Below are 55,723 nucleotides of genomic sequence, written 5' to 3' on the forward strand. Positions count from 1 at the left end.
ATCGCGACCGCGGGGTCGCGGGCCTGGTTGATGACGTTGAGCAGCATCGCGTGGTTGACCCGCATCCGCGACTGCATCGGCTCCGGCATCGCGGTGCGCAGCCGCTCATAGGTGTCCTCGGTCCAGCTGACGACGCCCTCGGCGGCCTTGACCTTCTGCACCCGCTTGAGCTTCTTCTCGTCGCCCGCCGCCTTGGCCACGCGGCGCGCGTTCTCGATCGTGTGCTCGGGCGCCTGCACGACGACGTAGCCGGCGGTGTCGAACCCGGCGCGGCCGGCGCGGCCGGCGATCTGGTGGAACTCGCGCGACTTCAGGAGCCGGTGGTTGGTGCCGTCGAACTTGGCCAGGCCGGTGAAGACGACCGTGCGGATCGGGACGTTGATGCCGACGCCGAGCGTGTCGGTGCCGCAGATCACCTTCAGCCGGCCGGTCTGCGCGAGCTGCTCGACGAGCCGCCGGTAGCGCGGCAGCATCCCGGCGTGGTGGACGCCGATGCCACTGCGCACGAGCTTGGACAGCGTCTTCCCGAAGCCTGCGCTGAAGCGGAACGCGCCGATCGTCTCCGCGATCGCCTCGCGCTCCTCGCGGGTGCACAGCTTGGCGGACAGCAGCGACTGCGCGGTCTCCAACGCCGACGCCTGGGTGAAGTGCACCACGTAGGCCGGGACCTGGTCGACGCGCACGAGCTCCTCCAGCAGCTCGTGCAGCGGGGCGAGCGACCAGTTGAAGTGCAGCGGCACGGGGCGCTCGGCGTCGTCGACCAGCGCGGTCTCGCGGCCGGTGCGGCGGGTGAGGTCCTCGCGCAGCGCCTTGACGTCGCCGAGCGTGCCGCTCATCAGCAGGAACTGGGCCTGGGGCAGGGAGAGGATCGGGACCTGCCACGCCCACCCGCGCTGCGGCTCCGCGTAGAAGTGGAACTCGTCCATCACGACCTGGCCGATGTCCGCGTCCGCGCCCTCGCGCAGCGCGATGTTGGCCAGGACCTCGGCCGTGCAGGCGATGATCATCGCCCGCGGGTTCACCGACGCGTCGCCCGTGAGCATCCCGACCCGGTCGGCGCCGAAGATCGCGCACAGCTGGAAGAACTTCTCGCTCACGAGCGCCTTGATCGGCGCCGTGTAGAACGTGACGCGGTCGTCGGCGAGCGCGGCGAAGTGCGCCGCGACCGCGACGGTGGACTTGCCGGAGCCGGTCGGCGTGGCCAGGATCACGTTGTTGCCGCTGAACAGCTCGATCGCGGCCTCTTCCTGGTGCGGGTAGAGGCTCAGGCCCTGCGACTCCGCCCACTCGGTGAACGCCTCATAGACGGCATCGGCATCCGGCTCGCTCGGGAGGACATCGATGAGCCGCATTGGAGCCTTAGAGAGTACGAGCGAGCTCCTCGGGCCGCACGAGCGCGGGCATGTGGCCGGTGGCGATCGGCTCGGCCTCGACGCCGAGCCGCTCGCGCGCGAGCCGCTGGATGAACGGGTACGGGAACAGGCGGTCGTGCAGGCCGGCGATCACGCGGATCGGGACGTCCGGCCACTTGTCGAGCGGCCACCGGTCACCGAACGGCTTGTCCTCCTGCCTGGGCTCGCCCCGCTCGCGGGCCTGTCGGCAGATGGTCTCGGGGACATCGTGGAAGAACGTCTCCCACTCGTCGAACGGCGGCGCGCCCGCATCCGGCAGGCCCGAGGTGGTCCACCACTCGCCGGGGGTCTCACCGGGCGCGGGGATCATCGGGGCGACGAGGATGATGTTCTTGATGTCGAGGTCGGCCATCGGCGCGGAGAACGCGCCCATCGACTGCGCGACCAGCGTGACCTTTTCGCGGTCGCCGGCCGCGGCGGTGATCGCGTCGGCGTAGTCCTGCAGGCCGGCGTCGGGGTCGCCGGTAGGGAGCTCGACGGCGATCGCGTCGTCGAGCAGCGGCGCGACGAGGTGCCAGTACCAGGCTTCCCCACCGGCGCCGGGAACGAGAACGTGGGTCATGGTTTCTAGGACGGTTTACCCGGCCCGGATTCATCGGCCGCTATCACTCGGGGGCGTGAACGTCGAGCGAGCGCTGCGTGAGGTGGCCGTCCTGGTGGCGCGTGGCGTCGCCCCGGAGGAGGTCTTCGACGCGATCTCCGAGCAGGCCGCGCGGGTGTGCGGCGTGGGTGCGGGCGGGGTCGTGCGGTTCGGGGCTGACGGCGCGGCGCTGGTCGGGCGCTGGGGGGAGCTCGCGCGCGAGGCCTTGCCGCCCGGGATGAGCTTCGCTCTGGACGGCGGCGGCGCCTTGACGCTGGTGCGCGAGACGGGCCTGCCGGCGCGGTTCGACGACTACGCGGTGGCCGTCGGTGCGATGGGCGCGCTGCTGCGGCCGAGCGGGCTGCGGGCGAGCGCGGCGGCGCCGGTGACGGTCGAGGGCGCGGTCTGGGGAGCGCTGATCGTGTCCGCGTTCCACTCCGAGACGCTGCCGGTGGACACCGAGGAGGCGCTGGCGGCGTTCACCGAGATCGTCTCGATCGCGGTCGCGGGCGCGGACGCGCGGGAGCGGCTGCTCGAGTCGCGCGCCCGCTTGGTGCGGACCGCCGACGAGGAGCGGCGGCGTCTGGAGCGCAACCTGCACGACGGGGCGCAGCAACGGCTCGTGAGCGCGCGGCTGGCGTTGCGGATGCTGCGCCCGCGGGTGGATGACGTCGCGGCCGTCGACGCGATCCTCGAGGAGCTCGGCAAGGCGCACGAGGAGCTGCGGGAATTGGCGCGGGGACTGCACCCGGCGGCGTTGTCGCGTGGCCTGGAGGCGGCGATCGGCGCGCTCGCGACTCGGGCGTCCGTCCCGGTCGAGTACTCGGTCGTCGACGAGCGGTTCGCGCCCGAGCTGGAGATCGCCGTCTACTACGTCGCCTCCGAGGCGCTGACGAACGCCGCCAAGCACGCTTCCGCCTCGGTGGTGACCGTGTCGGTGAGCGTTGTGGACGGCTCGTTGGTCCTGGTCGTGGCCGACGATGGGCGCGGCGGCGCGGTCGCGGGCGGCGGCTCGGGGCTCGTGGGGCTGCAGGATCGGGTCGAGGCGCTGCGCGGGCGGCTGAGCGTGACGAGCCCGGTCGGTGCGGGGACGACCTTGCGCGCGGAGTTTCCACTGGCGTAGGTTCCCCGCCATGGCGTTCCCGGAGGCCATGGCGACCTTGACGCGGCTGGTGGCGCAGACCGAGGCGCTGGCTGCGCTGGGCGCGCGGCTGCGGGACGACGTCGAGCTCGATCCCGCGATCGCGGCCGCGCTCGACGGCGTCGTGGAGGAGCTGGGGATCGACCCCGCCGCGCTCACCCCGGCCGAGCGGACGATGATCGGCTCGTTCGCCCGCGCGTTCCTGCGCCAGGCCGTTGATCTCGTCGACCACCCCGAGCGCCCGCCCGGCTGGGCGAACGAGGACGCGGGCGTCGTCGTGCCGCTCGGGCGCGGGTCGGCGTCCGTCGCGGGAGCGTTCGCGTGCGTTCCCGAGCTCGATGCGGCCTTGTCGCGTCCCGATGCGGTGTTCCTCGACGTGGGGGCGGGTGTCGCGGCGCTGTCGGTCGCGGTCTGCCGCCAGTGGCCGGGCGTGCGGGTCGTCGGCCTGGAGCCGTGGCCGTTCGCGCTCCAGCACGCCCGCGAGACCGTGCGCGGGTTCGAAGACCGCGTCGAGTTGCGCGAGCTGCGCGTCGAGGAGATGACCGACGAGGCGGCCTTCGACGTGGTGTGGCTGGCGACCCCGTTCATCTCGCCCGCAGCCATCCCGGCCGCCCTCGAGCGGACGGCTGCCGCCTTGAAGTCCGGCGGCATCGCGATCTACGGGCTCTTCGACGGCCCGCCCGATCCGCTGTCGCAGCGGCTCATCGCGCTGCGCACGACCCGTTACGGCGGCGCGCTGGTCAGCGAGGCGGAGGCCTGCGCGCTGCTGGACGCCGCCGGCTTCGCCGAGACGCGTGAGGTGCCGCGAACCTGGCCGGCGCCGGTGCGGTTGGTGCTCGGCACGAAGGCCTAGCGGGCCGGCAACCCGCCCAGTGCGTCCTCGTCCGGCAGGTGAATCCAGCCCTCGCGTGCGGCGACGGCGCGCATCGCGGCGGGCGGCCGTCGCGTTCTGCCGGTCGCGGCCGCGCGCGCGATCAGCGCGCAGACCAGCGCATCGAGCGCGTGGTCGGTGCGGGCGAGCTCGACCCGCTGCTCGTCGTCGAGCACGAGCAGTCCCGGCGCGAGGGCCTCGACCAGCCGCTCACGCGCGGACCGGTCGCGCTTGTAGCCGGTGCTGTCGAGCTTCCAGCGCCTCAGCGCCGCGCCGGGGTAGACCTCGAAGTGCGGGCCGTCGACGCGGTCCACACTGCCCAGCCGGCTCAGGATCGTCACGGCGCGCATCGCACACATCGCGATGCTGTCGGCGGACACCGACAGGGGCCACTTGCCGGTCTGCTCGTGAATCCACAGGTCGGTCGCGCGCAGCCGGAGCGGCCGGCGGGTCTCGTCGCCCAGGGGCGCCGGCCACGCCTCGCCTTCGGCCCAGCGACGGATCGCGTCTACGAACGTCGTCGGCCAGCCGAACGGCGCGTCGATGCCGGTCGCGTCCGCGTCGGCGGCGAGGCGCACGATCTCGTCGTCGCCGACCCCGACCCGCAGGTGCTCGATCGTGCACCGGCCGGCGTGCCACCGCGTCAGGCAGACCGCGGTGCCGGCGTCCTGCGAGGCGACGTCGACGCCGAGCGTCCTCACCGCATGTAGCGCAGGCGCTTGGACTGGTACTCGCGGGCGGCGGTCTCGACCCAGCGCTGCGAGCTGCCCGCGAGCTCCTTCTTGACCTTCGCGGGGACGCCGGCGGCGAGCACGCCGTCCGGGATCTGCGTGCCCTCGCCGACGACGGCGCCGGCGGCGATCAGGGAGTTGGCGCCGACGGTGGCGCGCTGGAGGACGATCGCGCCCATGCCGACGAGCGCGCCGTCGCCGATCACGCAGCCCTCGAGCATCGCCATGTGGCCGACGGTGACGTTCTCGCCCACGAGCGTGGGGAGGTCGTCGGCGCAGTGGATGACGCAGTTGTCCTGGACGTTGGAGCCCTTCCCGATGACGATCGAGCTGTTGTCGCCGCGCAGGACGGCGCCGAACCAGATGCTCGCGCCCGGGTGCACGGTCACGTCGCCGATCAGGACCGCGGTGGGGGCGATGAACGCGTCGTCCGCGACCTGCGGGGTCTTGCCGTCGAGCTCGATGATCATCGCTCCCGCACCGCCTTCTTGTGCTCGTCGGTTCCGATCAGCAGCGACTGCGCGAGGCCCTCGGCGACCATGCCGCTCTCCAGGTCCACGTTGCCCGCGAGCCACAGGAGACGCTTGGCCGCCGCGTAGGCTTGGGGGGAGCGCTTGAGCATCAGCGTCACGCGCTCGCGGGCGTTCGCGAGCAGCTCCTCGTCGGGCACGACCGCGGTGACCAGGCCGACCGCATGCGCCTCGGCGGCGCTCAGCTCCTCGCCGCCGAGCAGGACGTCGCGCGCGCGGGCCTGACCGATCAGCTTCACGAGGCGGGTGACACCGCCGTGGCTGGGGATGATCCCGAGGCGGCCCTCGCGGTAGATGAAGCGGGCGGACTCCGCCGCGAGGCGGACGTCGCAGACGAGCGCGAGCTGCGTGCCCGCGCCGGTGACCGGCCCGTTGATCGCGGCGACGGTCGGCTTCTCCAGCCGCTCGAGCAGCGTGATCAGCGACGTCAGGCGATGGCTGTCGTGGCGGAACTCGCGCGGGTCCCAGTCGCGGTCGAAGCGGCTCAGGTCGCCGCCGGCGCTGAACGCCTTGCCCTCGCCGGTCAGGATCAGCGCGCGCACGGCGGGATCGTCGGCCGCTGCTTCGAAGGCGGCTCGCAGCGCGGCCGCCAGCTCGCCGTCGATCGCGTTGCGCCGCTCGGGGCGCGCGAGGGTGACGGTGAGGACGCCGTCCTCGGTCTCGGTGCGCAACATGCCCCCGATGCTACGGTCGCGGCCCGTGTTCGCGAGCTACGAGCACTTCCTGGACATCGCCGCCTCCGTCCAGTGGGACGAGCGGGAGATCTCGCTGCGCGCCGACGCGCGGGCGTGGCCGCGGGTCGCCGGCGCGCGGCTGACCGAGCTCGTCGCCGGCTTCTGCGTGGGCGAGGCGGGGGTGGCGGAGCATCTCGCGGTCTTCGCCGACGGGCCCGCCGCGGCGTGCTTCGCCGCGCAGCAGCGCGACGAGGAGCGTCACGCGCGGTTCTTCGCCCGCTACGCGGCCGCCGTGGGTCTCTCGGACCCGCGTGCGCACGTGTCGCCCGCGTTCGTCGAGCTCTTCGAGGTGCGTCTGCCGGAGGTCGTCGCGGGTGCGCCGGGAGAGGCGGTCGGGCTCTACCACATGGTGCTGGAGGGCGTGGTGTTCACGGCGGGTCAATTGCTGTTGCTCGACCTGCTGGATGGTGTTCCGCTGCCCGGCCTGCGGCAGGGCGTCGAGCTGGTGCTGCGCGATGAGCGCTGGCACGTCGGCTTCGGCGCCCGCTGCCTGGCGGACCTCGACTACGACGAGGCGGCGATCCTCGCCGAGGGCTCGCGCGCCGCGGCGCTGTGGGCGCCCGAGTACGCGGAGCGGGTGATGAACGGCCTCCGGAGCCGCCTGCGCGCCGTCCGCCGACAGGCGGCAGTGGCATGAACCTCGAGGTGCACGAGCGACCCGGGACCGAGCCCGCGCTCGTGTTCCTGCACGAAGGCCTCGGCTCGGCCGCGCTCTGGCGGGACTTCCCGGATCGGTTGGCGCGCGCCACCGGCCGGCGCGCGCTGGTCTACTCCCGCGCCGGTCACGGGCAGTCCGACCTTCCCGACGAGGACCGCACGCCGGAGTTCATGCACGAGGAGGCGCTCGACGTCCTCCCGGGGCTCCTCTCCAACGCGGGGATCGAGAGGCCCGTACTCGTCGGCCATAGCGACGGCGGGTCGATCGCGCTCATCCACGCGTCGCAGCATCCGGTGTCGGCGTTGGTCCTGCTGGCTCCGCACGTGTTCGTCGAGGACGTCACGGTGGCGAGCATCGAAGAGGCGCGCGAGACGTTCGCCGCCTCGGACCTGCGGGAGCGGATGGCCCGCTACCACCGCGATCCCGAGCGCACGTTCCGGCTCTGGAACGACATCTGGCTCGCACCCGAGTTCCGGGGGTGGAACATCGAGGACGTGCTCGGGAGCGTGTACGCCCGCACGCTGCTCATCCAGGGCGAGCACGACCAGTACGGGACGCTGGCGCAGATCGAGGCGATCGAGCGCGGGGTGTCGGGCCCGGTACAGAGGACGGTGCTCGACGCCCGCCACGCGCCGCACCTCGAGGCGCCGGACGAGACCGTGCAGGCGATCGTCGACTTCCTTTCGTGAGCCTCGAAGACCGGTTCGTCGTCCCGTTCGAGGACAGCTTCGACGCCCGGTACGGGCTGGAGTACACGAGCCCGACGACGGGGCGGGTGGCGGTGCGGTCCGATCACCTCGGCGTCGACGGGACGGTGCGCAGCGGCGTGTACGCGGCGATGGCGGAGTCGATCGCGTCCACCGGCACCGCGGTCGAGGTCGTCCCGGCCGGCTTCTTCCCGTCCGGGTTGAGCAACTCCACCTATGTCGTGGGCGACTGTTCTGACGGCGTCCTTGAAGCGGTCGCCCGCTGTCGCGCGCGGGGCGAGCTCGAGTGGTTGTGGGACGTGGAGATCGGCCCGCCGGGCGGAGATCCGACGGCGATCGCCGTCGTCGCGATCGCGGTCCGGCCCATGCGCCCACGGGAAGATGTTTGAGGACGGACAAAGCGGGTAGCGGCGCAGGGTGCCCCAAGCCGCGTGGTCCTTCACGGCTGCGCGCGAAACCCCCATGCAGGCCCGCCGCACAGTCGTCGACTGGGCGCAGAAGCACGTGGAGGATCGCGCCGTCCTCAGCGATATCGCGCTCGCGATCACCGAAGCGACCACGAACGTCGTCCTGCATGCTTATCGCGACCGGTCGGTACCCGGGTTGGTCACCGTCAAAGCCGAGGCCTTCGACGATCACCTCTGCCTCTACGTCCTCGACGAGGGGAGCGGGCTCGCTCCGCGGGTGGACTCTCCGGGCCTCGGCCTCGGGCTCGGGCTGATCGCCCAGGTGGCCGACTCCGCCGACGTCCGCACGCCGGAGACCGGCGGCACCGAGGTGGTCATGCGCTTCAACCTCCTCCGCGCGGCATAGATGGCACGGGTCGCGGGCGCGGGCGCGGGCGGCTCGTAGAGTCTCTTGGCGATGCAGCTGGTGCGCTCCGGGGCCGCCGGTTCGGCCGCCCTCGAGCTCGCGGTCTCGCACGCGCTGCTCAATCGCGTCGCGGCAGGGGAGCTGGGGTCGACGCTGCGCGTCTACCGGCCGGCGCCGGCGGTCGCGTTCGGCAAGCTCGACGCGCTGCGTCCCGGCTACGCCGCCGCGGTGGACGCGGCCCGCGCACATGGTTTTGAGCCGGTCCTGCGCCTCCCGGGCGGGCATGCGGCGGCTTACCACGCGTCGTCGCTGGCGATCGACGTGGTGTGGGCGCTGGAGGACCCCGTCGTCGGCACCCACACGCGCTTCGCGGAGGAGGGCGAGCGGCTCGCGGGCGCGCTGCGGACCCTCGGCGTCGACGCCCGCGTGGGCGAGGTCCCGGGCGAGTACTGCCCGGGCGCCTACAGCGTCAACGCGCGCGGGCGGGTGAAGCTGATCGGCACCGCCCAGCGCCTCGTCCGCGGCGCCGCCCTCCTCGGCGCGTCGATCGTCGTCGGCGACGGCCCCGGCATCCGCGCCGTCCTCGATGACGTCTACGCCGCCCTCGACTTCCCCTGGGACGCGACCACCGCCGGCGCGATCGACGAAGAGGTCCCAGGCGTGACCGTCAACGCGGTCGAGGCCGCGGTGATCACGTCATTCGGCCCGCTCGAGCCAAGCTCGCTGGACGCCGCTACGCTCGCCCTAGCCCACCACCTCTCACCCCAACGCCAACCTTAACCCCACCTAAGGTGCCTGACCCTTTATCCCGCCGTTAGGTTCGAACACGGCGCCAGGCCGAGGTCGCAACTAAAGCGAATCTAAGGGGTCAGGCAATTAATGTTGGCTTTAGGTTCGGGTCACGAGGAGTTCCGAGCGGGTGTCGCCCAGTTTGAGTGGGATGCGCAGGACGCCGGTGGTCGGGCGCTTCGGGAGTGGGACCGCGACGCGGTTCGCGCCCCTGCGGAGGTGGAGCGTGCGGCCGGCGGCGGTGAGTGTCATGTCGAGCCGCAGTTCGAGCGGGTCGCCCGCCGCGACCTGTGTTCGGGCCGCGTCGATCACCGCGACCGCCGCGTCCCATTGGCCCGCGAAGACGAGCAGCTCGACCAAGTCGCCGGCGATCTCCGCGCCGCGGCGCGGGTCGTCCGTCAGGCGCTGGGCCTCCTGCAGGTGCGCGATCGCGGCCGGGTCCTGCAGCATCGCCTCCGCCGCCGCCAGCTCGCGCAGCAGCGTCGCGCGATCGAGCCCGCTCTGGAGGCTGTGCCGCAGGTACGCGGCGGCGTTCTCGGGCGCGCCGCGGGCGAGTGCCGTCCGCGCCGCGCCGCGCAGTTGCTCGACCGCCCACGGCTCGGGCGCGGCGAGCAGCAGCTGAGCGGCGACACGGTCGGGGTCGGCGCCGTCCTCGGCCAGCAGGCGGGCGGCGCGCCCGTGCTGCTCGGCCCGCAGGACGGCGGGGATGTCGGGGTGGATCGAGGTGCGGACGACGGGATGGGTGAACGTCGTGCCGTCGATCAGCTGCGCGCCCTGCAGCGCGGCGGCGGCGGGAGCGACATCCCAGGCGTCGAGGCCCGCGAGGCGGCCGGCGAGGTGCAGGGGCGCGCCGTCGCCGAGGATCGCGAGCGCGCGGGCGAGCTCGGGCGCGCCGGGGCCGAGCGCCTCGAGCCGTCGCAGGAGCCGGTGCGAGAGGCCCTCGGGGCCGAGGTCGCGGACGCGCTCCTTCCCCGCCTCGGTGGGTGCGACGCCCTGGCGCGCGGCCTCGGCCAGCAGCGCCTGAGCGGCGCGGGGCGGACCACCTCGGCGCCGAGGGTGAACTCGGACAGCAGGCTGCGGTCCGTGCCGGGCTCGGCGGGACGGAGCGCGCCGGTGACTAAGAGGCGGATCCCGTCGAGGCGGCGGGCGAGGAACGCGAGGAACCGCAGCGACGGTGCATCCGCCCAGTGGATGTCGTCGATGACGATCAGCGCGGGCCGGCGCTCGGTCAGCTCGACCAGCAGCCAGTAGAGGCCGTAGAGGGTCGCGTAGTCGGCGTCGGCGCTCGGGAGCGCGTCGCCGAAGAGCGGCCGCGCGTGCACCGCCCCGCCACGGAACAGGGCGCCTCGGTCGGCGCGCACCAGCGGGTCGAGCAGCTGCCGCACCGCACCGAACGGGAAGTCGCGCGCTCCAGCTCCGCGCCGCTCGCGGTGAGCGCGAGCGCGTCGCGCTCCACCGCGATCTCCCGCACGGCCGCCAGCAACCGCGTCTTCCCGATCCCCGCCGGGCCTTCCACCAGCACCAGACCGCCGCGGCCGACCCCCGCGGCGTCGACGAGCGAGCCGAGCGTCGCGAGTTCCTCATCGCGCTCGAACAGCACGGCGAGAACATAAAGGGGTCAGGCCCCTTTATGAGTCGAAACCGAGACCGAGGGCGTCGAGGAGGCGGAGCCAGGGGCCGCGGCGGCCGTCGTTGCGGTCGGCGGCGGCGAGGCGGCTGCGGGTGTACTGGACGACCGCCCAGCGCAGGGGTTCGGGCGGGAAGGGGATCGGCTTGGAGCGGACGTACTTCAGTCGCGTGGCCTCGGTGTCGCGGCCGTCGAGGAGGTCCAGGGCGGTCCGTCCGCCGAAGCGGGACGCGCCGACACCGAGCCCCGTATAGCCCGTCGCGTACGCGACGCGGCCGCCGAACGCGGTGCCGAAGAAGACCGAGAACCGCGAGGACGTGTCGATCGCGCCGCCCCAGCGGTGGGTGAAGCGCACGCCCTCGAGCTGCGGGAACGTGTGGAAGAAGTGCTGCGAGAGCGTGGCGAACGTCGGGTCGTGCTCGTCCCAGCGCGGGCCGACAGGGCCGCGGAAGCGGTAGACGGCGTCCCACCCGCCGTACAGGATCCGGTTGTCGGCGGTGAGGCGGTAGTAGTGGAACTGGTTGCCGCCGTCGCCGATCCCCTGGCGGTTCGCCCAGCCGACAGACGCCAGCTGCGCCGCGCTCAAGGGCTCCGTGACCAGCACGTAGTCGTAGACCGGGACGACGTAGTGGGCGACCGAGCGCAGGAGCGGGGGATAGGCGCTCGTGGCGAGCAGGACCCGCGCGGCGCGGACGCGGCCGGAAGCGGTGAGGACCTCGACGGCGCCGGCGGGGCGCGCGGCGGCGGGCGGCGAGGCCGCGCCGGTGGGGCGAGCGGGCGGCGCCTCGCGGAGCGTGTGCACCGCCGAGTGCTCGAACACGCGCACGCCCGCGGCCAGCGCCGCGTCTCGGAGGCCGCGGGCGAGCTTGCCCGGGTCCAGCACGCCCGCGCCGGTGTGGTCCCACACGCCACCGACGTACGTCGGCGACTTCACCTCGGCGCGCATCGCCGCGCCGTCGAGCACGGTGACGCGGTGGCCGAAGCGCTCCAACGACTCACGTTCCTCGGCGACCCACGGCTCCTGGTAGGCGTCGGTCAGCGCGAGGAGCTCGCCTGTGGCCTCGAAGTCGCAGTCGATCCCGTACCGGGCGAGGTCCTCCACGATGCCCTCGAAGTTCGACAGCCCGAGCCGCTCCAGCACCTCCATCTCGCCCTCAAAACGCGCCAGGCCGTTGGAGATCCCGTGCGTCAAGGAGGCGACGCAGAACCCGCCGTTGCGGCCGGACGCGCCGAAGCCGGCCGTCTCGGCATCCAAGAGCACCACGTCGCGCCCCGGGTCCAACGACTTCGCATACAAAGCCGCCCACAGCCCCGTGAACCCGCCGCCCACGATGCACAGATCGGCATCGACGACCCCATGCAGAGCGGGCGACGACGACGACGGAACCGCCATCCAGAACGGCAGCGGCTCAGCGTCGGCGTACGCCGCCCGATGCGCCGCCGTGGGTGGCGTCGACGGCCAGGGCAAGCTAGAGCTCCGGCACCCGCTCCGTCAGCCCGGTCGCGCCGCAGAACGCCCGGGCGAGGTCGAGCAGCCCGGCCTCGTGCCGCGCCCGCCCGACGAGCTGCAGCCCCACCGGCAGGCCCTCCTCGGTGAAGCCGGCCGGAACAGCCACCGCCGGGTGCGCCGTGACCGTGATCCGCGAGCACGAGCGGAACCACGACAGGTACGTCTCCATCGGCACGCCGGCGATCTCCTCGGGGAACTCGACCTCCACGCTGAACGCGGGGACCTGCGTCACGGGCGCCGCCAGAGCGTCAAACCCCTGCAGGAACTCGCGCATCCGCGTGTAGAGCTCTCCGCGCAGCGAGAGCGCCCGCGCGATCCGCTCCGGGGTCAGCCCGAGCCCGAACCGGATGTTGCCGGCGAGGGTCGGCTTGACCTTGTGGACGAGCTCTTTGAAGGCGCCCGCGAACGTCACGCCGCGCAGCACCTCGAAGCACTCGTCCGCGCCCTCGAACGACGGCTCGGCGTCCACGACCTCATAGCCCAGCGCTTCCAAGGTCTCCCGGCGGGCCTCCAGCACCGCGCTCACGGCCGGATCGACTGGCAACCCACCCACCGTGCGGCTCCAGGCGATCCGCCCCGTGTGCTCCACGGACTCCATCGACCCGAGGAACGACAGCGGATCGCGCGGGTCAGGCCCCGCGAGCGCCGAGTACAGGAGCGCGACGTCATCCACCGTGCGGCCGATCGTCCCCAGCACGGGGAACGGGTTCCAGGGATCGCCCGGCCCGTGGTCGGGAATCCGGCCCGGCGAGGGTCGCAGCCCGACGAGGTTGCACATCGCGGCCGGATTGCGCACCGAGGCGCCGAGATCCGACCCGTCGGCGACCGGCACCATCCCCGACGCCACCGCCGCCGCGGCGCCGCCGGAGGACCCGCCGGGCGTCCGCGACAGATCCCACGGGTTGCGGGTCGCCCCGAACACCGCGTTGAACGTCTGCGAGCCCGCGCCGAACTCGGGCGTGTTGGTCTTGCCGATCACCAGCGCGCCGGCCGCCCGGAGCCGCTCGACCAGCAGCGAGTCGGCCACCGGCACGTGCGAGGCGAACAACGGCGACCCGTACGTCGTGCGCATCCCCGCCGTGTCCTCGAGGTCCTTGACGGCGAGCGGCAACCCATGCAGCAGACCCCGGGGCGGCGAAGCGTCGGCCTCATCGGCCATGCGCAGCGCGACCTCGGGCTCGACGAGCGTGACGATGGCGTTCACGCGCGGGTTGACGGAATCGATCCGGGCCAGGTGCGACTCCATCACCTCGCGCGCTGAGAACTCCCGGGCCCGCAGGCCCGCGGCGAGCTCCGTCGCGGTGCGGCCCCACACGGCGCAACACCCTACTGTGCGGACGCAATGGGAGACTTCGTCCACGAGCTCCGCGTCCGCTACGGCGAGTGCGACCCGCAGGGGATCGTCTTCAACCCCAATTACCTCGCCTACTTCGACCACACGGTCACCGAGCTGTGGCGAGCGTCGAGCATCGGCAGCTGGGAGGCGATGGTCGTGCGCGGCCTCGACGTCGTCGTCGGCGAGGCCAACATCCGCTTCCGCTCACCCGCCCGCTTCGACGATCTGATCGCCCTCCACGCCCGGGTCGCCAAGTTCGGCACGACGAGCCTGACGCTCGAGATCGAGATCCTCCGCGACGACGAGTTGCTGGTCGAGGGCTGGCTGCGGCAGGTCTTCGTCGACGCCGAGACGTGGCAGAAGACCGAGATCCCGGACTGGGTCCGGGAAGCGCTCGCCGTCTACGCGGCCTGAAGCACCGGCCGCGCGACCGGGACGAACTCGAACGCGTCGACGTCCCCGGCCGACGCGCGATCGAGCACCCGCACCGAGGTCCAGCCCTCGAGCACCGGTCCCGCCATCAACGCATGCCAGCGCGCGACCTGCCGGTCCATCTCCTCCTCGGAGACCGTCCGGCCGCGCCGCCGCTGACCCGCCTCGGCCGACGCGCGGTCGGCGTGCAGCAGCACCAGATGCGCCGGGCGCCCGCGCAACCGGGCGAGCAGGGCGATCGTCCGCCGCGTCAGCGGCAGCGTCCCGCGCGAGTGGATGACGACCGGCCGACGGCCGAGGACCGCCGCCGCGATGCGCGCGTAGTGGCCGGGATAGAGCAGCGGCCCGCGGCGCACGCGGTCGTCCGTGTCCACCACCCGCGCGACCGAACGATCGACCGCGCGGCGCAGCAGCGTCGTCTTCCCCGCCCCAGGCACGCCGGCGACGACGATGACCGAGTCTGAGGGGAAGATGAGGTTCACGGCCCTCAGTGTGAGGGCCGTGGATTAACGAATGGTCAGCGCAGCTTGCGGATCAGGAACAGCAGCACGACGGCGACCGCGACACCGATCGCGAGGTTCTTGCGCTCGCCCAGCACGTCGAGCGGCCCGCCCGACGGCTCCTCGGTCGGCGGGGGAGGGGCGGCGTGGATGCGCGGCGGCTCGGGCTCGGGCACGGCGGGCGCCGGCTCCGGCTCGGGCGCCGCGAGGACGGGCTCCGGCTCGGGCTCCGCGACGACGGGCTCGGGCTCGGGCTCGGGCTCCGCGACGACGGGCTCCGGCTCCGGCGTCGCCGTGGCCGCGAAGTCCTCGGAGGCCGCAGGCGGCTCCGGGATGTCGGCCGCGTCGAGCTCCTCGGCCGACGGCGGCTCGGCCGGCGGCGGAGCCATGTTCGTCGGCTCCTCCTGGGCGGCCGCGCTCCACGAGGACTGGACGGACGGGCCCTCGTAGGTCTTCCACGGGTCCTCGGGCTCCGGCTCCTCGGCCTTCGCCCACGGGTCGGCCGGCGTCGGCTCCTGCTCTGAGCCCCACGCCCCAGGGGTCGGGCCGGTCGCCGGTGGCTCGTGCTCGGCCGGGAGCCCTGAGCCGCTGTCGGAGTCGGAGTACCCGAGCCCGTAATGGTCGTAGAGCCGGCGCTCTTCGGACTGGTCGATCCGCGGCTCGGAGCCGATGCCCGGCGCGCTGCGGATCGCCTCCGCCGTGTGTGCGACGCGAATCCGCGACGACTCCACGGAGGCATCGGCGAGGGGGACGAAACGGGCGTCGTCGCCGGTCACGTCCACGAGCACCCATTCGGGGCGCCCGGTCTCGCGGTCGAGGTAGATCTCGCGAACACCACCCAGCCGCTCCCCGCCAGAGTCGAGGACGTCGCGACCAGGCCATTCGCCGTAGTCCCCGAATTGGGACTGAGAGGGAAGCTGAGCCATAGAGTGGACTTGCCCGCTCAGGGGCGGGCGCATGCGTCGGGTCAGGTAGGTTCATGAACGCGCATGACCGACCCACGCGTCCTGCTCGAACGGTACAAGCCGCGCCTCGTCTATGACTCCCACGAGGTCTACTTCGCGGACTCGGCCGCGATCTGGACCGACTCGCGCACGAACGTGCTCAAGCGCGCCACCGGCACCGTCGTCGCCAAACCGCCGCAGCTCAGCCTCGCGTTCCTCTCCGCGTACCCCGCGACGGCGACCGACACGATCGGCGACACGACGCGCGACTACGCGAAGAACGCGGCCAAGCTCCACCAGCAGCCGCAGTACCGCGACCGGGTCCACGCCCACGCCCGCCGCGACCCGCAGGGCCGCCTGTGGCTGCAGTACTGGCTCTTCTACTACTACAACGACTACCAGCTCCTCGGCCCGCTCTCCGGCGGCAACCACGAGGGGGACTGGGAGCTCGTCCAGCTGCGCCTCGGCGCGAACGAGAAGCCGGTCCAGGCCGTCTATTCGCAGCACAAGCTGGCCGAGAGCCGGCCGTTCAGCGGCACCACGCCGATCGTCTACGTCGCGCGCGGCTCGCACGCGAACTACTTCTCCACGGGCTCGCACTGGACGGGCAACTGGTTCGACCAGGCCGACGGCAAGGGCCCGCAGATCGCCCCAGCGCTGATCGTCCTCGAGGACGACACCCCCTGGGCGAACTGGCCCGGCTTCTGGGGCGACACGAAGACCGGCATCCTGCCCTTCGACTCGTCCAGCCCCGTCAGCCCCGGCGTGCGCCCGCATTGGCTGGACCCGTCGCTCCTCAAGACCGCCGCGCCCAAGGCCGCACCCGCGGCGCCCCCGCCGCCTCGCGCGACCGTCAAGCGCACCGCGGCCGGCGTCGTCGTCCACTACGACGCGCCCGCGAACGCGACCGCGCTGGCCGTCGCCATCCGGCCGAAGGGATCGGACGAGCCCGCCATCACCCGCGCGATCGCGCTCGACTCGCGCACCGGCGACCTCGCGCTCGACACCGACGGCCGGGACTACGACGTGTGGACGAGCGTGGTCGACGCCGACGGCGTGCCCTCCGAAGGCGCCAGAGCGCGGTGAGCGACATCGCCAGCGTGTTCGTGTGGCGGCACCGCCACGTGGTGGTCGTCGCGATCACCGGAGAGATCGATCTCTCGAACGCGCGTGAGCTCGAGGCGGCGATCGTCTCGGACCTCGGCGAGGCGACCGGCGTCGTGATCGACCTCGGCGGCCTCGAGTTCATCGATGCCGCCGGGGTCCACCTGCTGGAGCGGTTACGCGCCCGCGGGCTGCCCCTCGCCGTCGTCGTCGGCGAGGGGACTCCGACGCGGCGCGTGCTGGAGCTCGCGGGCGAGCAGCAGCTCTACGCCACGGAGGAGGAAGCGTTAGCCGGTGTTGCGCATGCCGGCGGCGATGCCGGTGATCGTCGCGAGTAGCGGCGAGCGGGCCTCCTCGCGGCCGGAACGCACGCGGCGCAGGAGCTCGACCTGCAGGTGCGAGAGCGGGTCGATCCACGGGTTGCGGTGCTCGAGCCGCCGCTGCAGCGCCGGCGTCTCGTCCAACAGCCGGTCCTGCCCGGTGATCAGCAGCACGCGCTCGACGACGCTCTCGTACTCCTCCACCAGGTCCGTCCAGAAGCGCTCCGCGATGTCGGCGTCGACCAGGCCGAGATAGCGCTCGGCGACACCGAGGTCGGACTTGAAGAGCGCCATCTCCAGCGTGCCGATCAGGCCGCGGAAGAACGGCCAGTCGCGCCACATCTCCCGATGCAGCGACAGGCCGCCGGCCGCCAGCGCCGCGCCCGCGCCGTACCAGGACGGCAGCAGCAGCCGGTTCTGCGTCCAGGCGAACACCCACGGGATCGCGCGCAGCGACTCGACGCCCGCGACGCCCTTGCGCGACGGCGGCCGCGAGCCGATGTTCAGCTGCGAGAGCTCGGCGATCGGCGCGACCTGGCCGAAGAAGCGCAGGAACTCCGGGTCGTCATAGACGAGCCCGCGGTAGCGCTCGCGCGAACGCTCCGACAGCCGCTCCATCTCCGCCCGCCACTCGTCCTGCACCGGCGGGTTCGGGAGCGCGGACGCCAGCAGGACCGCGCTGATCGTCTGCTCCAAGGACCGCTCGGCGAGCTCCGCGTCGGCGTAGCGGGCGGACACGGTCTCGCCCTGCTCGGTGATCCGGATGCGCCCGTTCACGGTGCCCTCGGGCTGGGCGAGGATGGCGCGGTAGGTGCGCCCGCCACCGCGCGACGGCGACCCGCCGCGGCCGTGGAAGAGCTCGAGCTGGATGTCGTTGTCGGCGGCCTGCGCCGCGAGCTGCTCCTGCGCGTTGTGCAGCGCCCACGTCGACCCGATGTAGCCCGTGTCCTTGCCGGAGTCGCTGTAGCCGACCATCACGGTCTGGCGGTTGGCCTGCGTGCGCAGGTGGGCGACGTAGGGCTCGCAGGCGTACAGCTCGGCCATCGTCGCGGGCGCCTGCTCGAGCGCCGCGCGGGTCTCGAACAGCGGCACCAGCCGCAGAGAGGACGCGCCCGCGCGCTGCGCGAGCCAGGCGGCCGCGAGGACGTCGGACGGCTTCTCGGTCATCGAGATCACGAACGCCGGAACAGCCTGCGGGCCGTAGGCGTCGGCGCTCAGAGCGACCGTGTCGAGCACGCGCAGCAGCTCGCCCGCCTCGCCGCCCGGGTCGCGCTCGATCCCGCGGCGGCCGGACGCGAGCGCCTCGGTCAGCAGCTCCTGGCGGCGCGGCTCGTCGGCGTCGCCGAAGCCCGGGAGGATCGCGGCCGTCGCCTCGCGGACCACGCCCGCGCCCTGGCGGATGTCGATGCCCGCGAGGTGGAAGCCGAAGACGTCGATCTGCCACAGCAGGCGGCGGATGTGACCCATCGCGACATGGCGCGAGTTCAGGTGCGCGAGCACGAGCTCGAGGTCGCGGCGCATCGCCTGCGCGTCGGCGTAGCCGGGCTCGCGCCCGCGCGGCGTGAGCGTGTTGCCGAGCCGGTGGTGGACGAACGCGAGCTTGGTCCGAAGCGGCTCCCACTCGCGGTGGGGGCGGCGCAGGCCGGCGGCGCTCGGCAGCTCCTCCGCGTCGTGCTCGAGCGACTGCAGCAGCTCCTCGGAGACCGGGATCCGCAGCGACGAGTGGCTGAACATGCGCGCCAGCCGGTCCACCCGCACGCGGAACAGGCGCAGCGCGGTGGTGCGGTGCAGCGAGAGCGCGGTCGCGAGCGTGTCGGCGCCCACCTCGGGGTGGCCGTCCATGTCGCCACCCGTCCAGGAGCCATACGACAGCACCGGCTGGACGAGCCGGACGGCGAGCGCGTGCTCGATCTCGCCCAGCACCGCCGGGATCGCGTCGAACAGGACCGCCTCGAAGAAGAACAGGTTGCGGCGGACCTCGTCCTCCACCCGCGGGCGGATGCGGCGCAGCTCGTCGGTCTGCCACCAGAGCGTGAGGACCTCGCGCAGCTCGTCGAGCAGCGCGCGGCGGCGCGAGTGGCCGATCCGCGGGTCGTCGAGGCGGTCCAGCAGCGCGGCGACGTCCCACTGGTGGTCGAGTACGGAGCGCCGCGTCGCCTCGGTGGGATGGGCGGTCAGCACGTGCTCGATCTGCAGCTGCGCGGCCAACGGCGCGATGTCGATGTCGTTGGCGCGCAGGATCTCGGCGGTCTCGGCCAGCGACTCGCGCTGGACCTCGCCGGTGGCGTCGTACTGACGGCGGCGGCGCACCCGCTCGCGCTCCTCGGCGATGTTCGCCAGCTGCAGCTCGAGCGAGCAGGCGCGGATGATCGGCTCGACCGACTCGTCAGGTACGCCGGACAGATACGAGACGAGCCGCTCGGCGGCTGCCTGGTCGCCGTCGCGCACGGATGCGGCGGTCTTGAACAGCCACTGCAGGCGGGACGCGAAGACGCGGCCCATCTGCTCCTCGAGCACCTCGATCAGCGAGGCTGAGAGGAGCTCGGTGTCATGGGCAAGGCCATCGGTCGCCGTCGCCGGCGAGGGGCTCGGTACATCGAGTCGCGTCATGGAGGGGATGTGGACGGCTTGGAGGGGAGGTCGCCCGGCAGTAATCCTATTTGGCCAAGCCGCCGAGTGCGACGTACGCCGTACGATATGGCGCGTGGCGAACGAGCACCACACCCGTGACGCGGCGATCTGGGGCGGCGCGCTGGGCGCCGGCGCCGGCGCCGTGCTGGCCGGCTGGCCGGGCGCGGTGATCGGGCTCGTGGTGGTCGCGCCCGCCACCGCCATCGCCAAGCCAGGGGCACTGTGGGGCCGCATCCTCCACAGCGCGCTGCTGATGGCGCTGATCGGCGCGCTGCTCGGGCTCGTCCTGGGGCCGCTGCCGACCGCGATCGTCTGCGGCGCGATCGTCGGCGCGCTCGGCGTGCGCCCGGCGAAGCTCGCGCTCGGCATCGCCACCGGGGTCGTGATCGGGCTCCTCGTCGACCAGCCCGCGCTCGCCGGCGCGCTCACCGCGCTCGTCTACCGCCTGATCGCCGCCTACGCCTACCGGAAGCGCCCGCTCGTGCGGATCATGGCCGAGGCGGTCCCGGCCGAGGAGCTGCTCTACGTCGTGCCCTTCGAGGCGCGGACGAAGTACGTCGGCGCCGACTACGTCGAGCAGCTGGCGGACCTTCAAGGCGGCACGTTCGCCCGCAACCCGCCGGACGTCGGCATCCTCGCGACGCTGGACTCGCTCAACGGGCCGACGTTCCAAGCAGACCGGGTTCACCCGCTGATCCGCGAGTTCTACGAGCACACGAGCCGCTTCAAGCTGAGCATCGTGCCCGAGTGGCGCACCTGGATGAAGCCGGCGTACACGCTCTTCAAGGCGACGGTCGCCGAGCCGCTCGGCCAGGCGACGATCCCGTCGAACATCGAGGAGGCCCAGCGCGGGATGATCTCGACGATCGACACCGTCTCCTTCGACGGCGACAACATCGACATCCGCGGGTGGGTCCGCACCTACGCGGACTCCGGCAAGCCGATCTACGTCGGCATCTACACGAGCTTCCGCCACGCCGGCCGCGGCTACGTCAGCGTCGGGTTCCCGATCCCGAGCTCGAACTTCACCGCGACGCTGCAGCCGCACAACGTCGACTCCGACGGCCTGCTGTTGACCTCGAAGTCGGACCTGCCGTTCCCCGGCCACTATCTGAGCGCGGTCGAGGACGGCAAGCTCACCGTCCTCAAGCTGCTGGCGTTCCAGGAGCGGATCCACGTGCACGTCGACGACGGCGAGCTGAAGACCGAGCACAGCTTCTCGCTCGCCGGGCAGCGCTTTCTGACGCTGCACTACGTCATCGAGCGGTTGTGACCATCCCCGCGGCGACCGTGTCGTTCGTCGCCTCGTCGATCAGGATGAACGCGCCCGTGGCGTGGCACTGCTCGTAGGCGTCGGCCGCGATCTCGCCGCCCAGCCGCAGCGAGACGTGGGCGATGTCGTTGAGCCGCAGCTCGTCGGCCGCCGGCCAGGCCAGCGACTCGAACTCGATCCGCCCGGAGATGCCGTCGATCCGCGCCGGGACCGTGCGGGTGCCGTGCTTGAGCAGGAAGCGGTCGCGCTCACGGGCGGGGCGGTCGCCGAGCCAGCAGATCGTCGCGGTGAGCTCTCGGGTGGGGGCGGGCGCGTCCTCGGCGGCGGCGATCAGCTCGCCGCGCGCGAGGTCGACCTCGTCCTCCAACCGCACCGACACGCTCAACCCGGTGTCGACCTGCTCGGCCGTCCCGTCGGCGTCGCGCACCTCGGCCACCCGCGACCGCGCTCCGCTCGGCAGCACGACGACCTCGTCGCCCGCCTTCAGCGACCCCGCCGCGAGCCGGCCCGCGGCCCAGCGCGCGCCGCCGTCCCCGCGCAGCACCAGCTGGACCGGCAGCCGCGCGCCGTGCACGGCCGGCGGCTCGACGGGGATCGTCTCCAGGCGCTCGAGCAGCGGCGGGCCCGCGTACCAGTCCATCGCCTCGGACTTCTCGACGACGTTGTCGCCCTTCAGCGCGCTGATCGGGATGAACTCGACGTCGCGCAGCCCGACGGCGCAGCCGAGCTCCATGACCTCGCGCACGACCTCGTCGAAGCGCTCCTCGGCGTAGTCGACCAGGTCCATCTTGTTGACCGCGACGATCACGTGGCGGATCCGCAGCAGCGCGGCGATCGTGGCGTGCCGGCGCGACTGCTCGGTCAGCCCGGCGCGGGCGTCGACCAGCAGCAGCGCGAGGTCGGCCGTCGACGCGCCCGTGACCATGTTGCGCGTGTACTGCGCGTGGCCGGGGCAGTCGGCGAGGATGAAGCGCCGGCGCGGCGTCGCGAACGAGCGGTAGGCGACGTCGATCGTGATGCCCTGCTCGCGCTCGGCGCGCAGGCCGTCGGTCAGCAGGGCGAGGTCGAGCCCGTCGACCGAGCGCTCCTCGACGTGGGCGAGCTGGTCGGCCAGCACGGCCTTGGCGTCGTACAGCAGGCGGCCGATCAGGGTCGACTTGCCGTCGTCGACCGACCCGGCGGTGGCGAGACGAAGGAGGTCCATGGCTAGAAGTAGCCCTCCTTCTTGCGGTCTTCCATCGCTGCCTCGGAAGCCCGGTCGTCGGCGCGGGTCTCGCCGCGCTCGGTGATGTTCGTCGCGGCGATCTCGGCCACCACGTCCTGGAGGTTCGTCGCCGTGGAGCGCACCGCGCCCGTGCAGCTCATGTCGCCGACCGTGCGATAGCGCACGGACGCGGTGAACGGCTCCTCGCCCTCCATCAGCGTGATGTACGGCCCCGTCGCGTAGAGCATCCCGTCGCGGGCGAAGACCTCGCGCTCGTGGGCCATGTAGATCGACGGCAGCTCGAGCTCCTCGGACGCGATGTACTGCCACACGTCGAGCTCGGTCCAGTTCGAGATCGGGAACGCGCGGATGTTCTCGCCGCGGCGTACGCGCGCGTTGTAGAGGTCCCACAGCTCCGGCCGCTGGCGGCGCGGGTCCCACGTCCCGAAGTCGTCGCGGAAGCTCAGCACCCGCTCCTTGGCGCGGGCGCGCTCCTCGTCGCGGCGGGCGCCGCCGAAGCACGCGTCGAGCTCGTAGGCCTCGATCGCGTCCAGCAGCGTGACCGTCTGGAGCCGGTTGCGCGACGCCCGCGGCCCGGTCTCCTCGCGCACGCGGCCCGCGTCGATCGACGCCTGCACCGAGCCGACGAGCAGCTCGAGGTCGTTCTCCGCGACCAGCCGGTCGCGGAACTCGATGACCTCGGGGAAGTTGTGCCCCGTGTCGATGTGCAGCAGCGGGAACGGGACCTTGCCCGGCGCGAAGGCCTTCTGGGCCAGGCGCACCAGGACGATCGAGTCCTTGCCGCCGCTGAACAGCAGGGCGGGCTTCTCGCGCTCGGCCGCGACCTCGCGCATCACGTGGATGGCCTCGGCCTCGAGCGCGCGCAGGTGCGAGAGCGCAGGTTGCGTTATGGCTGTCACGGGTCGGTCCTTGCGATAAGCGGAGTTTGTACGGGCCGGTCCTTGAGGACGTAGTACGCGAACGCGCCGAGCACGAGCGGCACGGCGACGATGACGGCGGCGGGGATGTCCACGCCCGCCTTGGTGAGCAGCGCGAGGCCGGCGGAGAGCAGCACGACGCCCAGTGCCGGACGCAGGCCGCGCTCGGGCAGCTTCGTCGCGAAGTGGGTACCGAGCCACACGCCCGGCAGCGACCCGATCAGGATCGTCGCCGTCAGCATCAGGTCGACGTTGCCGGAGAAGAGGTGCGCGATCGCGGCGACCCAGAGCAGGATCGCGGCGTGGAAGACGTCGGTGCCGACGACCCGGCGGGGCGCGAGCCGGAAGCCGAGGATCAGGCCGATCGCGATCAGGGTCCCCGAGCCGGCGCTCGTCAGCCCGAGCACGAAGCCGACCGACGCGCCGAGGACGACCGCGGCGACCTTGTGGCGCGTGTCGAGGACCACCGTGTCGCGCTCGTCGGCGCCCTGCTTCATCAGCGCCCGGAAGAGCACGAGGGCGCCGGTCAGCAGCAGCGCGCCGGCGATCAGCGGCAGCAGGATGTCGTCGAGCCCCAGGCGCTCGAGCAGGATCACGCCGAGAACGGCGCCCGGGCAGGAACCGACCGCGAGCCACCAGGCGAGGTTCGTCTGCACGGTGCCCTTGCGGAAGTGCAGGAAGCCACCCGCGGTCTTGGTGATCGCGGCGTAGGCGAGATCGGTCCCGACGGCGACCACCGGCTTGATGCCGAAGACGAGGATCAGGAGCGGCGTCATCAGGCTGCCGCCGCCCATGCCCGTCGTCCCGACGAGGATGCCCACGCCGAAGCCGAAGAGGATCAGCCAGGGATCCATCAGCTCAGACGTGCAGTCCGCACTCTGTCTTGGACAGACCCGCCCAGCGACCTTCGCGGCCTTCGCCGGGCTGCGTGCAGGGCGCGCAGCCGATCGACGAATAGCCCTGGTCGTGCAGCGGGTTGTACGGCAGGTCGCGGTCGACGATCCGCTTCCAGAGGTCCTTCTCGGTCCACTCGACGAGCGGGTTGAACTTCCAGATCCCGCGCTTGTCGTCCCACTCGACCGGCTGGGCGTTCGCGCGCGTCGGGCCCTGCTCGCGGCGGATGCCGGTGATCCACGCGTCGACGCCGCTCAGCGCGCGCTCGAGCGCGGCGACCTTGCGCTCGCCGCAGCAGTGCGCCGGACCGGTCCAGTCGCCGGTCGCGTCCTCGATCTCGACGTCGACCCCGAAGCGCTCCTCGAACGCCCGCCAGGTGGCGAGCGTCTCGGGGAACAGGACGCCGGTGTCGATCGTGACGATCCGTGCATCGGGCGCGATCCGGACGAGCTCGTCGACCAGGACCGACTCCTCCTTCTGGAAGGAGCACAGCATCACGAGCCGCGGGTGGTGGCGCTCCACCGCCTGCGCCAGCACCTCCGTGATCGTCATACGACGGGCTCTTCTACGGGCGCGAGCTCGTTCGTCCACCACTCCGGCTCGGTGCGGCCCGCGAAGTCGCGGAACGTCTCGCCGTCGTCGTGGTTGACCTCGTAGAGGTTGAAGATCTTCAGGAGCGTCTCGTTGAGGTCCCAGTTCGGGACCTTCTTGATGACGACGTCGCCGAACTTCGGGTTCTCGCCCAGGCGGCCGCCGATGCGGATGTCCATCGCCTCGACGAACTCGCCGTCGACCTTCTTGAGCACGCCCTCGATGCCCACGTCGGCGATCTGGTGCTGCGCGCAGGAGCTCGAGCAGCCGGCGAAGTGCAGCCGGAAGTCGTCACCGTGGCCGTTCGGGCGCACGTGCTCGTCCAGGAACGCGGCGATCTCGACCGCGCGCGACTTGGTGTGCACCTTCGCGAGGCCGCAGAACTCCTTGCCGGTGCAGGTCTGCAGGCCGCGCTGGAAGAGCGTCGGCGTGGGGGTGAGGTGGCCGATCAGCGGCTCGGCGAGGAGCGCGTCGATGTTCTCGTCCGGGATCCACGGCAGCACGACGTTCTGCTGGTGGGTGAGGCGCAGTGCGTCGTCCTCGCGGGCGCCGTGCTTGCGCGAGAGCTCGACGAGTTCCTTGAGCTGGCTCGCCTTCAGGCGGCCGACCGGGACCACGACGCCGACGGTCGAGTGCACGCCGTCGGCCTGGGGGAGGACGCCGATGTGGTCCTCGCCCGACAGGCCCGGGGCCTTCGGCACGCCGTGGCGCAGGTCGCGACCGACGCGCTCGACGATCTCGGCGCGCAGGCCGTCGCCGCCGAGGCGGTCGACGAGGAACTTCAGGCGCGCCTTGCCGCGCGCCTTCCGGTTCTCGTCGGAGTCGCGGAAGATGCCCGTGACGGCGGCCACGACCTCCGGCGCCTCCTCGGGGGAGACGAAGATGTCGACCCAGCGGGCGAAGCGGGGCTGCGTGGAGAGCCCGCCGCCGACGCGCAGGTTGAAGCCCTTCGTGCCGTCCGGGTGGATGGCGGCGCTCAGCGCGATGTCGTTGATCAGCCCGCGCGCGCAGTCCTCCGCGCAGCCCGTGACGCTGACCTTGTACTTGCGCGGAAGGTTCGAGTAGAGCTTGTTGTCGAGGAAGTACTCGTGGATCGCCTCGGACGTGGCGTAGCCGTCGACGATCTCGTCATGCGCGAGCCCGGAGACGGTGCAGCCGACCACGTTGCGCGTGATGTCGCCGCACGCGCCGGAGGTGGTCAGGCCGACCTCCTCCAGGCGCCGGAAGATCTCGGGGATGTTGTCGAGCGTGATCCAGTGGATCTGGAAGCACTGGCGCGTCGTGCAGTCGATCACGCCGCGGCCGAAGTCCTCGGCGATGCCGGCCATCGTCTCCGCCTGGGCCGCGCTCAGCTTTCCCTGGATGACCTTGACGCGCATCATGAAATGCCCGTCGCCGGTGTTGTGCGCGTAGAGGCCGTACCACTTGAGGAGGCCGACGTGGTCGGGGTCCAGCGTCTCCCACCCCTCGCGCGCGGCGCGAAGAAGCTCAGGGAGAACGTCGAGCCCGTCCGTTGCCGCCTTGATGCGTTCGATCTTGCTCATGGGGTCCGTACGACGGTACCCCGCGAACGCGCAATTCACAAGGAATCCGATCAGGATTTACATGTATCTATCCCGATCGGCTTCATCGAGTTTAGCGAAGATCGGGAGAAACTACGGTCCAGACCCCATTCGTCCTCGCCGAAGACCGTGGTGTGACCGAACGTCCCTTCAGCATCGACGAGCTCTTTGTGTCCACCACGGACCGCAAGGGCCACATCCGCATGACCAACCACGTCTTCGTGCGGGTCAGCGGTTACGAGCGCGACGAGCTGATCGGCAAGGCGCACAACGTGATCCGTCATCCGGACATGCCGCGCTCGGTGTTCCGCCTGTTCTGGCAGTTCCTCGAGGCGGGGAGACCCGTCGCCGCCTACGTGAAGAACCTGGCCAAGGACGGCGCCTACTACTGGGTCATGGCGATCGCGATCCCGGTGCCCGACGGCTACTTGTCCGTGCGGCTGAAGCCCACGAGCCCGCTGTTCGACGTCGCGCGCGAGATCTACGCCGACGTCCGCGAGGTCGAGTTGGGCGCCGAGGGCGGCGACCCGCGCGAGCGCAAGGCGTCGATCGAGGCCGGCACCGCCCGTGTCGCGGAGCGCCTTTCCGCCGCCGGGTTCGAGGACTACGAGAGTTTCATGCGCGCCGCGTTCGCCGCGGAGGTCGCCGCGCGCGAGCAGGCGCTGACCGGCGTGTCCCGCTCGCGCGACCTCACCGACGCCGAGGCCGGCCTGCGCGGCGTCGTCGACGCCTCGGTCGAGACCGTCGAGATGCTGCACGGCCTCGGGCGCAGGCTGACGGGACACGGCGAGCTGTCGGAGTCGCTCAAGAAGCGGTCCGGGTTCGTGCGGGAGCTCTCGGAGTCGATCCGGCTGTTCTCGTTGAACGCGATCCTCTCCGCGTCGCGCCTGGGTGACGGCGGCGCGGCGCTCGGCGCGGTCGCCGGCCTGCTGCGCACCCGCTCCGACGCCGCCGCGCCGGAGATCGTCACGCTCGGCACCGAGCTCGAGCAGGCCGTCGAGCTGCTCGCCGAGACGACCTTCCGCGCCGCGGCGGCGAAGATCCAGGCCGAGATGATGACCGCGTTCGCCGACGAGCTGCTCGACGACAGCATGTCGACCGCCGAGGCCGCCCCGCAGTTGCGGCTGCTGGCCGAGGCGATCGCCGAGGCCTCCGAGAGCGTGTGCTCCTCGATCGCCGCCGTCGACGCCAACCTCGACCGCCTCTCGCGCGTCTCCCGCGCCGTCGAGCAGCACCTCGACGTGATCCGCGCGCTCGAGGTCAACGGCCGCATCGAAGCCGCCCGCGTCCCGGACACCGAGCAGGTGCGGGTCCTCTTCGAGGAGATCTCCAAGCAGGTCGAGGCGGCGGGCGGCGAGCTGCACGTCTTCTCGGCGCTCGGCGACCGCGAGGACCGCGACGACGGCAGCGCCGCCCGCGAGTCGCGCGAGCTGACCACGCGCGTCCGCACCGCGGTCGCCGCGCTCGCTTAGTCGAACAGGGCGTCCGGGGTGACGTTCAGGCGGCGTGTCGTCGTCACCGGCGCGCCGTAAGGGTTCAGCGGGTCGTCCGGGAGGCGTGTGACGTCGCACGCCGCGAGCACCTCGGGCGTGAGGAAGCGGCTCGCCTTCCCGTAGCCGTGGGCGTCGTCGCGGCCCTGCGGGCGGTGGTGGTAGCGGACGGGCACGTAGAGCGTGAGCTGGCGGCGCGCGCGGGTCATGCCCACGTAGAGCAGCCGGCGCTCCTCGTCGATCTGCTCGCTGGTGCCCGCGGACATGCAAGCGGGGAAGTTGCCGTCGTAGACCGCCAGCACGTGCACGCTGTCCCACTCGAGGCCCTTGGCGGAGTGGATCGTCGAGAGCGTCAGGTAGTCCTCGTCCAGGTGCGGCGGCTGGGCGATGTCGGCGCTCGAGCTCGGCGGGTCGAGCACCAGCTCGGCGACGAAGTGGCGCGGATCGGTCGCCTGGTGCGCCGCGCTGACGAGCTGGTCGAGGTCCTGGACGCGGATCGCTCCGTCCGGGTAGCGCAGCCGGATCAGCGGCGCCAGCGCGTCCCGCAGCCGCTCGGCGCGCGGCCCGGGCCGCTGCTCCTCGCGCGCGTCGCGAAGCGCGGCGATCAACGCGTCGGCGTGCTCGCGCACCCGCGGCGCCAGCAGCTCCCGCGCCCACGACCATGCCGCGAGCCGGTCGGGGATCGCGGCGAGCCGCCCCTCGCCGACCTCGTCCCGAGCGGAGAGGGCGAGCCGCGCCTGCCGCGCCTCGCCTTCGGGCGCCGCCGCGGTGCCGGGCGCCGCCGCGGTGCCGGGCGCCGCCGCGCTGTCGGGCGTCTCCGCGCCGTCGGGCGTCGCCGCGCCATCCCGCGCCGGCCCCGCGATCGCCGCACCCACGTCGTCCCCCGACATCGCCGCCATCAGCTTGCGCGCGGTCGCCGGGCCGACGCCCTCGACGAGCTGCAGCACGCGGAACCACGCGACGTCGTCGGCGGTGTTGTCGACCAGGCGCAGCGTCGCCACGAAGTCCTTGACGTGGGCGGCTTCCAGATACCGCAGGCCGCCGTACTTGTGGAACGGGACGCGGCGGCGGGTCAGCTCGAGCTCGAGCATGTCGGAGTCGTGCGAGGTACGCGCCAGCACCGCCTGCGCCCGCAGCTCCATGCCCTGCTCGCGCGCCTCGAGGATGCGGTCGCAGACCTCCTCGGCCTGGGCCGCCTCGTCGCGGACCCACACGACCCGCGGGCGGACACCGCCCTCGCGCACCGCGCGCAGTTGCTTCGGGAACGCCCGGGTCGCCTGCGCGGCGAGGGCGTTGGCGGCGTCCAGCAGCGGCTGGGTGGAGCGGTAGTTGCGCTCCAGCGTCACCACGCGGGTGCCGGGGAAGTGCTCCGGGAAGTCGAGGATGTGCGCCGCCGAGGCGGAGCGGAAGCCGTAGATGGCCTGGAAGTCGTCGCCGACCGCGGTCACCGTCGGCCCGTGCGAGCCCAGCGAGCGCGCGAGGTCGACCTGCAGCCCGTTGACGTCCTGGTACTCGTCGATCAGCACGTGGTCGAACGCCGAGGCCAGCCGCGGTCCGATCACGTCGTCGGCCGCCAGCGCCCGCCAGAACAGGAGCAGGTCGTCGAGGTCGCAGACGCCGAGCTCGCGCTTGCGCGCCGTGTACGCGCGGAAGAGGTCCGAGATCGCCTCGCGGTGCTCGGACACCCACGGGAAGTGCTCCTCGATCACGCCCGACAACGGCTGCTGCGCGTTGACCGTCCGCGAATACACGTCGAGCAGCGTGCCCTTCTTCGGGAAGCGCGTCTTCGAACGCGCGTGGCCGTGCTCCTCGCGCAGCAGGTCGAGCACGTCCGCGGCGTCGCCCGCGTCGAGCACGCCGAACCCGCCCGGCAGACCCAACGCGGCCGCGTGCCGGCGCACCAGCCGATGCGCCACCGAGTGGAACGTCCCACCCAGCACACGCGACGAAGCGGGCACCAATCCGCGCGCCCGCTGCAACATCTCTCTCGCCGCGCGCCGGGTGAAGGTCAGCAACAGGACCCGCTCGGACGGGACGCCGGACTCCACCAGCCACGCCACGCGGGCGCACAGCGTCGTCGTCTTCCCGGTCCCGGCCCCGGCCAGGATCAGCAGCGGACCGCCGCTGTGCGTCGCCGCTTCCCGCTGCTCGGGGTTGAGCTCATCGAGCCAGGGTCGATCGTCCGTCTGGGCCAGAACCGCCATACGGCCGCCGCACGCTACGGACCGGTTCGGACGGCTCCGTGATCATGAGAGAGAACCTCGCACGGTTGCTTGACCGGATATAGGATCGCTGCGATGGAGGAGGTCAACGTCCGCCCCCTGCGGGCCGACGCCGCTCGCAACCGAGCGCGCGTCCTGGACGCCGCGCGTACGGCGTTCGCCGAGGCGGGTCTCGACGTCGGCGTGGAGGAGATCGCGCGGCGCGCGGGGGTCGGCAAGGGCACGCTGTACCGCCGCTTCCCGACCAAGGAAGCGCTGGTACGCGCCATCTTCGAGGACATCCTCGATGAGATCGACCGGATCGTCGGCGCGGCCGAGTCCGAACCGGACCCGTGGAGGGCGTTCGAGGGCTACCTGTCCTCGACGGCCCGGCTGCAGGCCTCCAACCAGGGCTTCTACGACGTCGTCGCCGCGCGCCTCGGCGCGAGCGCGCTGACCGACGAGCAACGCCGGCGCGTGATGGCCACGACGGCCCGCGTCCTGCGGCGCGCGCAGGACGCGAACGTCGTCCGCGCCGACCTCGTCGCCGAGGACGTGCAGCTGATGCTGCGCATGGTCGGGGCGACCACCCGCCCGGCGATGGACGGCAGCCCGATGGACGACCACTGGCCGCGCTATCTCGGGCTGCTGCTGGACGCGCTGCGCCCGGGCTCGGCGACACCGTTGCCGGCCGAGCCCTGGCTACTGAAGAGATAGAGGCAGGGCAGCCCTCCGCCCCACCCCGATCATCCGACCTCGAGGCTCAGCCGACAGTGACCTTGAAGCGCCGCACGAGCGCGTCGAGCTGCTCGGCGGTCTGCGCCAGATCCCCGGCGCTGGCGGCGATCTCCTGCGTCGAGGCGGAGGTCTCCTGGGTCGACGCGGACACCTGCTCGGCGGAGGCGGAGGACTCCTCGGCGACGGCTGCGACCTCGGCGATGTCCTGCTCCGCCCGGCCGGTCCCGTCCGAGATCTGCTGGACCGAGAACGCGATCTGCTCGACCCGCGAGTGCATGTCCTCGACGGCCTGACCGATCGACTCGAACGCCTCGCGCGTCAGCGCGACGCTCTCGACGCTCTCCTCGGTCTCGCGCGCTGAGCGCTGGACCGACTTAACGACCTCGCCGGTCTCGGCCTGCATCTCGCCGATCAGCGACGCGATCTGGCCCGCCGCGCTCTGGGAGTCCTCGGCGAGCTTGCGGACCTCCTCGGCGACGACGGCGAAGCCCTTGCCCTGCTCGCCGGCGCGGGCGGCCTCGATCGCGGCGTTGAGCGCCAGGAGGTTGGTCTGCTCGGCGATGCCCGTGATCGTGTCGACGATGCCGCCGATGCGGTCGGACTTCTCCGACAGCGCCTGGATGCCGACGTCGACGGACGCGGCGGACTCGGAGAGCGTGCGGATCGCCTCGGCGGCGCGCCCGGCGGCGGCGACGCCGTCGCGGGCGATGCCGCGCGTGTGCTCGGCCGCGGCCGCGGTCTCGCGCGCGTCGTCGGCGGAGACGCCCGCGGCGCGAGCGGCCTCCTGGATCGCCTCGCGGGTGGACTCGACCATGCGCACCTGGCGCTCGGCGCCCTGGGCGACGTCGCTGACGGCCGACGCGATCTCGCCGACCGCGCGACCCGCCTCGTTGGAGGTCGACGCCATCTGCTCCGAAGCGGCGCTGACGGTTCCGGCGCCGGTCGAGACGTCGGCGACCATCGTGCGGACGTCGGTCGCGAGCCGCTGCAGGCCGTTGCCGAGGAGGTCGCGATCGCCGCGCGGCCGCACCTCGACGGTGAAGTCGCCGCCGGCCATGCGCTCGGCGGCGTCGGCCATCTCGCGCAGGTACTCGGTCATGCGGCCGAACGCCCGGCCGGTCTCGGCGAGCTCGTCCGTGCCGCGCACGGTGACGTCCTGATCGACGTCACCGACGGCGATCCCGTCGGCCGCCGCCCGCATCTGCTGGGCGCGGCGCGAGAGGTCGCGCGAGATCCAGAACGCGATCCCGCCGCCGAGCACCAGCGCCGCCAGCGCCAGCAGGAAGCTGAACAGACGCGAGCTCTTGAACTGGTCGGTGGCCGCGGTCGCGTCGGCGTGCGTGATCGATTGGTTGAGCTTGCGCCAGTTGGCCATCTCGTCGCGCACGTCGCCCATCAGGTCCTTCGCGCCGTTGGCGACGGAGGCGGCCTCGGCGAGGTTGCCGGCACGCGCCAGGTCGGGGACCTGCGCGGTCGCGTCCGTGTACTTCTTCCAGGTCGCCTGGAACTTGTCGTACTGGGCCTTGTCGGCTGGGTCGCTGATGTAGCGCGGGTACTCCTTCAGCGCGCGGTCGATCGCGTCGCTCGCGTTCGTGAGCGTCTCGGCGCGCGCGTCGAGCAGCGCCTTGGTGTTGGAGAGGGCGAACCCGAGCTGGGCCGCACGGAACTGCTCCGTCGCCTGGGCGACCTCGCCCAGCAGCCCGAGCGATGGCGCGTCGGTGAAGGCGAGCGTCCTGCTTCGCTCGTCGATCTTCGTCATCCCCGAGACGGCGAGGAGCGACGAGATCACGAGGAGGGCGAGCACTGCGCCAAAGCCGGCGAAGAGCTTCGTACGGATGGACATGGTCATTGCCGGTACATCGACATTCGTCCGACCGCGCTCAACGAAATACCCCGTCAGGGGGATCAAGTTGGCGCGTTCAGAGACGAACGCGGAAGCGCCGCACGAGCGCGTCCAGTGCTTCGGCGGTGCGCGCGAGGTCGGCGACCGACGCGGCGATCTCCTGCGTCGAGGCGGAGGTCTCCTGGATCGAGGCGGAGACCTGCTCGGCCGACGCCGAGGACTCCTCGGCGACCGCCGCGACCTCGGCGACGTCGCCCTCGGCCCGCGCGGAGCCGGCGGCGATCTGCTCGACCGCGGCGGCGATCTCGGCGATCCGCGCGCCCACGCCCTCGACCGCGCCGTCGATGCGCACGAACGCGTCGCGGGTCTGCTCGACCGTGGCGACGCCCTCGGTCGTGCGCGCCGAGCCCTCGGCGACGACGCCGACGACCCGCGCGGTCTGCGCCTGCATCTCGCCGATCAGGGCGGAGATCTCCGAGGCCGCGCGGCCGGACTCCTCGGCCAGCTTGCGCACCTCCTCGGCGACGACGGCGAAGCCCTTGCCCTGCTCTCCGGCCCGCGCGGCCTCGATGGCGGCGTTCAAGGCGAGCAGGTTGGTCTGTTCCGCGAGCCCGGTGATCGTGGTGACGATCCCGCCGATGCGCTCCGAGCGGGCGTTGAGGTCCTCGATCGCGGCGCCGACCTCCGCCGATGCGGCCGCGACCTCGCGGATCGCCTCCGTCGCGGCGGCCGCGGCGGTCACGCCCTCGCGGGCGACGATGCGTGCGTCGTCGGCGGCGGCGGCGGTCTCGACCGCGGCGGAGGCGCTCGCGGCCGCGGCGGTGTTGGCCTCGAGCACCGCGGTGCGGGTGGACTCCACCATGCGCACCTGGCGCTCGGCGCCGTGGGCGACGTCGGTGACGGCGTTGGCGATCTCCCCGACCGCGCGACCCGCCTCCTCGGAGGAGGCCGCGACCTGCTGCGAGCCCGCCGAGACGCTCCCCGCGCTGCGCGAGACCTCGCCGATCAGCACACCCATCTGGTCGCACATCTCCGTGTAGGCGCCGACGCCGCGCTCGGCCTTGGAGCGCATCGCGTTGAACGTCTGCGCGAGCCGCCCGAGCTCGTCGGTGGCACGGACGTCGATCGCGGTCGTCCGCAGCTCGGCGGTGTGCGTGAAGTCGCCGCGCGCGGCGGCCTCGAGGCCGTCGGTGAGCGCCGAGAGGTCCTGCTCGTCGAGGCTGCGCAGGCGGCTCATCAGCCCGCGCACGGGCACGACGACGCTGCGGGTGATGACGAAGGCGAACGCGCAGGCGATCAGCGCCGACAGCGCGAAGACGATCGTCAGCAGCCGCGAACGGGCGGACTCGTCGTCCTCGACGCGCTCGGCGGTCGCCTGGGTCTTATGCTCGATCGCGGTCTGCAGCGTGCTCATCGTCGTGAACAGCTGCTCCATCTCCGGCGAGACCTCGCGGGTGTAGATGTCGCGCGCTCCGGACCGGTCCCCGGCGCGCGACCGCGCGATGGCGGCGTCGAGCCGCTGGTGCCAGGCGTGCTCCTCTGTGGTGAAGGCGTGCGCGTCGACGAGCGTGGAGAGCTCATCGGTCTCGCGCTGGGCGACGGCGGCGGTGCGGTTGATCTCGGCCGCGATCCGGTCCTGCTCGCCCACGTCGCCGTCGTAGACGTAGATGTGCTCGGTCGCGAGCCGGCCGGTCGCCTGCACCTGCTGGCCGATCTGGCCTGCGAGCGAGACGGCGCGGACGTCGCGCGAGGCGAGCCCACGGACCTCCTGCTTGAAGGAGCCGAAGGCCTCGAAGGCCAGCAGCGTGACGAGGGCGAGCGCGACGAGCTGCAGCCCGAAGGCGGCGGCCAGACGGACGGCGAGGGGAAGGCTGGCGAACCGCGACATATGTGTCCCGGTTCGTCGGATCCGCAGAGGGGATCCTTACCGCCGGGCTTTCATCTTTCTCATCAACGCGCCCGAGATCAGGACCGCCCAATCGGCGATCCCGGAGGCGAGGTGACCGAGGGGCCCGGTGACGAACCAGGCGGCGAAACGCTCCAGCATGTGCGCGCCTTTGTATCGTTCTCCGCCGCTCTCATGGCAAACGACATCAGCACCACCACCACCGAGCTCCCCGAATCACGCGTACGCGTGGAGGCCGAGGTCGGCTCCGGCGAAGTCGAGCGCCGCATGACCCAGGCCGCGAGGCAGCTGGCGCGCAACATCCGCGTCCCGGGCTTCCGCGCCGGTAAGGCGCCGCCCCCCGTCGTCATCAAGCGCGTCGGCCGCGAGGCGGTGCTGGACGAGGCTGTCCGCGAGTCGCTCGGCAGCTGGTACCGCGCCGCGATCGACGACGCGCACGTCGTCCCGGTCGGCGAGCCCGAGATCGACATGAGCGAGCTGCCCAAGGAGGGCGAGCCGCTGAAGTTCTCGATCGAGATCGGCGTGCGCCCGAAGGCGACGCTCGGCGACTACAAGGGCCTCGAGGTCGGCAAGCGCGAGGCGGACGTCTCCGACGAGGCGGTGGCCGAAGAGGTCGACCGCCTGCGCGAGCGTGCCGCCAAGCTCGAGCCGGTCGAGCGCCAGGCGCAGCGCGGCGACTTCGTCGTCATGGACTTCAAGGGCACCCGCGACGGCGTGCCGTTCGCGGGCGGCGAGGGTCGCGACCAGATGATCGAGCTCGGCTCCGGCCGGCTCGTCCCCGGGTTCGAGGCCCAGCTCGAAGGCACGGTCGCCGGGGAGGACCTCACGGTCACCGTGACGTTCCCCGACGACTACGGCTCCGAGGAGCTCGCGGGCGAGGTGGCGGAGTTCGCCGTCACCGTGCGCGAGGTCAAGGCCAAGCAACTGCCCGAGCTCAATGACGAGCTGGCCGAGGAGGCCGGCTTCGACACGCTCGACGAGCTGCGCGAGGACATCCGTTCCCGGATGGCCGAGTCCGAGGCGAACCGGATCGAGGGCGAGTTCCGCGAGGCGGCGCTGGACGCCGCGGTCGAGGCCGCCACGATCGACGTGCCGGACGCGCTGATCGAGGCGCGGGCGCGCGAGCTGTGGGACTCGATGCTCCACCAGCTCTCGCACCAGGGCATCGATCGCGAGACCTACCTGCGCATCTCCGGTCGCTCCGAGGAGGAGACGATCGAGACCGCCAAGCCGGACGCCGAGCAGGCCCTCAAGCGCGAGGCCGTGCTGGCCGCCGTGGCCGAGGCCGAGTCGCTCGAGCCGAGCGAGGAGGAGATGCTCGAGGCGGTCGCCGAAGCCTCACCCCCGGGCGACAAGACGTCGCCGAAGAAGCTGCTGGAGCGCCTGCGCTCCAACGGACGCCTCGACAGCCTCAAGGACGACCTGTCGCAGCGCAAGGCCCTGGATCTGCTCACGGAGTCGGCGAAGCCGGTTCCGCTCTCCGAGCAGCCGGAATCCTGACTCACCATCAATTAACAACCTGGTCGAACGACCCGGGTCTGACGGGCCCGACCCGTTGCTAGTCTTCGCCCGAGTGGTGCGGCGCGGGCCGTCAGCCATCTGAAGGATTCGAGCGTTCGAAGCGAAACGAAGCGAGGACCGTGAGCCCACTCGTACCGATGGTTGTCGAGCAGACCTCCCGTGGGGAGCGTGCGTTCGACATCTACAGCCGCCTCTTGAACGAGCGCATCATCTTCCTCGGCACGCCCGTGGATGATCAGATCGCGAACCTGATCGTCGCCCAGCTCCTGCACCTGGAGTCCGAGGATCCGGACAAGGACATCTCGCTGTACATCAACTCGCCCGGCGGGTCGGTGTACGCGGGCCTGGCGATCTACGACACGATGAACTTCATCAAGCCGGACGTGCAGACGATCTGCGTCGGCATCGCCATGTCGATGGGGGCGCTGCTCCTGGCCGGCGGCGCGAAGGGCAAGCGGATGGCGCTGCCCAACGCGAAGATCCTGATCCACCAGGTGTCCTCGGGATTCCAGGGTCAGGCCACGGACATCGAGATCCATGCCCGTGAGGTCATCGATCTGCGCCGCAAGCTCGACGAGATCATCGCCCACCACAGCGGGAAAGACGTCGAGAAGGTCCGGTCAGATACCGAACGGGACTACTTCATGTCGTCCGATGAAGCCAAGGAGTACGGCATCATCGATCGGGTGATCCACGAGCACTGAGCTGGTCATGGCACGCCCGACGGATTCCAACGAGCAACTCCTCTGTTCCTTCTGCGGGAAGTCGCAGCGGCAGGTCAAGAAGCTGATCGCCGGCCCGGGCGTGTACATCTGCGACGAGTGCATCGACCTCTGCAACGAGATCATCGATGAGGAACTCACCGCTCCGCCGACCTTCGACATCGACAACCTGCCGAAGCCGAAGGAGATCTACGGCGTCCTCAACGAGTACGTCGTGGGTCAGGAGCAGGCGAAGCGCACGCTCTCCGTAGCGGTCTACAACCACTACAAGCGCGTGCAGATGATGCAGTCCGACGACTCGGACATCGAGCTGCAGAAGTCCAACATCCTGCTGCTCGGGCCGACCGGCTGCGGCAAGACGCTGCTCGCCCAGACCCTGGCGAGGATCTTGAACGTCCCGTTCGCGATCGCCGACGCGACCGCGCTCACCGAGGCCGGTTACGTCGGCGAGGACGTCGAGAACATCCTCCTGAAGCTGATCCAGGCCGCGGACTACGACGTCAAGAAGGCCGAGACCGGGATCATCTACATCGACGAGGTCGACAAGATCGCCCGCAAGGCCGACAACCCGTCGATCACGCGCGACGTGTCGGGCGAGGGCGTCCAGCAGGCGCTCCTGAAGATCCTGGAGGGGACGACCGCGTCGGTGCCCCCGCAGGGCGGGCGCAAGCACCCGCACCAGGAGTTCCTGACGATCGACACGACGAACATCCTGTTCATCTGCGGCGGGGCGTTCGCCAACCTCGACAAGGTCATCGAGCGCCGGATCGGCCACAAGGGTGTGGGCTTCGGCGCCAACATCGAGTCCAAGGCCGAGCGCGACCTGGGCGAGCTGTTCGAGCGCTGCCTGCCCGAGGACCTGATGCAGTACGGGCTGATCCCGGAGTTCATCGGGCGCCTGCCGGTCTCCTCGGCCGTGCATCAGCTGTCGCGCGAGGACCTGATCACGATCCTCACCGAGCCGCGCAACGCGATCGTCAAGCAGTTCCAGCGCTTCTTCGCGTTCGACTCGATCGAGCTCGTGTTCAGCGCCGACGCGTTGAAGGCCGTCGCCGACCGCGCGCTCGAGCGCGAGACCGGCGCCCGCGGCCTGCGCTCGATCATCGAGGAGATCCTGCTCGAGGTGCAGTTCGAGCTGCCGTCGCGGCGGGACGTCAAGAAGTGCGTGGTGACCAAGGAGACCGTCGAGCGCGGCGTGAAGCCGACGCTGGTCACCGAGGCGCCCGAAGAGGCCGCGTCGCCGGCCGCGAAATCAGCCTGACGAGGTAACCCGCACGCAGGTGCGGGTTCTTTGTCGGTGATGCTCGCCGATCCGACCCGTCGCCGTGCGCTCGTTCGCGTGGGCGCCGCCGTGCTCGCGCTGGCGGTGCTGGTGACGGCGCTGGCGGTGACCGTGGGCGTTCCGACACCCGCGGAGATCGCCGCGTGGGCGCGGGCCGCCGGTCCGTCCGCGCCGGTGTTGTTCCTGCTCTTCGGGGCCGTGTCGACGTGCGTGCTCTTCCCCGGAAACGTCGTCGCCACCGCCGCCGGTGTCGTCTTCGGCGTGTTCGGCGGGATCGCGCTGACGCTCGCCGCCGCCACCCTTGGCGCGACGCTTGCCTTCCTGCTCGCCCGCGGTGCCGGCGCGGCGCCGGTCGGCCGGCTGCTCGGTCCGCGCGCGACGTACTGGCGAGGCTGGATCGCCGAGCGCGGCTTCAGCGCCGTCCTTACCGCTCGGCTGCTCCCCGGGACGCCGGCCGGCGTCCTCAACTACGCCGCCGGCCTGACCGCGATGCCGGTGCGCGCGTTCGCGGCCGCGGTCGCGATCGGCGCCCTTCCCAAGACGGTCGCCTACGTGGCGCTCGGCGGCGCGCTCAGCGCGCCGCTCTCGACCCGCGGCCTGCTCGCGATCGGCCTGTACGCGGCCACGGCGCTCGCCGGCGCACTGTTGGCGCGCCGGCAGTTGCGCGCCGCGCGCCTCACCCCGCGCGGGTGAACCGGGGTCATCCCGCCGTGCGCGAACGTGCGCGGCATGCGGTGGTGGGCGTTGGCGGCTGCATTGTTGGCGGTAGTGGTGGCGATCAGCGCGCCGCGCGAGGTCGCGGCGCAGGACGACACCGACGAGGTCGAATGCATGGACCTCCCGCTCGGCGACGTGCCGCAGTGGGACATGGTCGTCAAGGGCGACGTCGTCTGGACCGCGGCGGAGAACGAGGGACGCGCGGTCGTCGGGCGCGACATGTCGGTCTCCAGCTTCGGAGTCGGGACGCGCCTGCCGACCGACCGGACGCGCCTCGACCTCGCGGTGGGCCGCGACCTCGACTTCGTCAACAGCGGGCTCAACAACGGGCGCGCGACCTACGGCCGGACGCTCAGCGGGCCGCAGGACACCACCTACTTCGCGCAGGCCGCGTTGCCGTTCGACGTCGGCGCGTTGTTCGACGGGCTCGCGGTCCGCTCGAACTTCTGGGCGACCGAGGTGACGGCGAACGGCACCGTGGGCGCGCACACCGACGGGTCTCCGGGGCTGCAGTTCACCGGCACCGACCCGAAACTCAACGTCTTCACGCTCACGACCCAGGTCCTCGCTCAGGCGAACTCGATCTACATCAAGGTCCCGGTGGGCTCGACGACGTTGGTCAACGTCCTCGGCAACAGCTATGCCAACGCCGGCATGTACGAGATCCGCTACTTCGACGCGGCCAGCGGGCAGTTCGTGCAGCTCAACGATCCCGAGACGCGGCCGGGGCTCGAGGAGCTACGGCGCGGCACGTTGTGGAACTTCCCGGGCGCAGACACGATCTCGCTCCCGCCGTACATGTCCTGGCAGGGCAGCGTGCTGGCGCCGGGCGCGACCGTGACGATCAGTGGCGGCAACGTCAACGGCTCGCTCGCGGTGGGGCAGATCTCCGGCAACACCGGTGAGACCCACACGCACCCGCCGGACCTGTGCCTGCCGGACCCGACGCCGTGCCCGCCGGTGCCGCCGGACCCGACGCCGACGCCGACCTCCACGCCGACCGCCGCTCCGCCCACGCCAACGCCGAACCCGACCGTGTCGCCGTCGCCGACGCCCGTGCCGACCCGCACGCCGCTGCCGACGGTGGCGCCGATCGTCTCGCCCACGCCGACCCCGGACGAGCGTCAGCCGAGTCAGCCGCTGGATCCGGGGGACACGCCGGGCACGGTCGTGGGCCCGGACGCCGACGTGCGCGTGTGCAAGAAGGTGATGACCCCGGCCGGCCGGGCCGTCGAGCGCGTGACGCGACGCGCCGGCTCGACCGTCCGCTTCCGCATCCGCATCACCAACCTCGGCACCGACCCGGCGCACGATGTGGTCGTCTGCGACGTGCTCCCGAAGGAGCTGACGTTCGTCCGCGCGACGGTGCCGATCGTCTATCGCCGCGGCCGCCCGTGCGCCGTCGTCCCCGTCTTCAGCGGCCAGCGCGAGGGCTTCGTGACGATGCGGATCGCGCGCACCGCGAGAGGGGTGATCACGAACGTCGCGGCGGTGACGAGCCGCGACGGCGGCACCCGGCACAACGCAGCCAGCATCCGCGTCCTCCCCGCACAGGCATCCGGCGGCGGAGTGACGGGATAGAGGTGCGCGCGAGCGCCGTAGCTCTCCTCCTCACGGTGCTCGCGCCCCTCGCCTCGGCGCCGCCGGCGACGGCGAGCACCGGGTGCGCCGACTGCGTCTGGCCTGGCCAGACCATTTCGGCTCACCCGGCGATGCGGCGCGCGCCCGCGCCGCGTGTCGCCGCCGCGCCCACCCGCGCGAGCGCGTGGATCGCGCGGCTCGTCGCGCGGACCCCCGCGTGGGACTCACCCCGCGCCACGGGCACGCCGCACATGCTCGAGCCGCTCGGCCGCTGGACCGGCGGGCCGGTCGGGCTGCTCGTCCTCGAGGCACGCGACGACGGCTGGCTGCGCGTGCTGCTCCCCACCCGCCCGAACGGCGCGTCGCGGTGGGTCAAGGCCGACCGCGTGCGGCTCGTCAGAACCCGCTGGCGCGTCGAGGTCCACCTCTCCGAACGCACCGTCACGCTCCTGCGCGACGGCAAGACACGCGCACGCCTCAAGGCCGTCATCGGCGCCCCCGCGACGCCCACGCCAAAGGGACGCTTCGCGATCTACGAGACGGCGCGCCAACCCGACGCGGCCGGCTTCCTCGGCCCGTTCGCCCTGCACCTGACCGGGCACAGCGACGTCCTGGACGACTATGGCGGCGGGCCGGGACGGCTCGCGATCCACGGGCGCGGGGGTTCGAGTCTCGCCGATCCACTCGGCTCCGCGCGCTCGCACGGCTGCATCCGCATCGACAACGCCGCGGTCCGGCGGCTGGCCCGGGTGCTAGCCCCCGGGGTGCCGGTCGTCGTCTCGTCCTAGACTCACCGCCCGATGGGCCTCGAGGACCGCACACGCTATGACCCGGACGAGAGCGAAGCGCGCGTGTTCGCGCGCTGGCTGGAGTCCGGGCGCTTCCACCCGGAACCCGCGGGCACCGCGGCCGACAACTACTCGATCGCGATCCCGCCGCCGAACGTCACCGGCGCGCTGCACATGGGCCATGCGCTCAATGGATCGATCCAGGACACGCTGATCCGCTTCGCCCGCATGCGCGGGAAGCGCACGAAGTGGATCCTGGGCACCGACCACGCGGGCATCGCCACGCAGACGCAGGTCGAGCGGCTGCTCAAGAGCGAAGGCACGAGCCGCGAGGAGATCGGGCGCGAGGCGTTCATCGAGCGGGTGTGGCGCTGGCGCGAGCAGTACGGCAACACGATCATCGACCAGTACCAGCGCCTCGGCGCGAGCTGCGACTACGAGGACGAGCGCTTCACGCTCGACGACCGGTACGTCCGCGCGGTGCTGAAGGTCTTCGTGGCGTTGTACGAGAAGGGCCTGATCTACCGCGACAACTACATGGTCAACTGGGACCCGGGCAGCCGCTCGGCGATCTCGGATCTCGAGGTCGAGGACCGCGAGACGACCGACACGCTCTACTACGTCGACTACCCGCTGGCGTCCGGCCACGGGTCGGTCACGGTCGCGACGGTCCGCCCGGAGACGATGCTCGGTGACACCGCGATCGCCGTGCACCCCGACGACGACCGCTATACGCGGCTGGTGGGGGAGACCGCGATCCTGCCGATCGTCGGGCGCCGCCTGCAGATCATCGCCGACGAGTACGTCAAGCCCGAGTTCGGCACCGGCGCGCTGAAGATCACACCGGGGCATGACCCGAACGACTTCGAGATCGGCCGCAAGCACCGCCTCGACGAGCTGACGGTGATCGGTGAGGACGGCCGCATGACGGCCGACGCCGGCCGGTTCGAGGGGATGACCGCGCTCGAGGCGCGCGAGGCCGTCGTGGCCGCGCTGCGTGAGGAGGGCCGGATCAACCGCACCGAGCCCTACACGCACGAGGTGCCGTACTCGCAGCGCTCGGGCGAGCGGATCGAGCCGCTGATCTCGCTGCAGTGGTTCATGAAGATGGACGAGCTGGCGGGGCCGGCGATCGCCGCGGTCGAGGACGGCCGCGTGCGCATCCACCCCGAGGGCCAGCGCCGCCGCTACCTCGAGTGGCTCAACAACATCCGCCCGTGGTGCATCTCCCGCCAGCTGTGGTGGGGGCATCAGATCCCCGTGTACTACCGCGGCGAAGAGACGTACGTGGGCATCGACCCGCCCGAAGGCCCCGGCTGGGAGCGCGATCCCGATGTGCTCGACACGTGGTTCAGCAGCGGGCTCTGGCCCTTCGCCACGCTCGGCTGGCCGGACCAGACCGACGAGCTGAAGGCGTTCTATCCCACGGACGTCCTCCTCACCGCGCGCGACATCCTCTTCCTCTGGGTCGCCCGCATGGTCTTCCTGGGCCTGGAGTTCGCCGGGGACATCCCGTTCGACGACGTCTACGTGCACTCCGTCATCCAGGCGCCTGACGGCCGCCGGATGTCGAAGTCGCTCGGCACCGGGATCGACCCGCTGATGCTGATCGACGGCGGCCCGCGCCCGCCCGTGTTCACCGAGGGCGGCGACTTCCCGGCCTACGGCGCCGACGCCGTCCGCTACGGCCTGCTCGCGATGTCCTCCACGCAGGACGTGCGCTTCAACGAGGGCACGATCGCCGAGGGCCGGCAGCTGGCCAACAAGCTCTTCAACGCGTCGCGGCTCGTGCTGCTGCGCGTGCCGGAGGGCGTCACCGTGCCGGCTGAGGCGCCGGCGCCGAAGACCGTCGAGGACACGTGGATCCTCTCGCGCCTGCAGGCCGCCGAGCGGGAGTTCTCGGACGCGATCGCCGCGTTCGAGTTCCACCGCGCGAGCCGCGTGCTGTACCGCTTCATCTACGGCGAGCTGTGCGACTGGTACCTCGAGATGCTCAAGCCGCGCCTGTACGAGGACGACAACGCCGCGACGGCCGAGTTCGCCCTGTTCGTGCTGGCCGAGACGCTCGAGATGGCGCACCCGGTGATCCCGTTCGTGACCGAGGAGATCTGGTCGCTGATGCCGGGCGCCGGCGACCTGCTGATGGGCCACCGCTGGCCCGAGCCCGATGAGACGCTGCGCGATCTCGAGGTCGAGGCGGAGGTCGCGCGGGCGATCGAGGCCACGAACGCGCTGCGCACGTGGCGCGACGGCGTCCGCGCCGCGCCCGGCGCACGCGTGCCGGCCCGGCTCGACGCGCCCGGCTACGAGCGGGTCATCGAGCACGTCGCGCGGCTCGCGCGCTTCGAGTTCTCCGCCAACGGCGACGAGCCGGTGGCGACCGTCGGCGTCCCCGGCGGCGTCGTGGCCGTGATGCCGTCCGACGCGGTCGACATGGAGGCCGAGCGCAAGCGCGCGGCCGAGCGCGTCGAGCGCATCAAGGCCGACATCGCCCGGATCGAGAAGAAGCTGTCCAACCAGGGCTTCGTCTCCAAGGCGCCCGAGCAGGTCGTCCAAGGCGAGCGCGACAAGCTCGCCAAGCTGCAGAAGGAGCTCGAAGAGCTTTCGTGACTACGTGGGACCTCGCCCGCGCTGAGGAGCACCTCCTCTCCCTTGAACTGTTCGGCATGCGCTTCGGCCTGGAGCGCATGCGCCGGCTGCTCACCGTGCTCGGCTCGCCGCAGGAGCGCTTCCGCGCGGTGCACGTCGTCGGCACCAACGGCAAGTCCTCGACGGTCCGCTTCACCGCGGCGCTGCTCGAGGCGCACGGCGTGCGGACCGGGTCCTACCTCTCGCCGCACCTGACCTCCTACGCGGAGCGGATCCGCGTCGGCGACTCCGACATCTCGGGGCGCGACTTCGCCGCCGCGATCCAGCGCACCGCCGCGGCCGCCGCGAAGGTCAACCGCACCTCCGACGAGCCGGTCACCCAGTTCGAGCTGCTGACCGCCGCCGCGTTCTCCGAGCTCGCCCGGCGCGAGGTCGAGGTCGCGGTCGTCGAAGCGGGCCTGGGCGGGCGCTGGGACGCGACCAACGTCCTCGGCGCCGAAGTGGTCGTCCTGACGAACGTGGGGTTGGAGCACACCCGCTGGCTCGGGCCGACGATCCGCGACATCGCGGGCGAGAAGCTCGCGGTCGTGCGCGAAGGCGCCACGCTCGTGCTCGGCGACGACGACCCCGAGGTGGCCGAGCTGGCGGCGGCGACCGGCGCGAAGATCGTCCGCCCGGCCCCGGCCGGCGCCACCGCGCGGCCGGCCACCGCGCCGCCGCAGGCCGCCGCGTCACCGCGCGCGGTTGCGCCGCCGTCCGCCGCCGACGCGCTGCCCGGCTACCAGCGCGGCAACTTCGCGGTCGCCTCCGCGGCCGCGTCCGCGCTGCTCGGCGCGCCGCTCGACCCGGCCCGCGTCGCCGAGGTCGCCGCCCGCATCAGCGTTCCCGGGCGCCTGCAGGTCGTCGGTCGCAACCCGCTGACGATCTACGACGGCGCGCACAACGCGCCCGGGATCGCCGCGCTCGCCGGCTCCGTCCCCGAGGGCACCGTCGCGGTGCTGTCCATCCTGGATGACAAGGACGCGGCCGCGATGCTGCGCGCGCTGCTGCCGCGCCTGAGCGCCGCCGTCTTCACCCGCGCGCCGAACCCGCGCGCGCTGCCGCCCTCCACGTTGGCCGACCTCGCGAGCAAGGTCGGGACCGTCGAATCCGAGATCGAGCCCGACCCGCGGCGTGCCGTGGCGCGCGCACGCGAACTTGCAGGTGAGAACGGAACGGTCCTCGCGACAGGATCCATCTACCTGGTTGCCGAATTGCTCAGTGCACCCGGCCAACGAAGGGCGAGCGCTCTGTGAACGAACGGGGCCCAAGCGTCTTCGCGATGATTGCTCTCGTCGCGTTTGTGGTAGCTCTCGTCATCCTTGTCTTTTTCGGCATCGGATATGCGTTTGGACGGGCGTTCCTGTAAAGGCCTTCGCCGCCCCGCCTACTAGGCTTTGACATCACACATGGACACGCTTGCGATCTTCGGGATCAAGAACAACGCGCTGAACACCGGCGTCAGCGTTGCCCTGCTGGTCCTCGGCGTGCTCTACCTGGCGCTGATCTTCTGGACCTTCGCCGACGCGCGTCGCCGCATCGATGACCCGCTGCTGGTCGTCTGCGCCACGCTCGCGTCCTTCTTCCCCTTCGTCGGGACGATCGTCTATCTGATCGTCCGCCCGCCCGAGTACCTCGACGACGTGCGCCTGCGCGAGCTCGAGATGACCGCCGCCGAGGCGCGCCTCGCGAGCCTGGACTACTCGCTGTGCCCGCACTGCGACTACGAGGTCCAGTCGGACTACTTGCGCTGCCCGAGCTGCATGCGCAAGCTCAAGGAGCGCTGCTACTCGTGCTCGAAGCCGATCGACCCCGCGTGGCGCATCTGCCCGTTCTGCGAGGCCGAGACGAGCGCACCCACCCCGTCGAGCACGCGTCGCCGCCGGCGCCAGACGACGGATCAGTCGACGGTCGCCGCCGAAGCGGCCAAGCCGTCCGAGCTCGCCGAGGCCGAGGTCGAGCCGGCCGCCACGGGCGAGACGTCGCGCCGCAGACGACGCTGACACACTGCTCGCCATGGAAAAGACACTGATCCTGGTCAAGCCGGACGCGTTCGCGCGCGGCCTGTCGGGTGAGATCATCGCGCGCTTCGAGCGCAAGGGCTTGAAGATCATCGCCGCCAAGCACATGACGGTGAGCGAGGACCTGGCCAAGCAGCACTACGCCGAGCACGTCGAGCGCCCGTTCTTCGGCGAGCTCGTCTCCTTCATCACCTCCGGCCCGATCATCGCGCTCGTCTTCGAGGGCGAGGACGCGATCAAGGCCGCCCGCCAGGTGATCGGCGCGACCAACCCGCTCGAGGCGACGACCGGCTCGATCCGCGGCGACTTCGCCATCGCCGTCGGCACCAACATGGTCCACGGCTCCGACTCGCCCGAGTCGGGCATCCGCGAGGCCGGGCTGTTCTTCCCCGAGCTGGGATAGCAAGGCAAGCAGCCCCGCCGCCCCACCCCGATCATCCGACCTTGGCACTCGTCCTTGCGAGCAGCTCGCCACAAAGGCGGGCGATCCTTGCCCAGGTCGGCATCCCGTTCGAGGTCGTCGTCTCGGGCGTCGACGAGGTCGAGCACGGCGACCCGGTCGCCGTGGCCGAGGAGAACGCGCGCCGCAAGGCGCTCGCGGTCGCCGGTGAGGCCGCACGCGACGGCGCGCGGCGGCTCGTGCTCGGCGCGGACACGCTCGTCGCCGTCGACGGGGACATCCTCGGCAAGCCGGCCGACGCGGACCAGGCGCGCGAGTACGTCGCGCGCCTGGCCGGTCGCACCCACGAGGTCGTCGGCGCGATCGCCGTCGTCCGTGACGGCGCCCTCGCCCACGTGACCTCCGAGATCACCCAGGTCCACTTCCGCGAGGCGGGCCCCGAGTTGCTCGACTGGTACGTCGCCACGGGCGAGTGGGAGGGCCGAGCGGGCGGCTACGCCATCCAAGGCGCCGGCGCCGTCCTCGTCGCGGGGATCGAGGGCGACTACCTCAACGTCGTCGGCCTGCCGCTCCAGCGCCTGATCGACCTCGTGCCCGAGCTGCTGCCTACGCGGTAGCGACGAGCTCCGACGGCAGCATGCCGGGCGGGCCAAGCAACGTGATGCCGTGGGCGGCGGCGATGCGGCCGAGGCGCTCGGCGTCGGGCGGGCCATCCAACACGGGCAGCTCGGGGCGCAGGGCCGGGGAGCCGACCTCGCGCACGAAGGCCGCGAACTCGCCCGGGAGCGAGGTGACGAGCGCGACGGCGCCGTCATCGCCGGCGCGGTACGTGTGCGGGACTCCGTGCGGCGCGAGCGCGTACTCGCCGGGGACGAGCCGCACCGGCGGCTCGTCGCCCACCCACAGCGTGAGCGAGCCGCTCAACACGTAGAAGCCCTCGTCCTCGAGCTCGTGGACGTGCAGGGGCGGCATGTCGCCGGCGGGGTGGTGCATGCGGATGAGCGAGAAGTCCTCGCGATCCTCCAGCACCTCGGCCAAGTTCGCGATGAACCAGATCTGTTCCATTTCAGAAGCGCTCCTGGGGAGGAAGGTAAACTCTGATACGGAGCTTTATACCTCTGAAACGGAGCTATGTCAAAACTCACGCCCTTCTCGTATGTCGTGCTGACCCTCGTGGGGGAGGGCGGCGCCGGCCCGCACGACCTGGTGACGATGATGCGCCAGGGCCGCGTGTACTGGCAGGCGCCCGAGAGCCAGTTCTACGCCGAGCCCAAGCGCCTCGCGGCCGCCGGCTACCTCGAGGCGACCAAGCAGCCCGGCCGCACCCACGCCCGCACGCACTACACGCTCACCGACGCCGGCCGCGCGGCGCTGAAGGCCTGGCTGGCCACGCCGACCCGCTTCCCGCGCATCCAGAACGAGGCGGTGGTGCGCGTCTTGGGCTCGGAGTACGCCGATCGGGGGGAATTGCTCAAGAGCCTTAATGCACTGCGCGAAGACCTCGACGTGCTCGAACGCGAGCGCGTGGACGCCGAGGAACGGGCGGCCGGTCTCCCTCGCCGGGCGACCGCACTTCGGCTCAACGCAAGGCTTGCGCAGCGGATCATCGACGCCCATCGCCAATGGATCGACGATGTCGAGCGCGAGCTATGACGGTCCCTTTGCAGCGATTTCGGTCCAACGGGGCTTCGGTAGACTTTCGCTGCGACTCGGCCCCTCAAACCTGAAGGCGGTCCGGTCCGATAACGCATGGGCTTCTTCTCGTACCTCACCGGCTTCGGCGGGCGTGATATGGCGGTCGATCTTGGGACCGCGAACACGCTCGTCTATGTGCGTGGCCGCGGCATCGTGCTCTCGGAGCCGAGCGTCGTCGCGATCGACAGCCGCACCGGCGAGGTCCACGCGGTCGGCATCGAGGCCAAGCGCATGCTCGGCCGCACCCCCGGGACGATCAGCGCCATCCGGCCGCTGAAGGACGGCGTGATCGCCGACTTCGACGTGACCGAGGAGATGCTGCGCCACTTCATCCAGAAGGTGCACCAGAACCGCTGGGCGCACCCGCGGGTCGTGGTCTGCGTCCCGTCCGGGGTCACCGGGGTCGAGAAGCGCGCGGTGGAAGAGGCCTGTCTGAGCGCGGGCGCGCGCCAGGCCTACCTGATCGAGGAGCCGATGGCGGCCGCGATCGGCGCCGGCCTGCCGGTCGGCGAGCCCACCGGCAACATGGTGGTCGACATCGGCGGCGGCACGTCGGAGGTCGCCGTGATCTCCCTCGGCGGCATCGTCGTCAGCCAGAGCATCCGCGTCGGTGGCGACGAGCTCGACGAGTCGATCATCAATTACGTCAAGAAGGAGTACAAGCTCCTGATCGGCCAGCAGACGGCCGAGGAAGTCAAGCTCGAGATCGGCTCGGCATACCCGCTCGAGGAGGAGGTCCAGGCTGAGATCCGCGGCCGCGACCTCGTCTCCGGGTTGCCGAAGACGGTGGTCCTCACCTCCGAGGAGGTGCGCGCGGCGCTCGAAGAGCCGCTCGTGCAGATCATCGACTCGATCAAGGAGACACTCGACCGCACGCCCCCTGAGCTCGCGTCCGACATCATGGACCGCGGGATCATGCTGGCCGGCGGCGGCAGCCTGCTGCAAGGCTTGGACGAGCGTCTCCGCGAAGAGACCCAGATGCCGGCGCACCGCGCCGAGTCTCCGTTGACGTGCGTCGCGGTGGGGAGCGGACGAAGCCTCGAGGAGTTCGAGGCGATCCATAAGTCCAACCGCTCCAACAACCGCAACCGACGCCCACGTCGCTAGCTTGGACGCATGCACGACAGAGCGGTTAGACGCCGTCGCGCAGTGCTGGTCGTGCTCGTCGCGGCCTCGCTGATCCTCCTCACCGCCTATTTCGGGGAAGGCCAGAACGGCAGCCTCCATTCCGCGCAGCGCGGAGCGCTCGGCGCCTTGAGCCCGATCCAGGAGGGCGCGAGCCGCGTGCTCAAGCCGTTCCGCGACCTGTTCGGCTGGTTCGGGGACACGATCGACGCCAAGGGTCAGCGCGACAAGGCGATCGCGCAGCGCGACGCCTACCGCAACGAGCTGGCCGCGACCCGCAACGCGCTCCGCGAGGCGCAGCAGCAGGGGGCGATCAACACGATCGACACGACGGGCGGGATGAACCGCTACGGCCCCGTCGACGCCCGTGTCTACCTGCATTCGCCGTCGAGCTGGTACCAGAGCCTGCAGATCAACAAGGGCACCAGCGACGGCATCAAGGAAGGCGACCCGGTCATCAACGGCGCCGGCCTCGTCGGCAAGGTCGAGACCGCCTGGGGCGGGGGCGCGGTCGTGACGCTGATCACCGACCCGGAGTTCGCCACCGGCGGCATCACGAGCGTCTCGCAGGAGCCCGGCAGCGTCGTGCCCGCCGTCGGCGCGCCCGGCGACCTGCTGTTCAAGTTCGTCGACAACGCGACCAAGGTGAAGAAGGGCGAGCTCGTCTATACCGCGGGGACGATCTCCAGCCGGCTCGAGTCGCGCTACCCGCCGTCGATCCCGATCGGCAGCGTGGACCGGATCGAGATCGGCGACGGCGAGCTCGACCGCCGCATCCACATCAAGCCCGCCGCCGACCTCAAGCGCGTGGACAAGGTTCAGGTGCTGACCGAACCGCACGCCGACCTGGACGCGAAGTGACGATCACCAGCGCATCCGTCATCCGCCTGGCCCTGCTCGGCCTGATCGGCGGCCTGATCCAGCTCAGCGTCGTCTCGCAGGTGACGATCTTCGGCGTTCCGGCGGACCTGACGCCGCTGATGGTCGCCGCGTGCGGGTTCATCGCCGGCTCGATGACCGGCGCCGTGTTCGGCTTCTGCCTGGGCCTGTTCATCGACGTCTCGCTCTACCAGACGCTCGGCGTCAGCTCGCTCGTGTTCACCGCCGTCGGCTACGGCACCGGCCGGGTCCGTGAGCTGCGCGACCCCGCCCACGGGCTCGCCCCGGTCGCGGTCGGCGCCGCGGCGACGTTCATCTCCGCGATCGGCTTCACGCTGCTGCAGTTCCTGCTCGGCGTCCAGGCGCCCGTCTCGCTGCTGCTGTTGCGCGAGATCCTGCTGACCGTCGTGCTCAATACGCTGCTTGCGCTGCCCGTGTACGCGATCATGCGCCGAGCGCTGCTGCCCTTCCTGCCCGAGGACCCGCGCCGTCGCCGGCGCCGGGCCTACACGACCGGCGGGCTGAGCCCGATCTCCCGCGCCTAGCCAGTGCCACAACGAGTCGAAGAACGCGTCCGCCCGATCACGCCCCAGCTGGCGTGGCGTGTCGCCGTGCTCGGCGGCATCGCGTTCGTGCTGTTCGGGATCGTCTTCTTCCGCCTCTGGTACCTGCAGGTGCTGACGGGGCAGGAAGCGGTCACCCAGGCGCGCGACAACCGCGTCCGCAAGGTCCGCATCGAGGCGCCGCGCGGCGACATCGTCGACCGCAACAACGTCAAGCTCGTCCGCACCAAGGCGGCGGCGGTCGTCCAGATGGTCCCGAGCCAGCTCCCGGACAGCGTGCGCGAGGACGCCGACTCCTACCGCAAGAACCTCGTCGCGGCCGAGACCGACCGCCTCAAGGCACAGGACAGCTACGACGCCTTCCGGCGCCAGCTCAAGGACGACGGCAAGAAGGACTCCAAGTCCGAGAAGCGCGAGCTGGCCTCGCTCAAGAAGCAGGCCAAGACCGCCCGCCCCGTCCCCGTGCCGACCGTGCGGCCGACCGAGACCGACCTGATCGCGCTCTACAAGCGCATGGGGCACGTGCTGCAGATCTCGCCGGCGACGATCCACAAGCGCGTGATCCGCGGCATCGCCGACGCGCCGTACTCCAACGTCACGATCCGCACCGACGTGCCGCGCGCGCAGTTCAACTACATGCGCGAGTACGCGGAGGAGTTCAAGGGCGTCGTCGTCGAGGAGCGCTACCTGCGCCGCTATCCGGAGAAGGAGCTCGCGTCGCAGATCTTCGGGCGCGTGTTCGAGATCGGGCCCGAGCAGCTCAAGCAGAAGGAGTACGCGGGCGTCGCCCAGGGCACGCGGATCGGCCAGAGCGGGCTCGAGAAGCGCTACGACAAGTACCTGCGCGGCACCGACGGCTACCAGCGCGTCGTCGTCGACGCGCTCGGGCGCCGCGACGACCAGAAGCTCTCGTCCGTGCGCGAGCCCAAGCAGGGCCAGCGGCTGAAGCTGACGCTCGACTACAACCTGCAGAAGGCCGGCGACGACGCGCTCGAGCGCGCGATCCAGGCCTCGCACTTCGGCGCCCGCGCCGGCGCGTACGTGGCGATGGACCCGCGCGACGGCTCGATCCTCGCGATGGGCTCCAAGCCCGGCTTCGACGCGACGGTGTTCGCGCGCCCGTTCACCGAGAAGATCTGGGACTCGCTGACCTCCAAGGCGACGGGCGAGCCGCTGCTGAACCGCGCGACCGACTCCGCCTATCCGATCGGCTCGACGTTCAAGCCGATCACCGCGCTGGCCGCGCTCGACGCGGGCCTGATCGGCCGCACGACCAAGGTCGTCGACGACGGCCACTACGAGCTCGGCCCGCAGAAGTACCAGAACGCCAAGGGCGCGAGCTTCGGCTCGATCGACATGTCCGACGCCCTGAAGGTCTCCTCGGACGTCTTCTTCTATCGCCTCGGCGAGCAGGCCAACAGCAAGAACCGGGCGATCCAGCGCTGGGCGTCCAAGCTCGGCTTCGGCCACACCACCGGCATCGACACCGGCGGCGAGGCCGCCGGCCTGGTGCCGGACAGCCAATGGCGCAACACGGCGTTCGCCAAGTACAAGGCGTGCGCCGACAAGAACCACCTCCAGTACCAGACCGTCGACGCGCTGTACAAGTGCGGCGGGGTCGAGCGCAGCTGGACCACGGGCGACAACGTGAACCTGGCCGTCGGCCAGGGTGACCTGCAGGCGACGCCGCTGCAGGTCGCGGTCGCCTACTCCGCGCTCGCCAACGGCGGGACGATCGTCCGGCCGCACCTCGGCCAGGCGATCGAGGACGGCAACGGCGTGCCGATCCAGGAGCTCTCGGCCAAGCCCAAGCGCAAGATCAAGATCGACCCGGCCGATCGCGCCGTCGTCCTCGACGGCCTCCATCGCGCCGCCACCGAGGAGAACGGCACCTCCGCCGACGTCTTCAAGGGCTGGCCGAAGGAGTACAAGATCTACGGCAAGACCGGCACCGTCGAGCGCCCGCCGAACCCGGATCAGTCCTGGTATGCGTGCTTCGTCAAGGACGGCGACAAGCCGATCGTGGTCGTCGTGACCGTCGAACGCGGAGGATTCGGTGCGGAAACTGCGGCACCCGCGGCGCGCCTGATCCTCTCGCAGTGGTTCGATGTGAAGGACACCGAGTTCAAAGCCGGCTCGGACCAGAGCAATTGAGCGCCACGTCCAAGATCCAACCGGCCTCCGAGCCGCCGCCCCCGCTGGTTCCGCGGGAATGGCGCCTGCGCCTGGACCCGCTCCTGCTCCTGGCCTCGCTCGGCCTGGTCGCGTGTTCGCTGATCGTGCTCAAGGGCGCGACCAAGGACGACATCGCGACCGATCCGACCTACTTCGTCAAGCGCCAGGGGATCTACGCCGTCATCGGCCTGATCCTGATGTACGGCGTCTCGCGGTTGGACTACTCGCGGCTGCGCGAGTTGCGGTATCCGATCTACGCGGTGCTGAACATCTCGCTGGTCGGCGTGCTCGCGCTGGCCGCTGCGACGCGCGGCGCCAAATCGTGGATCCCCCTGCCGGGCTTCAATCTGCAGCCCTCGGAGATCGGCAAGGTGCTGCTCGTCGTATCGCTCTCAGGGTTCCTCGTCGAGCGGATGCGCGAGATGGGGCGCCAGACCACGGCCCGCATCATGCTGCTCGGCCTGGCCCCGACGATGCTCGTCATGGCCGAGCCCGACCTCGGGTCGGCCTCGGTGTACGTGTTCGGCATCGTTGCGATCCTCTTCGTGGCGGGGGCGCCGTGGCGCCACTTCGTCGCGCTGTTCACGCTGTTTGCGGTGAGCCTGACGTTCGTGCTCGTGGCCGCGCCGAAGCTCGGCGTGGAGGTCCTCAAGCCGTACCAGGTGTCGCGACTCACCGCCTTTTTGCATCCGTCCGCGGACCCGAGCGACGCCGGCTATCAGCAACAGCAGGCGAAGATCGCGATCGGGGCGGGGGAGAAGACGGGCCGGGGCGTCGAGAACGCCACGCAGACCGGCCTGGACTTCCTGCCCGAACACCAGACGGACTTCGTCTATGCGGTGGTCGGCGAGACCTACGGATTCGCCGGCTGCGCGCTGGTCCTATCGCTGTACGCGCTGTTGATCTGGCGCGCGCTTCACATCCTGACGATCGCGAAGAACCTCTTCGGAGCGCTGATCGCCGGCGGCATCGCCGTGATGCTGCTGTTCCAGCTTTTCGTGAGCATCGGGATGAATGTGGGGATCATGCCCATCACAGGCGTGACGGCCCCACTGCTGAGTTTCGGCGGCTCGTCGATGCTCACCACTTTCATCGCCCTCGGCCTATTGCACTCCATCAACGCGCATGCGCGCGACACGGCGGACCGCAAGGGCAGGGGGAACGTATTCCAATGAGGTTGTCCTTTGAGAAAACAAGTTCTCGTCACGGTGGACCGCGGAGAGACGCGCGTCGCCATGCTGGAGGCGTCCGGTGATCCGGCCGCCCCGTCCAAATCCCGCCCGCGCTCACGTGGCCGCGGCCGGCGCAACGAAGTCCCCGCCGGCTACCGCGTAGCGGAGATCTACTTCGAGCGCCGCGGCGGACGCTCGATCGTCGGCAACATCTACAAGGGCCGAGTCGACAACGTGCTCGCCGGCCTCGAGGCCGCCTTCGTCGACATCGGGCTCGACAAGAACGGCTTCCTGCACGTCGACGAGATCGTGCTGCCGGGCGTCGAGCAGGCCAAGCGCGGCCGCGGCAACGGGCCCCGCATCACCGACCTGCTCAAGCCAGGGCAGGAGATCGTCGTCCAGGTCGTCAAGGATCCGTTGAAGACCAAGGGCGCGCGCCTGAGCATGGAGCTCACGATCGCCGGCCGCTACATGGTCTACGCGCCCACCGGCGAGGGCGTCGGCGTCTCGCGGCGCCTGGAGGACAAGGAGCGTGACCGGCTCCGCAAGGAGGCCAAGCAGCTCGATCTGGGCGGCGGCGGCGCGATCATCCGTACGGCAGCCCACGGCGCCACGCGTGCGGATTTCGAGCGCGAGCTGCAGTACCTGTTCAAGCTCAACGAGGTCCTCGAGAAGCGTGTGCGCGAGACCACCGCGCCCGCGCTCGTCTTCCAGGAGGCGGATCTCTCGGTCCGCGTCGTACGCGACATCTTCTCCGAGCACTTCGAGCGGGCGATCGTCGACGACGAGGGCCAGTACCACCGGCTCGTGTCGTTCTTCACCCGCACCGCGCCCGAGCTCGTCGACCGCGTCGAGCTCTACGAGGGCGAGGACCCGCTGTTCGAGGCCTACGGCGTCGACCCGGTGATCAACGGCATGCTCGAGCGGCGGGTGGACCTGCCGTCGGGCGGCTACCTGGTGATCGACTACGCCGAGGCGCTGACGGTCATCGACGTCAACACGGGCTCCTTCACCGGCAAGGGCAAGTCCGCCCGCCTCGAGGACACGATCACCAAGACGAACCTCGAGGCCGCCGAGGAGGCCGTGCGCCAGCTGCGCCTGCGCGACATCGGCGGCATCATCGTCATCGACTTCATCGACATGGCCCGCTCGCGCAACCGCGACGCGGTGCTCAAGGTGCTGCGCAAGGCGCTCGACGAGGACCGAACGAAGACGTTCGTGGTCGAGATCTCGCCGCTCGGCCTGGTCGAGATGACGCGCCAGAACGTCACCGACGGCGTGCGCGAGATCATGACCAAGCCGTGCCCGGTGTGCTCGGGCGAGGGCGTGGTCAAGTCCGAGGAGACGATCGCGATCGAGTTCGCGCGCCACCTGCGCCACATGGTGCGCGAGGAGGGCGACCGCGCCCCCGAGGCCTACCTGCTGCGGATCAACCCGAAGGTCACGGCCTGGTTCATCGCCGACGGCGCGCGCGAGCTGCACGCGCTCGAGGAAGAGACGGGCAAGTTCTTCCACTTCGAAGGCTCCGACGGCCTGCCGCTGGACCACTTCGCGGTGACGATGGAGGGCACGCGGACCGAGATCGAAGAGCACGCGGTCCCGTTCCGCGCGGGCGAGGAGGTCCACGTGACCCTCGTCGAGCCGCACATGTACAACGACGACGACGCGGTGGCCAAGGTCGACGGCTACCTGATCGACGTCGTCAACGGCATCGCCTTCGTGGGCGAGAAGAAGCTCGTCCGGATCGAGGAGGCGGGCCGCACGATCGCCCGCGCGGTGCTGGTCGGCGCAGACGCCGACGCGGCCGAGGAGGCGGCGAAGGAACGGGCCGCCGCGCGCGAGAAGGCGCGCGCCGGCGCCCGCCGGACCGCGGCCAAGAAGACCGCCGCCAGGCGCCGCGAGGCCACCGAGACGCTGGCCGACGAGACGCCCCTGGCGGCCAGCACCGCGCCGGGCGTCGTCGAGGAGGCCGACGGCTCGCCGCGCAAGCGCCCGCGCCGCCGGCGGCGCTCCGAAGACCCGGATGCCGCCGAGGTCGTGGCCGCCGCGCCCGTCGTCGTCGAGGAGGACGAGCCGGCGCCCAAGCCCAAGGGCCGCGTCCGCAAGCGCCCCGCCGCGGTCGAGGATGAGACGCCCGAGGCCGAGGCCGAGCCCACGCCGAAGCCGAAGGGCCGCGCGCGCAAGCGCCCCGCGGCCGCCGAGGCGCCGGTCGAGGCCGCTGAGGCCGCCGTCGAGGAGGAGACGCCGGCGCCCAAGCCCGCCCGCAAGCGGCGCGCCAAGCCCGCCCCTGAGCCCGAGCCCGAAGCGGTCGAAGAGGACCTCGAGGGAGACGACGAGGAGGAAGACGGCGACGACGCGCTATCCTCTCGCCCCCGGCGCCGTGGCCGTAGAGGTGGACGGCGCCGTTCGCGCGCGAAGGCTCAGGCCGACGCTGAGATTTCCGA

General features: G+C 71.5%; 54 protein-coding genes (2 of these 54 cut by a window edge). 32 read left to right on the plus strand and 22 right to left on the minus strand.

What is annotated here, in order from left to right:
• Both G569_RS0130090 and G569_RS0130095 read right to left on the minus strand, forming a co-directional pair.
• Positions 1 to 1,352, minus strand: the 5' portion of a protein-coding gene (locus G569_RS0130090; protein WP_028066172.1) for a DEAD/DEAH box helicase. 1,183 nt of this gene lie to the left of the window's left edge; 1,352 of the gene's 2,535 nt are visible here — the first part of the coding sequence; the start codon lies at positions 1,350 to 1,352; the stop codon falls past the left edge of the window.
• A gap of 7 nt (positions 1,353 to 1,359) precedes the next feature.
• Complete coding sequence (locus G569_RS0130095; protein WP_028066173.1) at positions 1,360 to 1,974, minus strand: alpha/beta fold hydrolase; 615 nt, start codon at positions 1,972 to 1,974, stop codon at positions 1,360 to 1,362.
• Positions 1,975 to 2,029: 55 nt separating this feature from the next.
• Between G569_RS0130095 and G569_RS52755 the strand changes: the two genes are divergently transcribed.
• Together G569_RS52755 and G569_RS59280 are read left to right on the plus strand one after the other, a co-directional pair.
• A complete protein-coding gene (locus G569_RS52755) occupies positions 2,030 to 3,115 on the plus strand; it encodes a sensor histidine kinase (RefSeq protein ID WP_053227175.1) in 1,086 nt (361 codons plus the stop codon).
• Positions 3,116 to 3,125: 10 nt separating this feature from the next.
• Positions 3,126 to 3,986, plus strand: a complete 861-nt coding sequence (locus G569_RS59280) for an SAM-dependent methyltransferase (RefSeq protein WP_053227176.1) — start codon at positions 3,126 to 3,128, stop codon at positions 3,984 to 3,986.
• Here G569_RS59280 and G569_RS0130110 read toward each other — a convergent pair.
• Genes G569_RS0130110 through G569_RS0130120 form a run of 3 tightly spaced genes read right to left on the minus strand, consistent with a single transcriptional unit; the run spans position 3,983 to position 5,939 of the window.
• Positions 3,983 to 4,705, minus strand: coding sequence for a DUF429 domain-containing protein (locus G569_RS0130110; protein WP_028066174.1), 723 nt, complete (start codon positions 4,703 to 4,705; stop codon positions 3,983 to 3,985). The two genes, G569_RS59280 and G569_RS0130110, sit on opposite strands and share 4 nt — an antisense overlap.
• Entirely contained in the window at positions 4,702 to 5,205 is a 504-nt protein-coding gene (locus tag G569_RS0130115) for a gamma carbonic anhydrase family protein (RefSeq protein WP_028066175.1), read from the minus strand. Before G569_RS0130115 ends, G569_RS0130110 begins: the two co-directional genes overlap by 4 nt.
• Positions 5,202 to 5,939, minus strand: coding sequence for an enoyl-CoA hydratase/isomerase family protein (locus G569_RS0130120; RefSeq protein WP_028066176.1), 738 nt, complete (start codon positions 5,937 to 5,939; stop codon positions 5,202 to 5,204). Before G569_RS0130120 ends, G569_RS0130115 begins: the two co-directional genes overlap by 4 nt.
• Positions 5,940 to 5,964: 25 nt before the next feature.
• On the opposite strand from G569_RS0130120, the gene G569_RS0130125 reads away from it, so the two are divergent.
• Genes G569_RS0130125 through G569_RS0130145 form a run of 5 tightly spaced genes read left to right on the plus strand, consistent with a single transcriptional unit; the run spans position 5,965 to position 8,957 of the window.
• The gene (locus G569_RS0130125) at positions 5,965 to 6,636 is read left to right on the plus strand and encodes a ferritin family protein (protein ID WP_053227177.1); all 672 of its coding nucleotides are present in this window, start codon (positions 5,965 to 5,967) and stop codon (positions 6,634 to 6,636) included.
• Positions 6,633 to 7,346, plus strand: a complete 714-nt coding sequence (locus G569_RS0130130) for an alpha/beta fold hydrolase (protein WP_028066178.1) — start codon at positions 6,633 to 6,635, stop codon at positions 7,344 to 7,346. Before G569_RS0130125 ends, G569_RS0130130 begins: the two co-directional genes overlap by 4 nt.
• The gene (locus G569_RS52765) at positions 7,343 to 7,753 is read left to right on the plus strand and encodes a PaaI family thioesterase (protein ID WP_053227178.1); all 411 of its coding nucleotides are present in this window, start codon (positions 7,343 to 7,345) and stop codon (positions 7,751 to 7,753) included. Before G569_RS0130130 ends, G569_RS52765 begins: the two co-directional genes overlap by 4 nt.
• A gap of 28 nt (positions 7,754 to 7,781) precedes the next feature.
• A complete protein-coding gene (locus tag G569_RS0130140) occupies positions 7,782 to 8,177 on the plus strand; it encodes an ATP-binding protein (protein WP_157592422.1) in 396 nt (131 codons plus the stop codon).
• Between the two features lie 51 nt (positions 8,178 to 8,228).
• On the plus strand, positions 8,229 to 8,957 hold the full coding sequence (locus tag G569_RS0130145; RefSeq protein WP_028066180.1) for a lipoate--protein ligase family protein: 729 nt from the start codon (positions 8,229 to 8,231) through the stop codon (positions 8,955 to 8,957).
• Positions 8,958 to 9,065: 108 nt separating this feature from the next.
• On the opposite strand, the gene G569_RS0130150 is transcribed toward G569_RS0130145, so the two are convergent.
• A complete protein-coding gene (locus G569_RS0130150) occupies positions 9,066 to 9,416 on the minus strand; it encodes a hypothetical protein (protein ID WP_028066181.1) in 351 nt (116 codons plus the stop codon).
• Here G569_RS0130150 and G569_RS52770 point away from each other — a divergent pair.
• Positions 9,387 to 10,217 carry a hypothetical protein gene (locus tag G569_RS52770; protein ID WP_157592423.1) on the plus strand — a complete coding sequence of 277 codons (831 nt, stop codon included), beginning with the start codon at positions 9,387 to 9,389 and terminating at the stop codon, positions 10,215 to 10,217. The genes G569_RS0130150 and G569_RS52770 overlap by 30 nt on opposite strands.
• Here the strand turns inward: G569_RS52770 and G569_RS61665 are convergent.
• The 3 genes from G569_RS61665 to G569_RS0130170 form a co-directional block, all read right to left on the minus strand.
• On the minus strand, positions 10,195 to 10,566 hold the full coding sequence (locus G569_RS61665) for an ATP-binding protein (RefSeq protein ID WP_084285795.1): 372 nt from the start codon (positions 10,564 to 10,566) through the stop codon (positions 10,195 to 10,197). The two genes, G569_RS52770 and G569_RS61665, sit on opposite strands and share 23 nt — an antisense overlap.
• Positions 10,567 to 10,594: 28 nt before the next feature.
• On the minus strand, positions 10,595 to 11,986 hold the full coding sequence (locus tag G569_RS0130165) for an NAD(P)/FAD-dependent oxidoreductase (protein WP_053227331.1): 1,392 nt from the start codon (positions 11,984 to 11,986) through the stop codon (positions 10,595 to 10,597).
• A 76-nt stretch (positions 11,987 to 12,062) separates the two neighbouring features.
• Positions 12,063 to 13,418: an amidase family protein gene (locus G569_RS0130170; protein ID WP_028066184.1), complete on the minus strand. Its 1,356-nt coding sequence runs from the start codon at positions 13,416 to 13,418 to the stop codon at positions 12,063 to 12,065.
• A 27-nt stretch (positions 13,419 to 13,445) separates the two neighbouring features.
• Between G569_RS0130170 and G569_RS0130175 the strand changes: the two genes are divergently transcribed.
• Positions 13,446 to 13,853 carry an acyl-CoA thioesterase gene (locus G569_RS0130175; protein WP_028066185.1) on the plus strand — a complete coding sequence of 136 codons (408 nt, stop codon included), beginning with the start codon at positions 13,446 to 13,448 and terminating at the stop codon, positions 13,851 to 13,853.
• Here the strand turns inward: G569_RS0130175 and G569_RS52775 are convergent.
• Together G569_RS52775 and G569_RS64835 are read right to left on the minus strand one after the other, a co-directional pair.
• On the minus strand, positions 13,841 to 14,353 hold the full coding sequence (locus G569_RS52775; protein ID WP_053227180.1) for an AAA family ATPase: 513 nt from the start codon (positions 14,351 to 14,353) through the stop codon (positions 13,841 to 13,843). The two genes, G569_RS0130175 and G569_RS52775, sit on opposite strands and share 13 nt — an antisense overlap.
• 35 nt (positions 14,354 to 14,388) lie before the next feature.
• Positions 14,389 to 15,297: a PRC-barrel domain-containing protein gene (locus tag G569_RS64835; RefSeq protein WP_211233136.1), complete on the minus strand. Its 909-nt coding sequence runs from the start codon at positions 15,295 to 15,297 to the stop codon at positions 14,389 to 14,391.
• A gap of 63 nt (positions 15,298 to 15,360) precedes the next feature.
• Between G569_RS64835 and G569_RS61675 the strand changes: the two genes are divergently transcribed.
• On the plus strand, positions 15,361 to 16,401 hold the full coding sequence (locus G569_RS61675; RefSeq protein WP_028066187.1) for a hypothetical protein: 1,041 nt from the start codon (positions 15,361 to 15,363) through the stop codon (positions 16,399 to 16,401).
• Positions 16,402 to 16,439: 38 nt separating this feature from the next.
• Entirely contained in the window at positions 16,440 to 16,757 is a 318-nt protein-coding gene (locus tag G569_RS64125; protein WP_503473929.1) for an STAS domain-containing protein, read from the plus strand.
• Here the strand turns inward: G569_RS64125 and ppc are convergent.
• Positions 16,707 to 19,349, minus strand: a complete 2,643-nt coding sequence (ppc, locus tag G569_RS52785) for a phosphoenolpyruvate carboxylase (RefSeq protein WP_053227182.1) — start codon at positions 19,347 to 19,349, stop codon at positions 16,707 to 16,709. The genes G569_RS64125 and ppc overlap by 51 nt on opposite strands.
• A 94-nt stretch (positions 19,350 to 19,443) precedes the next feature.
• Here ppc and G569_RS0130205 point away from each other — a divergent pair, with 94 nt between their 5' ends.
• Positions 19,444 to 20,643 carry a hypothetical protein gene (locus tag G569_RS0130205; RefSeq protein ID WP_053227183.1) on the plus strand — a complete coding sequence of 400 codons (1,200 nt, stop codon included), beginning with the start codon at positions 19,444 to 19,446 and terminating at the stop codon, positions 20,641 to 20,643.
• On the opposite strand, the gene G569_RS52790 is transcribed toward G569_RS0130205, so the two are convergent.
• The 5 genes from G569_RS52790 to G569_RS52805 form a co-directional block, all read right to left on the minus strand.
• On the minus strand, positions 20,627 to 21,847 hold the full coding sequence (locus tag G569_RS52790) for a sulfate adenylyltransferase subunit 1 (protein WP_037500289.1): 1,221 nt from the start codon (positions 21,845 to 21,847) through the stop codon (positions 20,627 to 20,629). The two genes, G569_RS0130205 and G569_RS52790, sit on opposite strands and share 17 nt — an antisense overlap.
• Positions 21,848 to 21,849: 2 nt before the next feature.
• Complete coding sequence (gene cysD, locus G569_RS0130215; protein ID WP_371683494.1) at positions 21,850 to 22,701, minus strand: sulfate adenylyltransferase subunit CysD; 852 nt, start codon at positions 22,699 to 22,701, stop codon at positions 21,850 to 21,852.
• Between the two features lie 62 nt (positions 22,702 to 22,763).
• Positions 22,764 to 23,639: a sulfite exporter TauE/SafE family protein gene (locus G569_RS52795; protein ID WP_053227184.1), complete on the minus strand. Its 876-nt coding sequence runs from the start codon at positions 23,637 to 23,639 to the stop codon at positions 22,764 to 22,766.
• 4 nt (positions 23,640 to 23,643) lie between these two features.
• A complete protein-coding gene (locus tag G569_RS52800; RefSeq protein WP_053227185.1) occupies positions 23,644 to 24,231 on the minus strand; it encodes a phosphoadenylyl-sulfate reductase in 588 nt (195 codons plus the stop codon).
• Complete coding sequence (locus tag G569_RS52805) at positions 24,228 to 25,814, minus strand: nitrite/sulfite reductase (protein WP_053227186.1); 1,587 nt, start codon at positions 25,812 to 25,814, stop codon at positions 24,228 to 24,230. The genes G569_RS52800 and G569_RS52805 overlap by 4 nt, the downstream gene beginning before the upstream one ends.
• A gap of 152 nt (positions 25,815 to 25,966) precedes the next feature.
• Between G569_RS52805 and G569_RS59285 the strand changes: the two genes are divergently transcribed.
• Entirely contained in the window at positions 25,967 to 27,304 is a 1,338-nt protein-coding gene (locus tag G569_RS59285; RefSeq protein WP_028066190.1) for a PAS domain-containing protein, read from the plus strand.
• Here the strand turns inward: G569_RS59285 and G569_RS52815 are convergent.
• Positions 27,301 to 29,526 carry an ATP-dependent helicase gene (locus G569_RS52815; RefSeq protein WP_053227187.1) on the minus strand — a complete coding sequence of 742 codons (2,226 nt, stop codon included), beginning with the start codon at positions 29,524 to 29,526 and terminating at the stop codon, positions 27,301 to 27,303. The two genes, G569_RS59285 and G569_RS52815, sit on opposite strands and share 4 nt — an antisense overlap.
• A 93-nt stretch (positions 29,527 to 29,619) precedes the next feature.
• On the opposite strand from G569_RS52815, the gene G569_RS52820 reads away from it, so the two are divergent.
• Positions 29,620 to 30,240 carry a TetR/AcrR family transcriptional regulator gene (locus G569_RS52820; protein WP_037500295.1) on the plus strand — a complete coding sequence of 207 codons (621 nt, stop codon included), beginning with the start codon at positions 29,620 to 29,622 and terminating at the stop codon, positions 30,238 to 30,240.
• Between the two features lie 46 nt (positions 30,241 to 30,286).
• Here the strand turns inward: G569_RS52820 and G569_RS59290 are convergent, their stop codons facing one another.
• The 3 genes from G569_RS59290 to G569_RS66130 form a co-directional block, all read right to left on the minus strand.
• A complete protein-coding gene (locus tag G569_RS59290) occupies positions 30,287 to 32,104 on the minus strand; it encodes a methyl-accepting chemotaxis protein (protein ID WP_169542280.1) in 1,818 nt (605 codons plus the stop codon).
• A gap of 76 nt (positions 32,105 to 32,180) precedes the next feature.
• Positions 32,181 to 33,992 (minus strand): methyl-accepting chemotaxis protein, encoded by a 1,812-nt coding sequence (locus G569_RS59295; protein ID WP_053227188.1) that lies wholly within the window; start codon positions 33,990 to 33,992, stop codon positions 32,181 to 32,183.
• Positions 33,993 to 34,028: 36 nt separating this feature from the next.
• Positions 34,029 to 34,151 carry a hypothetical protein gene (locus G569_RS66130; protein ID WP_306765256.1) on the minus strand — a complete coding sequence of 41 codons (123 nt, stop codon included), beginning with the start codon at positions 34,149 to 34,151 and terminating at the stop codon, positions 34,029 to 34,031.
• A 33-nt stretch (positions 34,152 to 34,184) separates the two neighbouring features.
• On the opposite strand from G569_RS66130, the gene tig reads away from it, so the two are divergent.
• From tig to G569_RS0130320, 11 genes are all read left to right on the plus strand, one after another.
• Positions 34,185 to 35,510: a trigger factor gene (gene tig / locus G569_RS52835; protein WP_053227189.1), complete on the plus strand. Its 1,326-nt coding sequence runs from the start codon at positions 34,185 to 34,187 to the stop codon at positions 35,508 to 35,510.
• Positions 35,511 to 35,650: 140 nt separating this feature from the next.
• The gene (clpP, locus tag G569_RS0130270) at positions 35,651 to 36,235 is read left to right on the plus strand and encodes an ATP-dependent Clp endopeptidase proteolytic subunit ClpP (RefSeq protein ID WP_028066192.1); all 585 of its coding nucleotides are present in this window, start codon (positions 35,651 to 35,653) and stop codon (positions 36,233 to 36,235) included.
• A gap of 7 nt (positions 36,236 to 36,242) precedes the next feature.
• Complete coding sequence (clpX, locus tag G569_RS0130275) at positions 36,243 to 37,514, plus strand: ATP-dependent Clp protease ATP-binding subunit ClpX (RefSeq protein WP_028066193.1); 1,272 nt, start codon at positions 36,243 to 36,245, stop codon at positions 37,512 to 37,514.
• Positions 37,515 to 37,553: 39 nt separating this feature from the next.
• On the plus strand, positions 37,554 to 38,228 hold the full coding sequence (locus G569_RS52840) for a TVP38/TMEM64 family protein (RefSeq protein WP_037500299.1): 675 nt from the start codon (positions 37,554 to 37,556) through the stop codon (positions 38,226 to 38,228).
• A gap of 36 nt (positions 38,229 to 38,264) precedes the next feature.
• The gene (locus G569_RS59300) at positions 38,265 to 39,833 is read left to right on the plus strand and encodes a choice-of-anchor A family protein (protein ID WP_084285798.1); all 1,569 of its coding nucleotides are present in this window, start codon (positions 38,265 to 38,267) and stop codon (positions 39,831 to 39,833) included.
• A gap of 131 nt (positions 39,834 to 39,964) precedes the next feature.
• Positions 39,965 to 40,621, plus strand: a complete 657-nt coding sequence (locus G569_RS52850) for a L,D-transpeptidase (RefSeq protein ID WP_053227191.1) — start codon at positions 39,965 to 39,967, stop codon at positions 40,619 to 40,621.
• Positions 40,622 to 40,633: 12 nt separating this feature from the next.
• A complete protein-coding gene (locus G569_RS0130295) occupies positions 40,634 to 43,231 on the plus strand; it encodes a valine--tRNA ligase (RefSeq protein ID WP_028066194.1) in 2,598 nt (865 codons plus the stop codon).
• Complete coding sequence (locus G569_RS52855) at positions 43,228 to 44,505, plus strand: bifunctional folylpolyglutamate synthase/dihydrofolate synthase (RefSeq protein WP_157592427.1); 1,278 nt, start codon at positions 43,228 to 43,230, stop codon at positions 44,503 to 44,505. Before G569_RS0130295 ends, G569_RS52855 begins: the two co-directional genes overlap by 4 nt.
• Positions 44,506 to 44,658: 153 nt before the next feature.
• Complete coding sequence (locus G569_RS52860; protein WP_064750486.1) at positions 44,659 to 45,252, plus strand: zinc ribbon domain-containing protein; 594 nt, start codon at positions 44,659 to 44,661, stop codon at positions 45,250 to 45,252.
• 13 nt (positions 45,253 to 45,265) lie between these two features.
• Entirely contained in the window at positions 45,266 to 45,673 is a 408-nt protein-coding gene (gene ndk / locus G569_RS0130315) for a nucleoside-diphosphate kinase (RefSeq protein ID WP_028066195.1), read from the plus strand.
• 41 nt (positions 45,674 to 45,714) lie between these two features.
• Complete coding sequence (locus G569_RS0130320; RefSeq protein WP_028066196.1) at positions 45,715 to 46,287, plus strand: Maf family protein; 573 nt, start codon at positions 45,715 to 45,717, stop codon at positions 46,285 to 46,287.
• Here the strand turns inward: G569_RS0130320 and G569_RS52865 are convergent.
• Positions 46,277 to 46,735 carry a cupin domain-containing protein gene (locus tag G569_RS52865; protein WP_053227193.1) on the minus strand — a complete coding sequence of 153 codons (459 nt, stop codon included), beginning with the start codon at positions 46,733 to 46,735 and terminating at the stop codon, positions 46,277 to 46,279. The genes G569_RS0130320 and G569_RS52865 overlap by 11 nt on opposite strands.
• A gap of 66 nt (positions 46,736 to 46,801) precedes the next feature.
• Here G569_RS52865 and G569_RS59305 point away from each other — a divergent pair, with 66 nt between their 5' ends.
• From G569_RS59305 to G569_RS52875, 7 genes are all read left to right on the plus strand, one after another.
• Entirely contained in the window at positions 46,802 to 47,323 is a 522-nt protein-coding gene (locus G569_RS59305) for a PadR family transcriptional regulator (protein WP_084285802.1), read from the plus strand.
• Positions 47,324 to 47,419: 96 nt separating this feature from the next.
• Positions 47,420 to 48,472 carry a rod shape-determining protein gene (locus G569_RS0130335; protein ID WP_028066197.1) on the plus strand — a complete coding sequence of 351 codons (1,053 nt, stop codon included), beginning with the start codon at positions 47,420 to 47,422 and terminating at the stop codon, positions 48,470 to 48,472.
• 9 nt (positions 48,473 to 48,481) lie between these two features.
• The gene (gene mreC, locus G569_RS0130340) at positions 48,482 to 49,351 is read left to right on the plus strand and encodes a rod shape-determining protein MreC (RefSeq protein WP_084285803.1); all 870 of its coding nucleotides are present in this window, start codon (positions 48,482 to 48,484) and stop codon (positions 49,349 to 49,351) included.
• A complete protein-coding gene (gene mreD, locus G569_RS0130345) occupies positions 49,348 to 49,914 on the plus strand; it encodes a rod shape-determining protein MreD (protein WP_028066199.1) in 567 nt (188 codons plus the stop codon). The genes mreC and mreD overlap by 4 nt, the downstream gene beginning before the upstream one ends.
• Before the next feature lie 3 nt (positions 49,915 to 49,917).
• Complete coding sequence (locus G569_RS0130350; RefSeq protein WP_084285804.1) at positions 49,918 to 52,086, plus strand: penicillin-binding transpeptidase domain-containing protein; 2,169 nt, start codon at positions 49,918 to 49,920, stop codon at positions 52,084 to 52,086.
• 44 nt (positions 52,087 to 52,130) lie between these two features.
• Positions 52,131 to 53,282, plus strand: a complete 1,152-nt coding sequence (gene rodA, locus G569_RS0130355; protein WP_306765293.1) for a rod shape-determining protein RodA — start codon at positions 52,131 to 52,133, stop codon at positions 53,280 to 53,282.
• 33 nt (positions 53,283 to 53,315) lie between these two features.
• A protein-coding gene (locus tag G569_RS52875) for an Rne/Rng family ribonuclease (protein ID WP_245602616.1) crosses the window boundary here: on the plus strand, positions 53,316 to 55,723 show its 5' portion. 4 nt of this gene lie beyond the right edge of the window; the window shows 2,408 of its 2,412 coding nt (coding positions 1-2,408); its start codon is at positions 53,316 to 53,318; the stop codon falls past the right edge of the window.

It is taken from the genome of Solirubrobacter soli DSM 22325 (genome assembly GCF_000423665.1).
Taxonomy (GTDB): domain Bacteria; phylum Actinomycetota; class Thermoleophilia; order Solirubrobacterales; family Solirubrobacteraceae; genus Solirubrobacter; species Solirubrobacter soli.

Excerpts from the sequence above, each read along its gene's own strand:
- G569_RS52860 (WP_064750486.1), top strand. The coding sequence starts at position 44,659 with ATGGACACGCTTGCGATCTTCGGGATCAAGAACAACGCGCTGAACACC.
- G569_RS59290 (WP_169542280.1), bottom strand. The coding sequence starts at position 32,104 with ATGTCCATCCGTACGAAGCTCTTCGCCGGCTTTGGCGCAGTGCTCGCC.
- G569_RS59300 (WP_084285798.1), top strand. The coding sequence starts at position 38,265 with ATGCGGTGGTGGGCGTTGGCGGCTGCATTGTTGGCGGTAGTGGTGGCG.
- cysD (WP_371683494.1), bottom strand. The coding sequence starts at position 22,701 with ATGCGCGAGGTCGCGGCCGAGCGCGAGAAGCCCGCCCTGCTGTTCAGC.
- G569_RS0130130 (WP_028066178.1), top strand. The coding sequence starts at position 6,633 with ATGAACCTCGAGGTGCACGAGCGACCCGGGACCGAGCCCGCGCTCGTG.
- ndk (WP_028066195.1), top strand. The coding sequence starts at position 45,266 with ATGGAAAAGACACTGATCCTGGTCAAGCCGGACGCGTTCGCGCGCGGC.
- G569_RS0130175 (WP_028066185.1), top strand. The coding sequence starts at position 13,446 with ATGGGAGACTTCGTCCACGAGCTCCGCGTCCGCTACGGCGAGTGCGAC.
- G569_RS0130145 (WP_028066180.1), top strand. The coding sequence starts at position 8,229 with ATGCAGCTGGTGCGCTCCGGGGCCGCCGGTTCGGCCGCCCTCGAGCTC.
- G569_RS64835 (WP_211233136.1), bottom strand. The coding sequence starts at position 15,297 with ATGGCTCAGCTTCCCTCTCAGTCCCAATTCGGGGACTACGGCGAATGG.
- G569_RS59295 (WP_053227188.1), bottom strand. The coding sequence starts at position 33,992 with ATGTCGCGGTTCGCCAGCCTTCCCCTCGCCGTCCGTCTGGCCGCCGCC.
- G569_RS0130295 (WP_028066194.1), top strand. The coding sequence starts at position 40,634 with ATGGGCCTCGAGGACCGCACACGCTATGACCCGGACGAGAGCGAAGCG.
- G569_RS59280 (WP_053227176.1), top strand. The coding sequence starts at position 3,126 with ATGGCGTTCCCGGAGGCCATGGCGACCTTGACGCGGCTGGTGGCGCAG.
- G569_RS0130165 (WP_053227331.1), bottom strand. The coding sequence starts at position 11,986 with ATGGCGGTTCCGTCGTCGTCGTCGCCCGCTCTGCATGGGGTCGTCGAT.
- G569_RS0130335 (WP_028066197.1), top strand. The coding sequence starts at position 47,420 with ATGGGCTTCTTCTCGTACCTCACCGGCTTCGGCGGGCGTGATATGGCG.
- G569_RS52815 (WP_053227187.1), bottom strand. The coding sequence starts at position 29,526 with ATGGCGGTTCTGGCCCAGACGGACGATCGACCCTGGCTCGATGAGCTC.
- G569_RS0130095 (WP_028066173.1), bottom strand. The coding sequence starts at position 1,974 with ATGACCCACGTTCTCGTTCCCGGCGCCGGTGGGGAAGCCTGGTACTGG.
- G569_RS52850 (WP_053227191.1), top strand. The coding sequence starts at position 39,965 with ATGCGGCGCGCGCCCGCGCCGCGTGTCGCCGCCGCGCCCACCCGCGCG.
- G569_RS0130150 (WP_028066181.1), bottom strand. The coding sequence starts at position 9,416 with ATGCTGCAGGACCCGGCCGCGATCGCGCACCTGCAGGAGGCCCAGCGC.
- G569_RS52800 (WP_053227185.1), bottom strand. The coding sequence starts at position 24,231 with ATGACGATCACGGAGGTGCTGGCGCAGGCGGTGGAGCGCCACCACCCG.
- G569_RS52820 (WP_037500295.1), top strand. The coding sequence starts at position 29,620 with ATGGAGGAGGTCAACGTCCGCCCCCTGCGGGCCGACGCCGCTCGCAAC.
- G569_RS0130120 (WP_028066176.1), bottom strand. The coding sequence starts at position 5,939 with ATGTTGCGCACCGAGACCGAGGACGGCGTCCTCACCGTCACCCTCGCG.
- G569_RS0130115 (WP_028066175.1), bottom strand. The coding sequence starts at position 5,205 with ATGATCATCGAGCTCGACGGCAAGACCCCGCAGGTCGCGGACGACGCG.
- G569_RS59305 (WP_084285802.1), top strand. The coding sequence starts at position 46,802 with ATGTCAAAACTCACGCCCTTCTCGTATGTCGTGCTGACCCTCGTGGGG.
- G569_RS61675 (WP_028066187.1), top strand. The coding sequence starts at position 15,361 with ATGACCGACCCACGCGTCCTGCTCGAACGGTACAAGCCGCGCCTCGTC.
- clpX (WP_028066193.1), top strand. The coding sequence starts at position 36,243 with ATGGCACGCCCGACGGATTCCAACGAGCAACTCCTCTGTTCCTTCTGC.
- G569_RS66130 (WP_306765256.1), bottom strand. The coding sequence starts at position 34,151 with ATGCTGGAGCGTTTCGCCGCCTGGTTCGTCACCGGGCCCCTCGGTCAC.
- G569_RS52790 (WP_037500289.1), bottom strand. The coding sequence starts at position 21,847 with ATGGACCTCCTTCGTCTCGCCACCGCCGGGTCGGTCGACGACGGCAAG.
- G569_RS52805 (WP_053227186.1), bottom strand. The coding sequence starts at position 25,814 with ATGAGCAAGATCGAACGCATCAAGGCGGCAACGGACGGGCTCGACGTT.
- G569_RS52865 (WP_053227193.1), bottom strand. The coding sequence starts at position 46,735 with ATGGAACAGATCTGGTTCATCGCGAACTTGGCCGAGGTGCTGGAGGAT.
- ppc (WP_053227182.1), bottom strand. The coding sequence starts at position 19,349 with ATGACGCGACTCGATGTACCGAGCCCCTCGCCGGCGACGGCGACCGAT.
- tig (WP_053227189.1), top strand. The coding sequence starts at position 34,185 with ATGGCAAACGACATCAGCACCACCACCACCGAGCTCCCCGAATCACGC.
- G569_RS52840 (WP_037500299.1), top strand. The coding sequence starts at position 37,554 with ATGCTCGCCGATCCGACCCGTCGCCGTGCGCTCGTTCGCGTGGGCGCC.
- mreC (WP_084285803.1), top strand. The coding sequence starts at position 48,482 with ATGCACGACAGAGCGGTTAGACGCCGTCGCGCAGTGCTGGTCGTGCTC.
- G569_RS52795 (WP_053227184.1), bottom strand. The coding sequence starts at position 23,639 with ATGGATCCCTGGCTGATCCTCTTCGGCTTCGGCGTGGGCATCCTCGTC.